General features: G+C 71.0%; 45 protein-coding genes and 4 pseudogenes (2 of these 49 cut by a window edge). 30 read left to right on the top strand and 19 right to left on the bottom strand.

Going from position 1 to position 57671, the window contains the following annotated elements; genetic code table 11:
* The 5 genes from ACIO5E_RS22720 to ACIO5E_RS22700 form a co-directional block, all read left to right on the top strand.
* Positions 1-615, top strand: partial view of a spermidine synthase gene (locus ACIO5E_RS22720; RefSeq protein WP_400670647.1) — the 3' portion only. The gene continues 237 nt to the left of window position 1, outside the view; 615 of the gene's 852 nt are visible here — the last part of the coding sequence; the start codon falls outside the window, past its left edge; it ends in the stop codon at positions 613-615.
* Between the two features lie 197 nt (positions 616-812).
* Entirely contained in the window at positions 813-1625 is an 813-nt protein-coding gene (locus ACIO5E_RS22715; RefSeq protein ID WP_400670645.1) for a class I SAM-dependent methyltransferase, read from the top strand.
* A gap of 202 nt (positions 1626-1827) precedes the next feature.
* Positions 1828-2493 (top strand): DedA family protein, encoded by a 666-nt coding sequence (locus tag ACIO5E_RS22710; RefSeq protein ID WP_400670644.1) that lies wholly within the window; start codon positions 1828-1830, stop codon positions 2491-2493.
* 89 nt (positions 2494-2582) lie between these two features.
* Positions 2583-3251 carry an O-methyltransferase gene (locus ACIO5E_RS22705; protein WP_400670642.1) on the top strand — a complete coding sequence of 223 codons (669 nt, stop codon included), beginning with the start codon at positions 2583-2585 and terminating at the stop codon, positions 3249-3251.
* A gap of 32 nt (positions 3252-3283) precedes the next feature.
* On the top strand, positions 3284-4183 hold the full coding sequence (locus ACIO5E_RS22700) for a Gfo/Idh/MocA family protein (protein WP_400670640.1): 900 nt from the start codon (positions 3284-3286) through the stop codon (positions 4181-4183).
* A 106-nt stretch (positions 4184-4289) separates the two neighbouring features.
* Here the strand turns inward: ACIO5E_RS22700 and ACIO5E_RS22695 are convergent, their stop codons facing one another.
* Together ACIO5E_RS22695 and ACIO5E_RS22690 are read right to left on the bottom strand one after the other, a co-directional pair.
* Positions 4290-5402, bottom strand: a complete 1113-nt coding sequence (locus ACIO5E_RS22695) for a hypothetical protein (protein ID WP_400670638.1) — start codon at positions 5400-5402, stop codon at positions 4290-4292.
* A 48-nt stretch (positions 5403-5450) separates the two neighbouring features.
* A complete protein-coding gene (locus ACIO5E_RS22690; protein WP_400670636.1) occupies positions 5451-6227 on the bottom strand; it encodes a MerR family transcriptional regulator in 777 nt (258 codons plus the stop codon).
* 265 nt (positions 6228-6492) lie between these two features.
* On the opposite strand from ACIO5E_RS22690, the gene ACIO5E_RS22685 reads away from it, so the two are divergent.
* Positions 6493-7635: a serine hydrolase domain-containing protein gene (locus ACIO5E_RS22685; RefSeq protein ID WP_400670634.1), complete on the top strand. Its 1143-nt coding sequence runs from the start codon at positions 6493-6495 to the stop codon at positions 7633-7635.
* Between the two features lie 93 nt (positions 7636-7728).
* Here the strand turns inward: ACIO5E_RS22685 and ACIO5E_RS22680 are convergent, their stop codons facing one another.
* Positions 7729-8094, bottom strand: a complete 366-nt coding sequence (locus ACIO5E_RS22680; RefSeq protein ID WP_400670632.1) for a hypothetical protein — start codon at positions 8092-8094, stop codon at positions 7729-7731.
* Positions 8095-8369: 275 nt separating this feature from the next.
* Positions 8370-10724 (bottom strand): ATP-binding protein, encoded by a 2355-nt coding sequence (locus ACIO5E_RS22675; protein WP_400670629.1) that lies wholly within the window; start codon positions 10722-10724, stop codon positions 8370-8372.
* A gap of 249 nt (positions 10725-10973) precedes the next feature.
* Here ACIO5E_RS22675 and ACIO5E_RS22670 point away from each other — a divergent pair, with 249 nt between their 5' ends.
* The 7 genes from ACIO5E_RS22670 (at position 10974) to ACIO5E_RS22640 (ending at position 18402) form a co-directional block, all read left to right on the top strand.
* Positions 10974-11582 carry an RICIN domain-containing protein gene (locus ACIO5E_RS22670; protein WP_400670627.1) on the top strand — a complete coding sequence of 203 codons (609 nt, stop codon included), beginning with the start codon at positions 10974-10976 and terminating at the stop codon, positions 11580-11582.
* A 170-nt stretch (positions 11583-11752) separates the two neighbouring features.
* Positions 11753-12703: an ArsR/SmtB family transcription factor gene (locus ACIO5E_RS22665; RefSeq protein WP_400670625.1), complete on the top strand. Its 951-nt coding sequence runs from the start codon at positions 11753-11755 to the stop codon at positions 12701-12703.
* A gap of 152 nt (positions 12704-12855) precedes the next feature.
* Positions 12856-14265, top strand: a complete 1410-nt coding sequence (locus tag ACIO5E_RS22660) for a uracil-xanthine permease family protein (protein ID WP_400671045.1) — start codon at positions 12856-12858, stop codon at positions 14263-14265.
* A 69-nt stretch (positions 14266-14334) separates the two neighbouring features.
* Entirely contained in the window at positions 14335-14490 is a 156-nt protein-coding gene (locus tag ACIO5E_RS22655; protein ID WP_400670623.1) for a hypothetical protein, read from the top strand.
* Positions 14491-14720: 230 nt separating this feature from the next.
* Positions 14721-15749, top strand: a complete 1029-nt coding sequence (locus ACIO5E_RS22650; protein ID WP_400670621.1) for a phosphotransferase family protein — start codon at positions 14721-14723, stop codon at positions 15747-15749.
* Positions 15749-16960, top strand: a complete 1212-nt coding sequence (locus ACIO5E_RS22645) for an acyl-CoA dehydrogenase family protein (protein ID WP_400670618.1) — start codon at positions 15749-15751, stop codon at positions 16958-16960. Before ACIO5E_RS22650 ends, ACIO5E_RS22645 begins: the two co-directional genes overlap by 1 nt.
* Before the next feature lie 257 nt (positions 16961-17217).
* Positions 17218-18402: an MFS transporter gene (locus tag ACIO5E_RS22640; protein ID WP_400670616.1), complete on the top strand. Its 1185-nt coding sequence runs from the start codon at positions 17218-17220 to the stop codon at positions 18400-18402.
* Here the strand turns inward: ACIO5E_RS22640 and ACIO5E_RS22635 are convergent, their stop codons facing one another.
* From ACIO5E_RS22635 to ACIO5E_RS22625, 3 genes are read right to left on the bottom strand one after another with little or no spacing between them, the layout of a single operon-like run.
* A complete protein-coding gene (locus tag ACIO5E_RS22635; RefSeq protein ID WP_400670613.1) occupies positions 18403-19374 on the bottom strand; it encodes an NADPH:quinone oxidoreductase family protein in 972 nt (323 codons plus the stop codon).
* Positions 19371-20156, bottom strand: coding sequence for an SDR family oxidoreductase (locus ACIO5E_RS22630; protein WP_400670611.1), 786 nt, complete (start codon positions 20154-20156; stop codon positions 19371-19373). Before ACIO5E_RS22630 ends, ACIO5E_RS22635 begins: the two co-directional genes overlap by 4 nt.
* Positions 20157-20197: 41 nt before the next feature.
* Positions 20198-20956 (bottom strand): SDR family oxidoreductase, encoded by a 759-nt coding sequence (locus ACIO5E_RS22625; RefSeq protein ID WP_400670608.1) that lies wholly within the window; start codon positions 20954-20956, stop codon positions 20198-20200.
* 156 nt (positions 20957-21112) lie between these two features.
* On the opposite strand from ACIO5E_RS22625, the gene ACIO5E_RS22620 reads away from it, so the two are divergent.
* Positions 21113-21742 carry a TetR/AcrR family transcriptional regulator gene (locus ACIO5E_RS22620; protein WP_400670605.1) on the top strand — a complete coding sequence of 210 codons (630 nt, stop codon included), beginning with the start codon at positions 21113-21115 and terminating at the stop codon, positions 21740-21742.
* Here ACIO5E_RS22620 and ACIO5E_RS22615 read toward each other — a convergent pair.
* Positions 21717-22610: a M14 family zinc carboxypeptidase gene (locus ACIO5E_RS22615; protein WP_400670602.1), complete on the bottom strand. Its 894-nt coding sequence runs from the start codon at positions 22608-22610 to the stop codon at positions 21717-21719. The genes ACIO5E_RS22620 and ACIO5E_RS22615 overlap by 26 nt on opposite strands.
* Before the next feature lie 48 nt (positions 22611-22658).
* On the opposite strand from ACIO5E_RS22615, the gene ACIO5E_RS22610 reads away from it, so the two are divergent.
* The 3 genes from ACIO5E_RS22610 (at position 22659) to ACIO5E_RS22600 (ending at position 25413) form a co-directional block, all read left to right on the top strand.
* On the top strand, positions 22659-22898 hold the full coding sequence (locus ACIO5E_RS22610) for a hypothetical protein (protein ID WP_400670600.1): 240 nt from the start codon (positions 22659-22661) through the stop codon (positions 22896-22898).
* Between the two features lie 74 nt (positions 22899-22972).
* Positions 22973-23338, top strand: a complete 366-nt coding sequence (locus ACIO5E_RS22605; protein WP_400670598.1) for a hypothetical protein — start codon at positions 22973-22975, stop codon at positions 23336-23338.
* 239 nt (positions 23339-23577) lie between these two features.
* Positions 23578-25413, top strand: coding sequence for a M1 family aminopeptidase (locus ACIO5E_RS22600; protein WP_400670596.1), 1836 nt, complete (start codon positions 23578-23580; stop codon positions 25411-25413).
* Between the two features lie 119 nt (positions 25414-25532).
* On the opposite strand, the pseudogene ACIO5E_RS22595 reads toward ACIO5E_RS22600, so the two are convergent.
* From ACIO5E_RS22595 to ACIO5E_RS22585, 3 genes and pseudogenes are all read right to left on the bottom strand, one after another.
* Positions 25533-25808: pseudogene (locus ACIO5E_RS22595) on the bottom strand (GH25 family lysozyme); the annotation flags it as partial.
* A gap of 171 nt (positions 25809-25979) precedes the next feature.
* Positions 25980-26191, bottom strand: a pseudogene (locus ACIO5E_RS22590) (PAS domain-containing protein); the annotation flags it as partial.
* A gap of 148 nt (positions 26192-26339) precedes the next feature.
* Positions 26340-29138, bottom strand: a complete 2799-nt coding sequence (locus ACIO5E_RS22585) for a SpoIIE family protein phosphatase (protein ID WP_400670594.1) — start codon at positions 29136-29138, stop codon at positions 26340-26342.
* Between the two features lie 322 nt (positions 29139-29460).
* Here ACIO5E_RS22585 and ACIO5E_RS22580 point away from each other — a divergent pair, with 322 nt between their 5' ends.
* Positions 29461-29661, top strand: a complete 201-nt coding sequence (locus tag ACIO5E_RS22580; protein WP_400670592.1) for a hypothetical protein — start codon at positions 29461-29463, stop codon at positions 29659-29661.
* A gap of 69 nt (positions 29662-29730) precedes the next feature.
* Here ACIO5E_RS22580 and ACIO5E_RS22575 read toward each other — a convergent pair.
* Positions 29731-29975, bottom strand: a pseudogene (locus tag ACIO5E_RS22575) (IS5/IS1182 family transposase); the annotation flags it as partial.
* Positions 29976-30469: 494 nt separating this feature from the next.
* On the opposite strand from ACIO5E_RS22575, the gene ACIO5E_RS22570 reads away from it, so the two are divergent.
* The 5 genes and pseudogenes from ACIO5E_RS22570 to ACIO5E_RS22550 all read left to right on the top strand — a co-directional run bounded on the left by ACIO5E_RS22570 (position 30470) and on the right by ACIO5E_RS22550 (position 37506).
* A complete protein-coding gene (locus ACIO5E_RS22570) occupies positions 30470-30706 on the top strand; it encodes a hypothetical protein (RefSeq protein WP_400670590.1) in 237 nt (78 codons plus the stop codon).
* Between the two features lie 8 nt (positions 30707-30714).
* On the top strand, positions 30715-30885 hold the full coding sequence (locus ACIO5E_RS22565) for a hypothetical protein (protein ID WP_400670587.1): 171 nt from the start codon (positions 30715-30717) through the stop codon (positions 30883-30885).
* Between the two features lie 18 nt (positions 30886-30903).
* Positions 30904-31137 (top strand): annotated as a pseudogene (locus ACIO5E_RS22560) (ricin-type beta-trefoil lectin domain protein); the annotation flags it as partial.
* 226 nt (positions 31138-31363) lie between these two features.
* Entirely contained in the window at positions 31364-34189 is a 2826-nt protein-coding gene (locus tag ACIO5E_RS22555; protein WP_400670584.1) for a TIM-barrel domain-containing protein, read from the top strand.
* A 281-nt stretch (positions 34190-34470) separates the two neighbouring features.
* Complete coding sequence (locus tag ACIO5E_RS22550; protein ID WP_400670582.1) at positions 34471-37506, top strand: hypothetical protein; 3036 nt, start codon at positions 34471-34473, stop codon at positions 37504-37506.
* 182 nt (positions 37507-37688) lie between these two features.
* Here ACIO5E_RS22550 and ACIO5E_RS22545 read toward each other — a convergent pair whose 3' ends face one another.
* Positions 37689-38939 carry an FAD-dependent monooxygenase gene (locus ACIO5E_RS22545; protein WP_400670579.1) on the bottom strand — a complete coding sequence of 417 codons (1251 nt, stop codon included), beginning with the start codon at positions 38937-38939 and terminating at the stop codon, positions 37689-37691.
* 72 nt (positions 38940-39011) lie between these two features.
* Here ACIO5E_RS22545 and ACIO5E_RS22540 point away from each other — a divergent pair, with 72 nt between their 5' ends.
* A complete protein-coding gene (locus tag ACIO5E_RS22540; RefSeq protein ID WP_400670578.1) occupies positions 39012-39620 on the top strand; it encodes a TetR/AcrR family transcriptional regulator C-terminal domain-containing protein in 609 nt (202 codons plus the stop codon).
* A 13-nt stretch (positions 39621-39633) separates the two neighbouring features.
* Here the strand turns inward: ACIO5E_RS22540 and ACIO5E_RS22535 are convergent, their stop codons facing one another.
* Positions 39634-40767 carry an acyltransferase gene (locus ACIO5E_RS22535; protein WP_400670576.1) on the bottom strand — a complete coding sequence of 378 codons (1134 nt, stop codon included), beginning with the start codon at positions 40765-40767 and terminating at the stop codon, positions 39634-39636.
* 224 nt (positions 40768-40991) lie between these two features.
* Between ACIO5E_RS22535 and ACIO5E_RS22530 the strand changes: the two genes are divergently transcribed.
* Positions 40992-41549 carry a hypothetical protein gene (locus ACIO5E_RS22530; RefSeq protein WP_400670574.1) on the top strand — a complete coding sequence of 186 codons (558 nt, stop codon included), beginning with the start codon at positions 40992-40994 and terminating at the stop codon, positions 41547-41549.
* Between the two features lie 241 nt (positions 41550-41790).
* Here ACIO5E_RS22530 and ACIO5E_RS22525 read toward each other — a convergent pair whose 3' ends face one another.
* The 4 genes from ACIO5E_RS22525 to ACIO5E_RS22510 form a co-directional block, all read right to left on the bottom strand.
* Positions 41791-43263, bottom strand: a complete 1473-nt coding sequence (locus ACIO5E_RS22525; protein WP_400670572.1) for an APC family permease — start codon at positions 43261-43263, stop codon at positions 41791-41793.
* Between the two features lie 649 nt (positions 43264-43912).
* Positions 43913-45082 (bottom strand): ROK family protein, encoded by a 1170-nt coding sequence (locus ACIO5E_RS22520; protein WP_400670569.1) that lies wholly within the window; start codon positions 45080-45082, stop codon positions 43913-43915.
* 1042 nt (positions 45083-46124) lie between these two features.
* Positions 46125-48833, bottom strand: a complete 2709-nt coding sequence (locus tag ACIO5E_RS22515) for a glycosyl hydrolase 2 galactose-binding domain-containing protein (RefSeq protein WP_400670567.1) — start codon at positions 48831-48833, stop codon at positions 46125-46127.
* Between the two features lie 352 nt (positions 48834-49185).
* On the bottom strand, positions 49186-50199 hold the full coding sequence (locus ACIO5E_RS22510) for an ROK family protein (protein ID WP_400670565.1): 1014 nt from the start codon (positions 50197-50199) through the stop codon (positions 49186-49188).
* Positions 50200-50445: 246 nt separating this feature from the next.
* Between ACIO5E_RS22510 and ACIO5E_RS22505 the strand changes: the two genes are divergently transcribed.
* The 4 genes from ACIO5E_RS22505 to ACIO5E_RS22490 all read left to right on the top strand — a co-directional run bounded on the left by ACIO5E_RS22505 (position 50446) and on the right by ACIO5E_RS22490 (position 54066).
* Positions 50446-51318 carry an SIS domain-containing protein gene (locus ACIO5E_RS22505; protein ID WP_400670563.1) on the top strand — a complete coding sequence of 291 codons (873 nt, stop codon included), beginning with the start codon at positions 50446-50448 and terminating at the stop codon, positions 51316-51318.
* Positions 51319-51469: 151 nt separating this feature from the next.
* The gene (locus ACIO5E_RS22500) at positions 51470-52402 is read left to right on the top strand and encodes a 1-phosphofructokinase family hexose kinase (protein WP_400670561.1); all 933 of its coding nucleotides are present in this window, start codon (positions 51470-51472) and stop codon (positions 52400-52402) included.
* On the top strand, positions 52393-53241 hold the full coding sequence (locus ACIO5E_RS22495; protein WP_400670559.1) for a ketose-bisphosphate aldolase: 849 nt from the start codon (positions 52393-52395) through the stop codon (positions 53239-53241). Before ACIO5E_RS22500 ends, ACIO5E_RS22495 begins: the two co-directional genes overlap by 10 nt.
* Before the next feature lie 66 nt (positions 53242-53307).
* Complete coding sequence (locus ACIO5E_RS22490; protein ID WP_400670556.1) at positions 53308-54066, top strand: DeoR/GlpR family DNA-binding transcription regulator; 759 nt, start codon at positions 53308-53310, stop codon at positions 54064-54066.
* Positions 54067-54115: 49 nt separating this feature from the next.
* Here ACIO5E_RS22490 and ACIO5E_RS22485 read toward each other — a convergent pair whose 3' ends face one another.
* Positions 54116-56182 (bottom strand): alpha-L-fucosidase, encoded by a 2067-nt coding sequence (locus ACIO5E_RS22485; protein WP_400670555.1) that lies wholly within the window; start codon positions 56180-56182, stop codon positions 54116-54118.
* Positions 56183-56423: 241 nt separating this feature from the next.
* Here ACIO5E_RS22485 and ACIO5E_RS22480 point away from each other — a divergent pair, with 241 nt between their 5' ends.
* Positions 56424-57671: the 5' portion of an ABC transporter substrate-binding protein gene (locus ACIO5E_RS22480; protein WP_400670552.1), read on the top strand. It continues 81 nt past the right edge of the window; only the first 1248 of its 1329 coding nucleotides appear in the window; the start codon lies at positions 56424-56426; its stop codon lies off the right edge, out of view.

Here is a 57671-nt window from a genome sequence, read left to right as displayed (position 1 = left end):
GCGCTCACCCTGCCCCGTTACCTCGCCGCCACCCGCCCCGGCTCCCGCCAGCGGGTGGTCGAGGTGGACGGGCCGCTCCTCGACCTGGTCGCCGAGCAGCTGCCCTGGCAGGGGCCGGGCGCGGACATCACCGCGACCGTCGGCGACGCCCGCGCGGCCCTGGCCGAGACCCCGGCCGGCTCCCAGGACCTGGTGATCGCGGACGTCTTCCACGGCTCGCGCACCCCGGCGCACCTGACCTCGGTGGAGTTCCTGCGGCTGGCCGCGGCCGCCCTGCGGCCCGGCGGCTGCTACGCCGCCAACCTGGCGGACGGCCCGCCGCTCGCCTTCGCCCGGGCGCAGGCGGCGACGGTCGGCGCGGTGTTCCCGCACACCTGCCTGGTCGCCGAGGCCCCGGTGCTGCGCGGCCGCCGGTACGGCAACATCCTGCTGGCCGGTTCGACGGCGCCGCTGCCGGTGGCTGAGCTGACCCGGCTGCTGGCCGGCGACATCTTCCCGGCCCGGCTCACCGAGGGCGCCGACCTGACGGCGCTGGTCGGCCGGACCGCCCCCGTCACGGACGCCGACGCCACCGACTCCCCGCCCCCGCCGGACGGCGCCTTCAGCATCGGCTGAGCCGCACGCCGGTCGACGAGGCCGGGTTGCCCGGGCCGCTCGTCCGGGCTGCCCGACCGGGCCCGGCGGCGCTGCGGCGGTCGCCCGCAGGTCCGCGCGTCGCCCCGAGCCTCCCCACGTCCGGGGTGCCAGAATCGGCGGGTTCAGGCCGGAGCGCGGAGCACGTCCAGCGCGGAGCACGTCCGAGGGAGTGAACGATGAGCGGTGGGGAGCGGCCGGAGTTGGCGCAGGTGCCGGAGACGGCCTTGTGGACGCTGTGGCACCGGGCGGTGGAGGCACGCCGGCCGGACACGGTGCTGGAGGATCCGAAGGCGGTCGAGCTGGTCGACCGGATCGACTTCCCGTTCGCGGCGCGCTTCGGGCAGGGCGCGCTGGTCAGCCAGCTGCAGGCGCTGCGCGCGGCCTGCTTCGACCGCGAGGTGGCGGACTTCCTCGACCGGTGCCCGCGCGGCACCGTGGTCGGCCTCGGGGACGGCCTGGAGACCCAGGCCTGGCGGGTCGACAACGGCCGGGCCGACTGGCTGTCGGTGGACCTGCCGGAGTCCGCCGCGCTGCGGGAGCGGCTGCTCCCGCCGGATGAGCGGCACCGGATCCTCGCCTGTTCGGCCACCGACCCGGCCTGGATGGCGGAGGTGGACCCGGGCCGCGGGGTGATGATCTGCGCCGAGGGGCTGCTGATGTACCTGCGGCCGGACGAGGTGCGCACGCTGATCGCGGCCTGCGCCGAGCGCTTCCCCGGCGCCTCGCTCGTCCTGGACGCGGTGCCGCGCTGGTTCAGCGACCGGTCCGTCCGGGGCAAGCTGCGCGACCGGCACTACCAGGCGCCGCCGATGCCGTTCGGCATGGACGCGGACGAGCGCGGCAAGCTGCTCACCGCCCACCCGGCGGTGAGCGAGGCCCGAGAGGTGTACCCGGAGGGCGGGCGGGGCCTGGTGCGTGCCCTGCTGCCCTTCGTGCGCCGGGCGAAGCGGCGGCCGTCCGTGGTCGCACTTCTCTTTGCCGAATCTTGAGGAAAGCCTGGTCGGGCTGGAACCACGGCGGGGCGCCGCACGTCGTAACCACGGGTGATCGGCCAGGGGGACAGGCCGCCCGGCACGTTAGGCTGCCCTGATGGGGAAGCGGCCGCGTTGCCGCCATCGGACAACTGCCGGGATCGGCGTGCGGCACCGCTGAGGGCCGCGCCGGTCCCGTCCTGCCACGGAGGTACTGGCCTTGCACATCGACGCCTGGATCGAGAGCGTCCCACCGACCGCGGTGTACGCCCTGGTCGCCCTGATCATCGGGCTGGAGTCGCTGGGCATCCCGCTGCCCGGCGAGATCGCGCTGGTCACGGCCTCCCTGATGGCGGTCAAGGGTGTGGTGAGCCCGACGGGGGTCGCGGTGTGCGCGATCCTCGGAGCGATCATCGGCGACTCGATCGGCTACTCGATCGGGCGCAAGGGCGGCAAGCCGCTGTTCGAGAAGCTCGGGCGGAAGTTCCCCAAGCACTTCGGGCCGTCCCACCTGGCCACTGCCGAGCGCTCCTTCCAGAAGTGGGGGATGTGGGCGGTCTTCTTCGGCCGGTTCATCGCCCTGCTGCGCATCTTCGCCGGGCCGCTCGCGGGCGCGTTGAAGATGCCGTACTGGAAGTTCCTGGTCGCCAACGTGCTGGGCGGCGTGGTCTGGGCCGGCGGGACGACGCTGCTGGTCTACAAGGTCGGCAAGAGCATCGAGCCGTGGCTGGCCCGGTTCTCCTGGGCGGGCCTGGCCGCGGCGGTGCTGGTCGGCGGCCTCTCGGCGTGGGTGATGAAGCGTCGGGCGGCCAGGACGCACGCCAAGATCGAGGCGGAGGAGGCGGCTGCTGCCGCTGCTGCCGCCAAGGCGCCGGTCGCGGAGTGACGGATCGTAGGGCCTGACCGCGGAGGGGGTGTCGGGCCCCCGGAGTAGCATCGGCGGGTACCTGCCGATCTTGCACACTGGAGGGCCCGATGACCCAGTCGACGTGGGACGCCGTGGACGCGTACTTCTCCGAGCAGCTGGTCGGGCACGACCCGGCCCTGGAGGCGGCGGCGGTCGCCGCCGACGCGGCCGGACTGCCGGAGATCGCCGTCGCCCCCAACCAGGGCAAGCTGCTGCACCTGCTGGCGCTGACCCAGGGCGCCCGGCGGATCCTGGAGGTCGGCACGCTCGGCGGCTACAGCGCGATCTGGCTGGCCCGGGCGCTGCCCGCGGACGGCACCCTGATCACCCTGGAGATCGACCCGAAGCACGCCGAGGTCGCCCGCGGGAACCTGGCACGGGCCGGGCTGGAGAAGGTCGCCGAGGTGCGGCTCGGCCGCGCCGCCGACTCGCTGGCCGCGCTGGTGGAGCAGGGCGTGGAGCCGTTCGACCTGGTCTTCATCGACGCCGACAAGCCCAGCAACCCCGAGTACTTCCGGCGGGCGCTCCAGCTGACCCGGCCGGGCTCGCTGATCATCGTCGACAACGTGGTGCGCGGCGGCGCCGTCGCGGAAACGGACAGCACCGACCCGGCGGTCGTCGGCACCCGCGCGCTGCACGAGCTGATCGCCGCCGAGCCGAGGGTCACCGCGACCTCGGTGCAGACGGTCGGCAGCAAGGGCTACGACGGCTTCACGCTGGCCCGCGTGCAGAGCTGAACCACAGAACAACGAGGACGAACGGAGACATCGTGCGGATCGGACTGCTGGGCACCGGCCCCTGGGCGGAGCGGGTGCACGCGCCCGTGCTGGCCGCGCACCCCGGGCTGGAGTTCACGGGCGTCTGGGCCCGTCGGCCGGAGGCGGCCGCGGCGCTCGGCGAGGCGCACGGTGTCCCCGGGTACGCGGACCTCGACCGGCTGCTCGACGAGGTGGACGCGGTCTCGATCGCGCTGCCGCCGACCGTGCAGGCGGGCCTCGCGGTGCGGGCCGCGCAGGCGGGCTGCCACCTGCTGCTGGACAAGCCGGTGGCGCTGACCGTGCCGGACGCACGCGCGGTGGCCGAGGCCGTCCGGGCCCACGAGGTCGCCTCGGTGGTCTTCTTCACCGTCCGCTTCGGCGGCGACCAGATCCCGTGGATCGAGCGGCAGGCGGCGCTGGGCGGCTGGTTCACCGGCCGCTCGGACTGGCTCGGCTCGGTGTTCGCCCCCGGCAGCGCCAGCCCGTACGCGGCCTCGCCGTGGCGGCAGGAGAAGGGCGCGCTGTGGGACGTCGGCCCGCACGCGCTGTCGGTGCTGCTGCCGGTGCTGGGCGACGTGACGCAGGTGACGGCGGTGGCCGGCCCGCTGGACACCGTGCACCTGGTGGTGCGGCACGCCGCCGGCGCGTCCAGCACCCTCGCGCTCAGCCTGACCGCGCCGGTCGCGGCCGGCGGCACCGGCATGGAGCTGCGCGGCGAGCACGGCGTGGCCCACCTGCCCGAGCGCGGCGAGGGCCCGATCGCCGCCCTGCACCGGGCGCTGGACGCCCTGCAGACCTCGGCCGGCACCGGCGAACCGCACCCCTGCGGGGCCGACTTCGGCCTGCGGGTGGTCGAGATCCTCGCCGGCGCCGAGCGCTCGCTGGCCACCGGCGCGCCGGTGGAGGTCTGAGCCTGCGTCACGCCCCGCTTATCGCCACGGCGATTGCCACGGCCTCCGCCCGCTGCACGCACCACGGGTGATACTCCCGGGGGAAATCGTCCTGCCTGCCGGACGGTCAGGCCGGCGGCAGGGTGGGGTGGGGCGGGTTCGACGGGCGGCGGTCGGTGGGGCGGGCCGGGGGGATGACGGGGGCGTGGAAGTCGCGCGGGCCGGTCCACAGGGCGGGGACGGCGTCGCTGCGGCGGGCGAGTTCGTACGCCACGGTCTCGTAGTTGACCCGCCAGCCGTGGAAGTGCGGCCAGGCCTCCTCGACCGCGCGCTCGCGGGGGAAGCCGGCGGCGGTGATCATGGCGACGGCGCCGATGTACTCGGTGTAGGTCAGGCGGATCGGGACGTCCGGGTCCGGGTCCGGGTCGAAGTCCACGCGCAGCGAGCGGCCGATGTCGCGCATCGCGGTGAAGCCCGCGCGCAGGAGCAGCCGGGCCTCGGGCGGGGCCGAACGGGGGCAGAGGGCGAGGTGGAGGGCGGCGGCGTCCATCACCGCGATCAGGCCGACCACCCAGCTGCGGTTGGGCTGCGGGGAGCGGAAGGAGAGCAGCACGGGGTAGTTGGAGTGGCTCTCGCCGATGTCGGCGGCCAGCCGCTCCCAGTCCCGGTAGAGCTGGGGGAGGGCGGTCTCGGTGTCGACCAGGGACTGCCGGGCGAGCAGTTCGGGGCCCCAGGCGGGCTCGCCGGCCCGGGACTGCAGGAGGGTGACCTCGGTCTCGCGGCGCTGGTAGGCGGCGTACAGCGTCGGCAGGTAGGCGATCTGCAGGGCGATCACGAGCGGGCCGCTGGCGGCGGCCAGGAAGTCGATCGCGGACAGGTGGAGCCGCTCGCCGCTGGCGAAGCCGAGGGTGAAGAGGCTGGACCCGGCCTCGCGGAAGGCCACCGACCAGTTCAGGTCCGAGGTGCCGTGCAGGAGCAGGGTGTAGGCGACGAGCATGCCGCCCAGCCACACCGCGAGCATCCCGACCAGGATGAGCGGGGCCAGCCAGGTCTGGACCCGGTCCTGCGCGCGGTAGGTGTCGAAGGGCAGGGCGGACCAGCGCAGCGTTGTCCGCAGGACCCGCCAGAGCCGGTGGACCAGCGCCGAGTACAGCCCGCGCGGGACGACCAGGGTGCGCAGGATGCTGCCGACGACGACGATCAGCAGCAGCACGCCGGCCAGGGTGTGGATCATCCTCATGGCGTCATTCTGTCGGGCGCGCGGGGGAGATGGGGCATCGGGCGCCCGTCATTGACGCGGGACGTCGATGCCGGCCGCGCGCAGCTTCGCCTCGACCAGGGAGTTCAACCGGGCGATGGACGGCGACTGCTCTTCCCGGTGGTGGTTCACCAGTCCGTACCGGGAGGCGGTGTCGGACTGGTACCGAAACCCGTTCGGCATCGCCAGCAGTGCGCGGTTCGCCAGCAGCTTGGCGGCCAGCGCGGACGCCAGCTCGTCGATCCGCGGGTCGTCGGGGTCCCAGGACATCGCGGCCCAGCCCCGCTTGGTCAGCTCGATCCATTCGGGGTCGTCGAGCCAGTGTTCGAGCTGGGTCAGGAAGGGGTCGAAGACCTCCGGGACCAGCGCCTGGGCCAGCACCAGGGCCTCCCGTTGCGTGGCCACGTAGTCGGGGCTGAAGTCGAGATCGGCGAGTCGGTCCAGGACCGCGCAGGCCCGGTCGGGCAGCAGGGCCCGGTCACCTCGGGTGAGCCGGTGCAGCGTGTCGCGGCGCGCGACCAGATCCTCGATCCGTTCGGTGAGCCGGCGACGGACGTCGTCCAGGGCGGCGGCGAACCGCTCGGGATCGGCGTCGAGCAGGTCGCCGATCTCGGCCAGTGGCACGCCCGCCCCGGCCAGGGTCCGGGCCTGGACCAGCCGCAGCAGGTCGGTCGACCGGTAGCGCCGGTAGCCGGAACCGTCGCGTTCCGGCTCCTGGACCAGGCCGAGCCGGTGGTAGTGCCGCACCGTCTTGATCGTGACACCGGCGAACGCGGCCGCCTGACCGATCGTGAGTCCGGTCGCCATCGGTTCAGCGCACCTCCGGATCGTGGGCGGCCCTCGCGCTTGCCTGGAGGTGCGGGTTGCGGGCGATCACAGGGGCGAGGGTAGCGCGCATCCGTTCGGAGCTCATCCCTCTGGTCGCCGAGGCCGGCAGCCGGGGTTGACCTTGACCTTGGGTCAACGTGCACGCTCATCCCATGGCCGCCGCGAAGGGGTCGGTGGCCGCCAGGGCCACCGTGGCGCTTCCGAGCCGTGCCGAACACCCACCGTCGCGAGATAGGAAACGACCATGGGGGACTCCCACCACACCATCGAGAACACCGCTGCCGCGTCGGATCGCCCCGAGCTGCGGAAGGCCCTCCAGGAGATCGTCGATTCCGGTTTCGCCGGGGTGCAGCTGCGCGTGCACGACGAGCAGGGGCAGTGGGTCGGCGCCGCCGGGGTGCGCAAGCTGGGCGAGGCCGCGAAGCCGCCGACCGACGGGCACTTCCGGATCGGCAGCATCACCAAGACCTTCATCGCGACCCTGGTGCTGCAACTGGTCGCCGAGGGCAGGATCGGGTTGGACGCCCCGGCGGACGACTACCTGCCCGAGTTCGGCCTCGACCGCCGGATCACGGTGCGGATGCTGCTCCAGCACACCAGCGGGTTGTTCAGCTTCACCGGCGAGGTCTACGAGGACGGGACGGTCGTGCCCGGCGGAGTCCCCGGGGTGGGCAAGGAGTGGGCGGACAACCAGTTCCGCACCTACCGGCCGGAGGAGCTGGTGCGGCTGGCGCTGTCCAAGCCGGCGCGGTTCGAGCCGGGGGCGGACTGGAACTACTCCAACACCAACTACGTGCTGGCCGGGCTGCTGATAGCGAAGGCCACCGGCCGGTCCTGCGCCGAGGAGATGCAGCGGCTGATCCTGGGCCCGCTCGGGCTGACCGGCACCGTGCTGCCGGGCGCCTCGCCGGAGATCCCCCGGCCGCACGCCCACGGCTACTACGGGTTCGAGGACGACGGCCGGTGGAAGGTGATCGACACCACCCGCTTCACCCCCTCCTGGATCTCCGCGGCCGGCGACATGATCTCGACCAGCCAGGACCTCCACACCTTCTTCTCCGCGCTGATGAGCGGCAGGCTCCTGCCGGCCCCGCTGCTGGCCGAGATGTGCACGCCGCACCCCAAGATGGGTTACGGCCTGGGGGTGTTCGTGGAGGAGACGGACGGCGGTGGCACCATCCTCCAGCACAACGGCGGCTTCTGGGGCTGGGCGTCGCTGATGTACAGCACGCCCGACGGCCGGAGGACCCTGACCGGCTCGCTGACGTTCGGGGGCGCCGAGCTCGGCTGGGCCGCCCTGGCCGCGGTGTTCGAGAAGGTGAAGCAGCGGCTCGTCACGGAGGTGTTCTGCGGCGGGCGGACCGGGCCGGCCCGGCCGACGGACTGAGCACCTCGGACCTCCGACGGGCAGGCGAGGCGGGCGCGGACCTGGGGCCGCTCCCGCCTCGCCGATGGCTACGGCTTCGTCACCGCACCCTGCTCAGTTGGCCGGGCCGCACACCCAGTTCGGGTTGCCCGTCGACCACACGCAGGCGGACAGGCTGTTGCCCGGGCCGTCGTAGATCCAGGGCGACTGGGCGCCGCTGCCGGTCGGTCCGTACACCCAGCTCGAGGTGTTCCAGCTGTAGATGCCGAAGGAACAGCCGCCGCTGTTGGCGATCGGGTCGTTCGCCATGTAGTCGTGGCCGCTCATGAGCTGGACCTTCTCCAGCGCCTGGCAGCCACCGCTGTTGGTGACCGTCCAGGTGCCCTCGGCCGCGTAGGCCGAGGTTGTGGCACCCAATCCGAGCGCGGCAGCCGCGAAGGTGACGGCCACTGCGCGCTTCGTCGTCCTGGTGAGTCGCATGGGGCTCCCCCAATTACTCCGTCTGGCCCCGGACTCGGTGCCGGGGCGTCGTGACACCGGGTGTCGGCCCGGTGGGGAGGTGCTGGCGCCGCCGAGCAGGCTCGGCCGTAGGGGCACGGCGTCCGCCGCGGTGGCGTCTGCGGCCCATGGTGTTCCTCTGTCCCGCGCACATGACAGCCATGAAGCTCTCGCCTTAAACAGGACAGCCCTTGGACCCGGTTGAACAGGACGGCCCTTGGACGCGGCCCCGTTCGCCCGCTCGGACCGCGTCCCGGTCATGGTCGTCGGGCGGTGTTCGGGTCCAGACGGGCGCGTACGGCGTCGGCGTCGCGATGCTGCAGGTGTTCGAGGATGGCGAGGCTCTGGGTCCAGGCGTGCCGGGCGGCCTCGGCGTCGCCGAGCGCGAGGTGGGCGTCGCCGATGTGGGTGTGGATCTCGGCCTGGAGGAAGTAGTCCCCAGCCGCTTGGCGCAGGCGCAGTGACTCGTGGTACGCGGGGAGCGCCTGCTCGTACTCGCCGAGGTGGTGGTGGATGTAGCCGATGCTGTCCCAGATGGAGGACTGGGCGGGCAGGCTGCCGCAGCTGCGCGCGAGTTCCAGGGCGCGTAGTCCGTACGGAAGGGCCTCGCGGGGTCGGCCGAGTCGCGTCAGGTACCAGCTGATGAGGTTGAGGGCGAGGGCCTGTCCGGAGGAGTCCCCGTTGGATTCGAACAGTGTCAGCGCCCGGTGGGCCTCGGCCACCGCCTCTGCGTAAGCGTGTTCCTCACCGTGGGTGATGGCGATGTCGAGCTGGGTCCTTCCCTGACACGTCAGCTCCCCGAGGGTGCCGAACAGGTCGCAGGCGAGGCGCAGTTCGAGGTGCGCTTGGGGTTGGCGATCCTGGGAGCGGTGCACCTGGCCGAGCCAGCGGTGCGCGTGTGCCTGCCGGACGAGGTCCGCGGCGCGCTCGGCGGCGCCCAGTGCGGTCTCGCCGACCTGCTGCCACTGCTGCCACAGCCCCGACTTCTGCAGGTAGGACACCTGCGTGGCGGCGAGCTGCCAGGCGTGATCGTCGAACCCCGCCCGGTGGGCCCACGGGACGAGCTGCTCGACCACGGACTGTTCGTCCTGGTACCAGGCGAGGGCCTGCCCGCGGTCGGTGAGGACCTCGGGCGTCACCCCGACGGCCGGCGCCGGGAGGTCGAACGGATGCCACGAGGCGTCGTCGGCGTAGGCGAGGGAACCGGCCCGGTGCGCGGTCCAGAGGTAGTGGTCGAGCATCCGCCGTGACGCCTCGGCCTGCGTGCTGGTGGAGTCGGCGGCGACCAGTTCGGCGGCGTAGGCGCGCAGCAGGTCGTGGAAGGTGTACCGGTCCCGGTCCACCGCGGTGATCAGATGGGCGCGATGGAGTTCGTCCAGCAGGCGGCGGGTCTCGGCGAGCGGCAGGCCTGCGAGGCTCACGGCCGCCGCTGCGCTGATGCGCGGACCCGGGTGCAGACCGAGCAGGCGGAACAGGCGGGCGGCCTGCGGGGCGAGGGCGTGGTAGGACCAGGAGAGCACCGCCCGGACGTCGGCCTGGCTGTCGCCGGCCGACAGCAGGTCCAAGCGGGCACGGGTGTCGCGCAGTTCGCGTGTCCAGATGCTCAGCGGGGTGTCGGCGCGCTCGGCCGCCCGTGCGGCGGCGATGTTCAGGGCCAGCGGCAGCCGGGCGCACAGATCGATCAGCTCGTCGGCCACGTCCGGTTGGCCCAGTACGGCCTCGGGACCCATGCGGCGGGCGAGCAGTTCGCGTGCCTCCTCGCGGGAGAGCACGTCGAGGGCGAGCGGGACGGCGCCGTCGAGCGCGACGAGGCCGGGCATGCGGTTTCTGCTGGTGACCAGAACGAGGCAGGTGTCCGAGCCGGGGAGCAGCGGGCGGACCTGTGCCGCCTCGCGGGCGTTGTCGAGGACGATCAGCGTCCGGGTGCCGGCGAGACGGCTGCGGTAGAGCGCGAGTCGTCCGTCCGGGTCGGCGGGGATGCGTGGGGCCGGAACGCCGAGCGCGTCCAGGAAGCCGCGGGCCACGTTCGCGGGCTCGGTCGGGGGTCCGGCGGGGTCGAAGCCGCGCAGGTCGGCGAAGAGCTGGCCGTCGGGGAAGCGGTGGGCGACCCGGTGTGCGAAGTGCACGGCCAGGGAGGTCTTGCCCACTCCGGCGGTGCCGGCGATCGCCGAGATCACGACCGCGCCGCAGCTGGGAATCCGATCGCCCAGCAGCTCGTCGAGCTCCTTGAGCTCGCGGGTTCGCCCGGTGAAATGCCGCGTCGCCGCGGGCAGTTGCCGCGGCACCCCGTTCGGCCCGCGGGTCCGCACCCCGCGATGGACCCGCAGACAGGCATCCCGCCACTGGGCGGCCTCGGCCTCCTCCAGCCCGAGCGCCCGGACGATCGCCAGCACGAGGTCGAGGTCCAGGCGGCGGCGCCCGGGCTTGAAGGCGTCCACGACGGTGAAGGGCGAGACGACGCGCGCGGGCCTCATGAACGGTCCGGCCCGCTTGGCCAGCGACCGGTAGGACGGCATTCCCGCCCACGCGCGCAGCTCCCCGAGCATGCCGATGAACTCCGTCAGATCGGCCGCGCTGCCGGGATCCGGCAGACGGCTCCGCTGCTCACTCACGATGTCCCCCGACCCGTGGTGCCGTGTTCCTGACAGCCTGAGTCTACGAGCGAGCTGCCGGCGTGTGTGGGGTTGTGTGGGAAACGGGACTTCAGCCGACCGCCCCGGGCAGCATGGACCCGCCACTTCACGTGCGATCAGCGCACGCACGGACGGGATGACCGAAGCACCAGCCGATCACCTCTGACCGGGCCACGTGCTCATCCCGCCTTGAACCTCGGCTCGGCCACACGAGAAAGAGGACCTCCGTTGAAGCTCCGTACCCTCGGCTCCGCAGCCACCGCCGTAGCCCTGGCCGCCGGCCTCGGCATGGCCAACGTCGGGACCGCCGACGCCGGGACCGCCGACCTCGGGACGGCCCACGCCAGCGCCAGCACCAGGGCCTACTACTGGATGTCCGCGCACACCTACACCTTCGTGTCCTGGTCGCCGGACGCCGGTGACTCCTGTCTGGACGACTCCAACAACGGCGACGGCACCGACAACCTGCGCGCCTTCACCTGCAACGGCATGGCCTGGCAGAAGTGGAAGGTCACCGAGTACGCCAACGGCTGGGCGCAGCTCATGAACCTGGCCACCGGTCGGTGCCTGGACTACTCCAACGACGGCAACCACTTCGGCCTGCGGACCTACGAGTGCAACGGCCCCAGCTTCAACTCGGGCTTCCAGCAGTGGGCCCTGGTCAACCGCTACACCGCAGCCGGCGCCTACGAGTCGGTCCTGAAGAGCGGCCGCTGGGAGGAGGACAACACGGACATGTGCCTCGACGTCTCCAACGTGGGCACCCGCGGCTATCCCTGTAACGGTCCCTCCCAGGATTCCGGCTACCAGGGCTGGACCGTCCTCGACCAGACCTGACCCACGGTGCACGGCACCGGCCTCCCCCTCTTCCCAGGAAGAGGGGGAGGCCGGATGCTGCTCGCGGGGCGCGGGGCGCGGGGCGCGGGGCGCGGGGCTCAGGGCGATCAAGCGGACTGAGGGGGCGGTAAGCAGTGCGAGTGGCTGTAGTGGCGTTCGGGGCGCGGGACTTGGCCAACGTTCGGTTCGCGATCTCGCCGATCCAGCACCTGGTGATCGGGCTCCAACAGGACAGCGGGGCTCCGCTGCCGGCCCGGCGGTGGTGGCGCGCGGTCCGCTCCCGGGTGCCCGGCCGGGCCCTACCGCTGATCGAGCTGGTCGCGGCCCATCCGCTGTACCTCCCGGACTTCCTGACTCCCCCGATACCACTGGTCCCGGGCGGTGTGTCGATCGCCGACGAACTGGACGTGATCGGCGCGGTCAGCACGGAGCAGGTGCACGGTGAGCTGTGCCGGTACGCCGAGTTGGGTCCCACACCGAGACCGGTGGCGCAGCTGTTGGACGGTGGTGCCGCACAGGTGAACCGTCTGTTACAGGCCGTCCACGCCCTCTACCGCGCCTGCCTGGCCGACGACTGGCCCGACATGGTCAAGCGGCTCAACGCCGACATCAGCATGCGCCGGGGCACCCTCGGAGATCAGGGGACGGGCAGGATGCTGGCCGACGTCCACCAGGCGTTCAGCGACCCCACGCGCTTCCAGCTCACCCTCCAGGGCACCGCCCCGACCGTCCCGGAGCACCTGAAGCGCAGCGCCGAGGCCGGATTCGTGCTGTCCCCCAACCTGTTCCTCGGCGGCATGATCTCCCCGTCGATCGCCAGCCCGTGGCAGCAGCCCCTGTTCGCCTACACCGCCTCCGAGGCCGTCCAGCCGCCGCCCCCCGCAGTCGACGGCCTGACCGCGCTCATCGGCAAGGGGAAGGCCGCCGCGCTGCGGGCGATCGGCGCGGGCTGCACCACCACCGAGCTCGCCGTCCGCCTCGGCGTGAGCGCCCCCGCCGCTTCCCAGCACACCGCCACCCTGCGCGCGGCCGGAATGATCACGTCGATCCGCGACGGACAGTGTGTCGTCCACACCCTCACCCCCCTCGGGACCGGCCTGCTCACGGCCAACCCGCTCTGACGGCTCGCCCCGACGCCGAAGACGAGCACCGCGCCGTGCCGAGCGGCGACGCCGAGGTGGCCCCAGGACGGGGCGTGTGGACGTAGGAGCACCTGACACCCCTGACAATGGTGCGGAAGTTCTTGAACGTACAGAGAAAGCGAAACCTCACCATGGATCTCGGCGTGCGCTGGAAGCTGCACGGTGACGGGCGCACGCCCGCGCCGGGGGCGGTCGTCCGCCCCGACGAACGGCTCTCCTGGCCCCGTACGGTCGGGCTCGGCGCCCAGCACGTGGTGGCCATGTTCGGCGCGAGTTTCGTGGCGCCCGTGCTGATGGGGCTCGACCCGAACCTCGCGATCATGATGTCCGGCGTCGCGACCGTGATCTTCCTGCTGGCCACCCGCGGCCGGGTGCCCAGCTACCTCGGCTGCTCGCTCTCCTTCGTGGGCGTCGCCGCGGTGATCCGGGCGCAGGGCGGCACCAGCGCGACGGTGACCGGCGCGGTGTTCGTGGTGGGCGTGGCGCTGTTCCTCGTGGGCCTGATGGTCCAGCGGTTCGGGGCGCGGATCATCCACGCGGCGATGCCGCCGATCGTGACCGGCGCGGTCGTCATGCTGATCGGGTTCAACCTCGCCCCCGTGACCGCGTCGACGTACTGGCCGCAGGACCAGTGGACGGCGCTGCTGGTGATGCTCTTCACGGGTCTGGCCGTGGTGTGCCTGCGCGGCTTCTGGTCGCGCGTCGCGATCTTCCTGGGGCTGGTCTTCGGCTACGGGATCTCCTGGTCGTTCGACCGGATCTTCGGGAAGATCCACTCGGTGGACGCGAGCGGCAAGCTCACCGACCACTGGCGCCTGGACCTGTCGGGCGTCGGCAAGGCGGACTGGATCGGTCTGCCCTCCTTCCACGGCCCGACCTTCCAGTGGTCCGCGATCCTGGTCGCGCTGCCCGTGGTGATCGCGCTGGTCGCGGAGAACGCCGGGCACGTCAAGGCCGTCGGCGAGATGACCGGCGACCCGCTGGACGACAAGCTGGGCGCGGCGATCTCCGCGGACGGCGTCGCCTCCATGCTCTCGACCGCGGTCGGCGGCCCGCCGAACACGACGTACTCCGAGAACATCGGCGTGATGGCCGCCACCCGGGTCTACTCGACCGCCGCCTACTGGGCGGCAGCAGGCTTCGCGCTCCTCTTCGGCCTCTGCCCGAAGTTCGGCGCGGTCGTGGCCGCGATCCCCGGCGGGGTGCTCGGCGGCATCACCGTCATCCTGTACGGCATGATCGGCCTGCTCGGCGCGCAGATCTGGACCAAGTCCGGGGTGGACCTGCGCAATCCGCTGAACCTGGTGCCGGCCGCCGCGGGCATCATCATCGGCGTCGGCAACGTCAGCATGAAGTTCACCGACACCTTCACCATCAGCGGCATCGCGCTGGGCACGCTGGTCGTCATCACCAGCTACCACGCGCTGCGGGCGCTGGCCCCCGCGCACCTCAAGACGCAGGAGCCGCTGCTGGACTCCGGCACGTCCTCGTACGACGCGGAAGCCGGGGCCGACGGCGACCCGGACCGACCCACCGGCTGACCGCCGCGCTGCGCCGCGGCGCAGCGACGGGTAACGGCTGCCCAGGCCGGCGCGTCCTACGTGACGGCGATGGGCGGCGCGGAGGCGGTCGTCGCCAAGGCCCTGGAGGCCTACGGCACCGACACCCCGGAGGGCTTCCGCCGGGCGGCGGAGCTCCTCAACCGTCACTCCGTAGTCGTCCGGAGAGTCCCCAGTCGCTCGACCGGCGGCCCCTCGCTCCCCTGAGGGGCCGCCGCCGCTTCGCGACGGTAAGTCGGCCCACTGAGGGGCCGCCGCCGCTTCGCGACGGTAAGTCGGCCCACCCGACTTCCCGCGCGTCGGGGCTGCTTGCGCGGCCATCGCCACCCCCGGCTCGGGGGGTTCGTCGCGGGCGGGTGGCATTGACAGGGGGTGGCGTCCGGTTGAATGCTAAGCAAGCGCTTAGTCAACGAGGTCCCACCGTGAGGAGCCGACCGATGCCCGAGACCCCCGCCGATCCGTCCGGCCTGGACCTGGCCCGCCTGCGCGCCCACCTGGACCGCGAGCTGCCCGGCACCGTCCAGGGCCCGCTGCGGGCCGAGTTCATCGAGGGGGGCCGCTCCAACCTCACGTACGTCCTCACCGATGGCTCCGCGCGCTGGGTGCTGCGCCGCCCACCCCTCGGACACGTCCTCGCCACCGCGCACGACATGGGCCGCGAGCACCGCGTCATGACCGCGCTGCGCGACACCGGCGTGCCCGTCCCGCACACCCTGCTGCTCGACCCCGGCACGGACGTCCTCGGCGCCCCCTGGTACCTGATGGAGTACGTCCCCGGCGTCGCGCACCGGGACGTCGCCCCGCTCGCCGCCCTCGGCGAGCAGCGCGTGCGCGCCCTCGGCCGGCGGCTCGTCGACACCCTCGCCGTCCTGCACCGGATCGACCCGGCCGACGTCGGCCTGGCCGACTTCGGCCGTCCCGAGGGCTACCTGGAGCGCCAGCTGCGCCGTTGGTCCAAGCAGCTCGCCGCGTCCCGCAGCCGCGAGCTGCCCGAGCTCGACCGGCTGCACGGGCTGCTCGCCGACCGGCTGCCCGCCTCCCCGGCGCCCGCGCTGGTGCACGGCGACTACCGCCTCGACAACGTGCTGGTGGACGACACCGACGCGATCGCCGCCGTGCTGGACTGGGAGATGTCCACCCTCGGCGACCCACTGACCGACATCGGCCTGCTGGTGATGTACACCGAACTGGCCGGCGTCGGCGGCGGCATCATCCCCTCCGCCATGACCGCCCCGGGCTTCCCGAAGGCTGACGAAATCGTCTCGTACTACGCGGAATCGACCGGGCGTCAAGCAGCGGACCTCGACTGGTACGTCGCCTTCGCGTCCTTCAAGCTCGCCGCCGTCGCCGAGGGCATCCACTACCGCTACCAGCAGGGCCGTACCCTCGGCGCCGGCTTCGAGCGGGCCGGCGAGATGGCCCCGATCCTCGCCCGGCACGGCCTGAGCACCCTCAAGGAGAACTGATGGACTTCGCCTACGACGCCCGCACGAACGCGCTCCGCGAGCAGCTGCTGGCCTTCATGGACCAGCACGTGTACCCCGCCGAGGCCGTCCTGGCGGAACAACTCGCCGACCCCGCCCGCCCGTCCTGGAACGTCCCGCCCGTGGTCGCCGAACTCCAGGCCGAGGCGCGGAAGCAGGGCCTCTGGAACCTCTTCCTCCCGGGGGAGGGCGGCGCGGGCCTGACCAACCTGCAGTACGCCCCGCTCGCCGAGATCACCGGCCGCAGCCCGCAGTTGGCCCCGCCCGCGCTCAACTGCGCGGCCCCCGACACCGGCAACATGGAGCTGCTCGCCCAGTTCGGCACCGCCGAACAGCGCGAGCGCTGGCTGCGCCCGCTGCTCGACGCCGAGATCCGCTCCGCCTTCGCGATGACCGAGCCCGAGGTCGCCTCCTCGGACGCCACCAACATCGCCACCCGGATCGAGCGTGCCGGCGACGAGTACGTCGTCAACGGCCGCAAGTGGTACATCACCGGCGCGATGAACCCGCAGTGCCGGATCCTCATCGTCATGGGCAAGACCGATCCGGACGCCGAGTCGCACCGTCAGCAGAGCATGGTACTCGTCCCGCGCGACACCCCCGGCGTCACCGTCAAGCGCGGCATGACGGTCTTCGGCTACGACGACGCGGACCACGGCGGCCACGCCGAGGTGCTGTTCGAGGACGTCCGCGTCCCGGTCGGCAACCTGATCGGCGAGGAGGGCGCGGGCTTCGCCATCGCCCAGGCCCGGCTCGGTCCCGGCCGGATCCACCACTGCATGCGCGCGATCGGCATCGCCGAGCGCGCCCTGGAGCTGATGTGCCGCCGGGTGAGCGGGCGGGTCGCCTTCGGTCGGCCGCTCGCCGAGCAGGGCGTGGTCCAGGACTGGATCGCCGAATCCCGGGTCCGGATCGAGCAGTTGCGGCTGCTGGTGCTCAAGACCGCCTGGTTGATGGACACCGTCGGCAACCGGGGCGCGCACACCGAGATCCAGGCGATCAAGATCGCCACCCCGCGCACCGTCGAGTGGATCCTCGACAAGGCCGTGCAGGCGTACGGCGCGGCGGGCGTCAGTCAGGACACCCCGCTCGCCCAGCTCTGGGCCGGCAACCGCACCCTGCGGCTGGCCGACGGCCCGGACGAGGTGCACAAGCGCTCGCTGGCCCGCCGGGAGCTGAAGCGGCACGCCTGAGTCCGGCACGCCTGAGCGCGGTCCGGCCGAGCCCGTGCGGCTGACGCGACGGCGCCCGCCGACGGCACCTACCGACTGCCCCTACGCCGACGCCTGCGGTCCGGATGCCGCTCGCCGCCGGGGTGACCAGTTCAGCAGCCGGGCCGGGTTCGTGGTGACGGCGGCGCGCAGGACCGACGGGTCGACGTGCGCCGCCGGCCGGGAAAGGCACGCGGCGAACGTCCTGCCGCGTTCATGGCGGGCTGCCCGCCCTGCTGGTGCTCGTCCTCCGCCGTGGGATCGCCGACCCCACGGCCGACCAGCGGCGGCGGGAAACGGCGTCGCCGACGGAGATCTTCCGCCCCGGCCTGCTGAGGGTCACCGTTTTCGGCGCCCTGCTGGGACTCGGCAGCCACGGCGGCTACTACGCCCTCACCACCTTCCTGCCCACCTACCTCCACACCACCCGGCACCTGTCGGTGATGAGCAGCAGCGGGCACCTCGCGGTCTTCATCGCCGCCTCGTTCCTCGGCTACCTCGCATCCGGGTGGCTCTCCGACCGGATCGGCCGCCGCCGGAACGTCGTCCTCTTCGCCCTGTGCTGTCTCGTGACCCTCATTCCCTATCTGCTGCTGCCACTTGACGATCTCGGCACGCTCATCGCGGGCGCACCGCTCGGGTTCTTCTTCGCCTCGCGCGGCTACGTGGTCGTCACCATCGACCACACCTACGAGGCCTCCGAGGTCGCGTTCCCGAACGGGGACCTCGCCACCTCCGTCTTCCCCGACCTGCTCGGCCAGGCCGACCTCGACGTCACCGACGTGCTGCGCACCTCACTGCGGACCAGGGTGGACGACACCCGCTTCGTGCTGGACGAACTCGGCGGGCTGCGCCACGACCCGCGGCTGCCGGCCGGCCTCGCCGCCTCGCTCGACCTCGACCGGATCGGCATGGCCGGCCACTCGGCGGGCGGCTTCACCGCGGTGCAGGCCATGCACGACGACCCGCGGATCGCGGCCGCCGTCAACCTGGACGGCCAGCTGCACTTCCCCGGGCCGGACGGCCACACCGGGGTGGTCCTGCCGACCGTCGCCCAGGACGGGCTGGACCGCCCGTTCCTGCTGATGGGCACCCGCAACGAGGACTCCGGGGACTACCACCACCAGCCCGGCTGGGACGCCCTCTGGCAGCACAGCACCGGCTGGCACGCCGACGTCACGCTGAACGACTCCCGGCACGGCTCCTACACCGACGCGCAGTCCCTGCTGCCGCAGCTCGCCCGGCAGGGTGCGATCACCCCCGAGCAGCTGGGCGAGGACGTGGGCGACGGCCGCCCCGACCGGGCGGTGCTGGCCACCCGGTCGTACGTCGCGTCCTTCTTCGACCGCTGGCTGCGCGGACACGACGATCACCTGCTGGACGGGCCCTCGCCGCGCTTCCCGGAGATGGAGTACGCGAGGTAGCTACTCCCCGAGGACGGCGATCCGGCCGGTGCTGCGCCCGTCGGCGACCAGCTGGACCGCCTCGGCGGCCCCGGCCAGCGGCACCCGGGCGCTCACCAGCGGGCGGACCACGCCCTGGTCGGCGAGCCTGGTCAGCTCGTCGTGGGCGGCGCGGACGGCCTGCGGGTCGTGGGTGTTGTAGAGGCCCCAGTGCAGGCCGAGGATGGCGTAGTTCTTCACCAGGGCGTGGTTGAGGGCCGGCGCCGGGATCCGCCCGGCGGCGAAGCCGACCACCACGATCCGGCCCTCGAAGGCCACGCACCTGGTGGAGCCGGTGTAGGCGTCCCCGCCGACCGGGTCGAAGACCACGTCCGCGCCGCGCCCGCCGGTGAACTCCTTGACGGCGGCGACGAAGTCCCCGGCCGTCCGGTCCACCACCAGGTCGGCGCCCAGCGCCCGGGCCGTCGCAGCCTTGGCCGGACCGCCGACCACGGCGACCACCCCGGCCCCGGCGGCCCGGCCCAGCTGGACCGCCGCGCTCCCGACCCCACCCGCCGCCGCGTGCACCAGCAGCGTCTCGCCGGCCCGCAGCCGGGCCCGGCGGTGCAGGGCGAACCAGGCCGTCTGGTAGCCGATGTGCAGCGCGGCCGCCTCGGCGTCGTCCAGCGCCTCGGGCGCCGGGAAGGCGGCCGCCGCGTCCAGCAGCGCGTACTCGGCGAAGGCGCCGTGCGGCAGCACCGGGTTGCCGATCAGCCGCTCGCCCCGCCGGGCGCCGTCCGCCACCTCGCCGCACAGCTCCACGCCGGGCGTGAACGGCAGCGGCGGGCGGACCTGGTACTGGCCGCGCACCATCAGCGCGTCCGGGAAGTTGACCGCCGCGGCCCGCACCCGGACCAGCAGCTGCCCCGGCCCGGGCACCGGCCGGGGCACGTCCTCGGCCGGCCGCATCACCTCGACCGGCTCGCCGAGCGCGTCCACCTGCCAGGCCCTCACAGCGCCCCGCTCCTCTCCAGCCCCTGCTGGAGCCGGTTCACCCCGGCGAGCCAGCGGTCCGGTTCGGTGGCCCGGACCCGGTAGTACTCGGCGACCTCGGGGTGCGGCAGGATCAGGAAGCGGCCGTCGCGCAGCCCGGCCAGCGCCGCCGCGGCGACGTCCTCGGCGTCCAGCGCGGTGGGCGCGAGCAGCGCCTCGCCGACCGCGCCGGTCGCGGCGAGCATGTCGGTGCGCACGCCCTGCGGGCAGAGCGCGTGCACCCGGAGGCCGCGGTGGCGGTAGGTCGCGGACAGCCACTCGGCGAAGGCGAGCGCGCCGTGCTTGCTGACCGCGTACGGGGCCGAGCCGAGCATGGTGAGCAGCCCGGCCGCGGAGACGGTGGCGAGGAAGCGGCCGCCGCCGCGCTCCAGCCAGCGGGGGAGGAGCAGCTCGGCGGCCCGGACGTGGGCGAGGACGTTGACCTCCCAGGCGCCCGCCCAGGCGGCGGCGGGCGCGTCGGCCCCGCCGATCGGGGCGACGCCCGCGTTGGCGCACCACACGTCGATCTCGCCGAGCGCGGCCCGGGCCTGCCCGACCAGGGCGGCCAGGCCCTCGGCGGAGGCGGCGTCCCCGGGGGCGGCGGTGCCGCCGCAGTCCTCGGCCACGGCGTGGGCGGCGTCGGCGTCCAGGTCGTTGACCACGACCCGGGCGCCGGCCGCGGCGAACGCCCGGGCCAGGGCGGCGCCGATGCCGCGCCCGCCGCCGGTCACCACCACGCCCTGGCCGGTGAGGTCCTCGGTCACCGGCGCGCTTGTTTCCGGTGCGCCGACCTCCGGCACGCCGCTCACAGGCCGCCGCCGAGGGTGACTCCGCCGTCCACGACCAGGGTCTGGCCGGTGATCCAGGCGGCGTCCGCGGAGAGCAGGAAGGCGACCGCGCCCGCGACGTCCTCGGGCACGCCGAGCCGGCCGAGCGGGTAGGCGGCGGCGACCTGCTCCTCCCGGCCCTCGTACAGGGCCTCGGCGAACCTGGTCTTGACCACGGCGGGGGCGACGGCGTTGACCCGGATGCCCTGGGCGCCCAGCTCGGCGCCGAGCTCGGTGGTGAGCCGGATCAGCGCCGCCTTGCTGACCCCGTACATGCCTATCCCGAGCGAGGAGCGGATGCCCGCGACGGAGGCCACGTTGACCACCGAGCCGCCGTGCTCGCCCATCCAGGCGGCGTGCGCGCGGCGGGTCCAGGCCAGCGGGGCCAGGACGTTGACGGCGAGGATCTTGGCGGCGGCGGCCTCGTCGGTGTCGAGGACCGGGCCGTACACCGGGTTGATGCCGGTGTTGTTGACCAGGTGGTCGAGCCGGCCGAAGACCTCCAGGGTGCGGGCGACCGCCTCCTCCTGGTGGGCCGGGTCGTCGCTCTTGCCGGCGACGGCGATGGCGTTGTCCGGCCCGCCCAGGTCGCGCACGGCCTCGGCGAGCGGCTCGGGGGTGCGGGCGGTCAGACAGACCTTGGCGCCGCGGGCGACCAGCTCGCGCGCGATGCCGAGGCCGATGCCCCGGCTCGATCCGGTGACGACGGCCACCCGGCCCTTGAAGGAGTACGCCACGGAGGGTCCTGCCTTTCGCGCGGAACGTTCGACGGGGATGCCGGTTCACCGGCTGACTAAGCGCTTGCTCAGCATGGTGTCGGTGCGGGAGCCTGTCAACAGTCCGCCGACCGGTCGGCGGGAATGCGTGTACGAGTTCTCTGGGAGGATGGCGCCATGACCAGCACGCCCATCGCCGACCTCTGGCGCACCCTGCCCGACGGTGCCGACACCCGCCCCGAGGCGGCGTACCGGCTGCTCCAGGCGGCCGTCGAGTCGTTCGCGGAGCGCGGCTTCCACGCCACCACCACCCGGGACATCGCCACCGCCGCCGGGATGAGCCCGGCCGCGCTGTACATCCACTACCAGTCCAAGGCCGCGCTGCTGGCCGAGATCAGCCAGGCCGGGCACGCGGCCACGCTGGAGCTGGTCCGGGTGGCGGCGGCCGGCGAGGGCGACCCGGCGGAGCGGATGCGTCGGCTGGTCGAGGAGTTCACCGCCTGGCACGCCCGGGCCCGTACGGTCGGCCGGGTGGTCAACTACGAGCTGCACGCGCTGCCCGAGGACGCCTACGCGGTGGTCGCGGCGCTGCGGCTGGACATCGAGCGCGAGGTCAGCGCGCTGATCGAGGCGGGGGTGGCGGACGGCGCCTTCCAGGTGTCCGAGGTCCGGACGGCGGCCCGTGCGGTCACCTCGCTGGGCATCGACGTCTCCCGCTGGTACACCGGCCGGTCCACCGAGACGCCCGATGAACTCGGGCGCCGCTACGGCGAGTTGGTGCTCAGAATGCTCGGCGCCCGGGTCTGATAGCCCGGGTCCGAGGCACAGCCCGGGGGTAGAGGTGGAACCCGGTCAGCGGCTTGTAGGGGCGTCCGCGCACGCCGCCGACGCCCTGGCAGAACCGCTCGGCGAGCAGCACGGTGTTGTCGGCGTCGGTCTTGGGGATGTACTCGGCGTACGCGACGTCGCCCGACAGGCCGCGCTTGCCGTCGTACTGGGCGTTGCGGAAGTTCATCGTCGGGTCGATCGACTGGTTGTCGTCGTCGCCCCAGTTGTAGAGCATGTCCTCGGAATAGCTGTGCACGTCGACGAACCAGCCGGTTCGCGGGTACTGGTCGAGCAGCCAGCGGACGTTGCGGGTCTCCGGCTCCGAGAAGTCGCTCGGGCCCGCGTAGACGTACCGGTCGCACGGGCTGGCCGAGACCTGCGGGGCGGCGGTCGGGGCGAAGGCGGTGGCGAAGTCGAAGAGGAAGTCGTAGTTGCGGTTGAGGTCGACGCCGCCGCAGTTCGGGTCGGCACTTCCACCGGAGTTGGCCGGGTCGCGGTTCTTGCGCCACATCGGGTCGACGGTCTGGCTGTGCAGCCGGCCGTCCGTGTTGACCAGCGGGAAGAACACCAGGTCCAGCCGCTGGAGCAGACCGCTGACCTGGTCGGCGGTGAACGTGGTGCCGCCGTAGCCGAGGCCGGTGCCGTTCTGGTGGGCCTCCAGCAGGTCGGCGGCGAGATGGACGAGGATCTCGCAGCTGCCCCACTCGCGGGCGTGCACGCCGCCGATCATCATCACGCAGGCCTTGGGGGTCTCGACGAGGACGCCGATCTGCAGGGCGTGCGCGGTGCGGCCCTCGTGGGCGGGCGCTCGGGGACGTCGGGCGGGGGGCCGCCGGTCCTCGACCACCGACGGGTAGCGTGGCAGCCCTATGAGCCGCCGTTCCGAGGAGGATCGATGATCAGTCAGAACGACTCCGTTCCAACCCTGTTGGCCGAGGCCTGGGCCTCCTGGGCGGAGCGCGGCGCGACCCTGGACGCCGCGTCGTGGGACCTCGCCCTGCTCGACCTGATCGCGGCGGTCGGTGGCCCGCCTCCGGCCGACGGCGCCCTGCTGGTCGAGGTGGCCGATCCGGTGGCCTTCATCGAGGCGGCGGCGGGTCGCGGCACCGAGGCGGTGCTGCCGGTCATCCGCTGACCCGAGACCGCGCGTGCCGAGGCCGGGCGTATCATCCGGCCGAGGGCACAACGGGGGAACCGGGGGAACGGTCGATGGTCGACATTGCCTGGTGGATGCTGCCCGCAGTCCTGTACGGCGGCGGTTGGGTCGCCAACAATGCCCGTCGGGCGCTGAAGGTCCGGCACGAGCGCAGGATCGAGCTGCTCGACGCGGCCGAGCGCCGCCGGCTGGCCGTGGAGGCGGCCCGGCGCCCGCCGGAGCCGGTCTGCGGCTGCACCCACCACCTGGCCAAGCACGACAGGCAGGGCCGCTGCCACGAGGTGGTCGAGGCTCCCACCGCCTGGGACGCCGAGCGCCGCCCGCTCCAGTACGAGCCGCGCCCGTGCAACTGCCAGCAGTACATCGGCCCCGAGCCCCTGAACACGGTCTTCGCACCGGAGCTCGCCGACCCGCGTTGACCGGCACCGGCCCCCTGGCGTCGGCTCACCGCGCGGGGCCGCCCTCGCGGGCGGGGCGGCGGTTCGGGTCGCCCGATCCTCCGTTCCTCTCCTTCCTCTCCGGTGGCCCGGTGGTGCGAGGGGGCGCCTGGTGCCGGGCTGCGGGATCGATCGAGGGCACAGCATCTGTCATGGCCCTTTCAAAGAAGGGGCTTTGCTGTCACGCTGCTGCTCCCGGTTCGATCGTCCGAGAGGTTTCGATGAAAAGACTCCTGCACGCGCTGGCCGGCGCGGCACTGTTCGTCATGGCCGGCACCGCGGCGCTCGCCACCCCCAATGTGGCGAGCGCCGCGGACTGCACGGCGGCCCAGGTCGTGGCCAACGGCGGCTTCGAGTCCGGCACTTCGCCCTGGACCGCGCCGAGCGGCGCGATCACCGGCGGTGGCGGTCAGAGCGCGCACTCCGGCGCCTCCTTCGCCTGGCTCGACGGCTACGGCTCCACGCACACCGAGACGCTCGCCCAGTCCGTCACCCTCCCCGCCGGGTGCGGCACCGCCTCGCTGGGCTTCTGGCTGCACGTCGACACGGCGGAGACCAGCACCAGCACCGCCTACGACAAACTGACCGTCGGACTCGGCTCCACCACGGTGGCCACGTACTCGAACCTGGACGCCCAGGCCGGTTACGTGCACAAGACCGTCGACGTCTCCGCCTTCGCGGGGCAGACCGTGACGCTCTCCTTCACCGGGGCGGAGGACTCCAGCCTGCAGACCAGTTTCGTCCTGGACGACGTCACCCTGGACGTCTCCGGCGGCACCACCCCGCCGCAGCCCGGCGATCCCACCCGGACCCCGGCCGCACCCGCCTACACCGTCGACCTCAGCAGTGACGCCTCCGGCGGCAGTTGGACCGGCCACGAGAGCGTGACCTTCACCAACGCCTCGGCCGCCCCGCTGAACGAGGTGTACCTGCGGCTGTGGGACAACTACCACGGCAGCTGCCCCGCCACCCCGATCGCCGTGACCAAGGTGACGGGCGGGACGCCGTCCGCGCTCTCGGTGAACTGCACCGCGCTGCGGATCGCGCTGCCGGCGCCGCTCGCTCAGGGGCAGAGCGGTACGGTCGGCTTCGACCTCGGCATCACCGTGCCGAGCGGCGCGGACCGGTTCGGCCGCGACGGGGCGTTCGCCTTCATCGGCAACGCCCTGCCGGTGCTGGCGGTCCGGGACGCGGCCGGCTGGCACCTCGACCCGTACACCAACAACGGTGAGTCCTTCTACTCGCTGGCCTCGGACTTCACCGTCACGCTGGACCACCCGTCGAGCCTGCTGGTGCCCGCCACCGGCACCTCGGTGGACACCCCCGGCAGCGCCGGACGGACCGTCACCAGGGCGACCGCGAGCAAGGTGCGCGACTTCGCCTGGGGTGCCGGGCCGTTCACGCGGATATCCGGTACCTCGCCGGCCGGGGTGAAGGTCAACGTCTACTCGGTGGCGGGGATCAGCGCCTCCGACGCCCAGTCGATGCTCTCCACCGCCGTCTCGGCCGTCGACGCGCACGCCCAGCGCTTCGGGGCCTACCCGTACGGGGAGTTGGACGCGGTGATCGACAACAACTTCTGGTTCGGCGGCATGGAGTACCCCGGCTTCGTCCTCGACCTGGTCAGCACCACGGCGCTCACCCACGAGATCGGCCACCAGTGGTTCTACGGCATCGTGGGCGACGACGAGTACAACGGCCCCTGGCTGGACGAGGCCTTCACCGACTACGCCACCGACCTCGCCCTCGGCAAGACCGGTGCCGGCTGCTGGAACAGCGTGTCCTGGGCCTCGTCCGCCGAGCGGATCACCAATTCGATGGCGTACTGGGACGCCAATTCCTCGCGCTACTCCACGGTGGTGTACGGCTACGGCAAGTGCACCCTGCACGACCTGCGCCGCGTGCTCGGCGACACCGCCATGGCCAAGCTGCTGCGGGACTACGCGCAGTCCCACTGGTACGGCGTCTCCACCACCGCCGAGTTCAAGGCCGCCGCGCAGGCCGCCACCACCGTCGACCTGACCTCCTTCTGGAGCCAGCACCGCATCGACGGCTGAGCGCAGCCGCACGTCACGCGCCGACCCCGGCCCACGGACCGGGGTCGGCGCCCTCTACTCCGCGCGGGGTCGGTCGGTGCGGGGCACGCTGCGGCGGCCCCGCACCGACCCGTGGGCCGTCAGCCGAGGGCGAGTGCGCGCAGGCGGTCGGCGGCGCCGTTGAACAGGTCCTGGTCGCCGGGGAAGGTGCCGGAGTCGGAGTACTGCCAGATGGTCTGGTAGCCCCAGCCGTTCGGGAGGGTGTCGACGGTGGAGCCGTAACGGGCTAGCCAGAGCGGGCTGGTGGCGCCGAAGCCGCCGTCGTTCCCGGTGCACTGGGACCACCAGCTGACGGTGGTGTAGATGGTCGGGTAGCGGCCGGTGCGGGTGTGGACGGTGTCGCTGAAGGAGCGGATCCTACAGACCCCGAAGCGTCGCGGGAAGTCGGGAACGTTCGGCGGTCGGTGGCGCTGTCATGCGAGCACCATCCAGCCAGGCGACGATCCAACATGATGCTCTGACCTGCGGGGATACGGAATGAAGCCCCCGCAACGGGAGTGCCTTGGTGGCGTCAGGTGGGGCCGCTCCTCCTCCTCCACCAGCAGCTGCGCGGCGGGCCGGCCCAACGCCTCCCGGTCGCTGAAGCCGAACAGCTCCTCGGCCTGCGGGCTCCACAGCACGATCCGTCCCTGCTCGTCCAGGGCGACGGCGGCCACCCCAGCACGTCCAGCAGCCCACCGGCGGCCATCGCCGCATCCGCCGGCCCCGGCCGGTCCCGTTCGGCTGCGCTGCGAGCCACCCCACATTCCTCTCGACGCCGGCGACTGGTTCCTCCATCGTCCGCCCCGCGTGCGGCCGTCGGCCAGCCCGAGCTCGGCACGCACCACCACAGGCCGGCGGTGCCGCAACGGGACACCCTCGATCACTTTGATTGGTCGCAAGATGATCTACTGAGCGGATTGATCGGCGTGTTCGGTGTCCGGGAAGGGCTGCTCCGCCCAGATGACCTTGCCTTCGCGGATGTAGCGTGTGCCCCAGCGATGAGCGAGCTGGGCGACCAGGAACAATCCGCGTCCGCCTTCATCGGTACTGGTGGCACGGCGCAGTCTCGGTGAGGTGCTGCTGCCGTCGGTGACCTCGCAGATCAGCGCGAGGCTGCGAAGCAGTCGCACTTGTATGGGCGGCCCGCCGTAGCGAATGGCATTGGTGGCCAGCTCACTGATGATCAGTTCGGTGGAGAATGTCAGCTCCTCCAATCCCCAGTCGGCCAGCTGTCGTGCGACCGCCGAGCGGAGGCCGGAGACGGCTGCAGGGTCGGCGGGCAGGTCCCACTGCGCCACCTGTCCGCCGTCGAGCGAGCGGGTGCGAGCAACAAGCAATGCGACATCGTCCCGCGGTTTGGCCGGGAGCAGAGCTTCGAGCAGGGTGCGGCACATCTCCTCTGGGGTGCCTGCAGGGCGGGTGAGTGCGTCACGCACCTCGGCGAGTACGATATCGGGGTCCTGCGAACCGTCGCGGAGTAGGCCGTTCGTAAAAAGCACCAGTTCACTACCCTCGTCGAGTTCAATCTCGAGGGTCTCGAATGGTTGCCAGCCCAGGCCGAGCGGCGGCCCAGTCGGTACATCCGGGAAGTCAACATGGCCGTCCGGCCGTATCAGTGCGGGCGGTGGGTGGCCTGCGCTGGCGAGGGTAAGACACCGCGAAACCGGATCATATACGGCGTACAGACAGGTGGCGCCAGCTATCATATTCCCGGTCGGTGTACGCGCCTGCTGTTCACGCTCGAGGCGTTCAACGAGATCATCGAGATGAGCCAGGACCTCCTCGACTGGCAGGTCAAGGTCGGAGAAGTTTCGTACCGCTGTGCAAAGCCGCCCCATCGTGGCGGAAGCCTGTACTCCGCGACCGACCACATCTCCCACGACGAGCGCCACCCGGGCGCCCGAGAGCGGGATCACGTCGAACCAATCGCCGCCGGCGCCGCCGCGGGCAGGCACATAGCGATGTGCGGCCTCGACGGCGTCCTGATCGGGCAGGTCATGAGGTAGCAGGCTCGTCTGCAAGGCCAGGGCGGTGGCGTACTCGCGGGTGTAGCGTCGGGCGTTGTCGATACTCACGGCCGCGCGACTGACGAGTTCCTCGGCGAGCAACAGATCGTCCTCTTCGAAAGGACCTGTTTGCTCGGACCGGTAGAGGACCACGACGCCCAGGACAACGCCACGGGCGCGCAGCGGCACCGCAATGAGCGAGTGAATGCCTTCCTCACGAATCCGCTCAGTGCGGTCCGGATCCTGCGCGATCCACCCGGGCGCCGTGTTCAGTTCCGGCTCAAGGACCGACTCCTCCGAGGCCAGGCTGATCGCCTGCGGGGTGGACTGGGCATACCGAATCAGATCACCCACCTCGTACAGGTGCGAGGAGGGCCGAATTCCGCTGAGCGCGACGCGGCGGACCGGCTCTCCGAGACCTGGTGGCTCCTCTCCGCTCAGCACGGCGTCTGGGATGTCCACGGCGGCGAAGTCGGCGAGTTTCGGGACCGCGACCTCGGTCAGGTCCTTAGCCGTGCGCGTCACGTCGAGGCTGGAGCCGAGGCGCCCGGCCTCACTCAGCAAAGACAGACGCTGCCGAGACCGCAATGCCAGCCGTCCCACGCCCGGCTCCCCAATCGCAACCAGCCACGGCGAGGACGGAGACGGCGGCGATGGCGACGTCCTGAGGGTGGCTGCCGAAGACGGCGGCAGCACGGCGGGCTCCTGGTCCGGTCCGGAACCGTTGTCCTGCCCAATGATCGTCTCGGTGGCTCTCATCGCCGTAGAGTCCAGACACCGTAGTGCACCGTCAGGCAGCACGGCCTCAACCGCGAACGCGGATGGGCCGGCGGCGTTGTCCACCGCGCGGCAGAGCAAGGTGGCAACGCGACCGTGGCGAAGCTGTACAACGGTCAGGCAAGTACGTCCCGCGGAGATCATCTCCGCTGCGGTTTCTAGTAGGACTATACGATCACTGGACTCCAACCGGTCTTCGGGAAGCAACCAGGCAGAGACCGGCCGGTCGGACCAGCTCGCTGCGGAGACGCCCGCCCGGCGGCGTGCCCGGTGAAATGCGTACAGCAAGGCACGGTCACGGCCTCGAATCTGGCTGAGCAGTCGCCGTTCGATCATCTTTGCCGTCTCGTCGACCAGATTCATCATGTTGATGTGAGCGTCATCGTGTTCGCAGGTCAGGTCCAGTGCGCCGAGAATCCTACCGCCGAGCGGGTCGCGGATAGGCGCGGCAGCACAGGCAAACGACCGCATGAAGTCGGCGAAGTGCTCACGGCCGCAGATAAACTCCCGGCGCCTGCTCGCAAGCGCGGTGCCCATCCCGTTGGTGCCGACGATCGGCTCCGGGAAGCCGAAGCCGGGCGCAAGCTGGATAGAGTCGCAATAGGCGTTGAGTGACGGTTCGCCTACGCGCCGCGCCAGCACGCGAACCTGCTCATCGCACAAGAGGGCGGACACCTTGATGCCGGCAATCTTCGCCTCGAGATCATCCAGGACCGGCTGGGCCAGCTGGCCAAGCAGACCCCTGAAATCCAGATCCTGGTGGTAGAGGACCTGAATTCGGTCGGCCCTGACCCCCTGGGAATAGCAACGCCGCCACGACCGCAGCACCGACCCGCGGCATCCGTCGGCTACCGGGAGGCCGCCCAGGAATCGTTCATGCGCGACATTCAGCGCTCGAATATCGTCCCACTCGACTGTCACCTGCGCCTGCCTTCCCGCCCCGAGGTCGCACCCCGAGATCCCTCGGCCAGCTTCAACCAGCATATGCTCCGCTTCTGCGGCACGCCAAGATCACGACCCGCTACAAAGTCGAGCTGTCTGCGAGAGCTCTTATTCGTGAGCAGGCTGGCTAAGGGTAGTCGGGCCATGGCGCAGGGCGATGGCGCCGGTGAGTTGCTGTTGGACGGTGAATGATCCACTCGACCACCTACTGAAGTTGAATGCGTGATGTCGGTGTCGGCTGGGGGCGGTCATTCAGATTTAGGCCGGCCTGGATGAGGCAGCCGTCGATCACGTGTGGGCGGTGCTGGATCTTCCTGAGGCGGGTCCGGACGGCCCTGGCCAGGTGGCCGACGCCGGCGGCCGCGATGTTGCCGATTCCCCGTTCGACCAGAGCCCAGACACCCTCTTGCCGGGTTCAGGCCGGGTGCGTAAGGCCGGTACGGCTCTGATCTCGCTGACCTTCACCGACCCCCGCCCCGTGGTGGAGGACACCCGCATCTGACCCGCCACTGCCGACGCAGCACGCTCTGCGCCTATCGCGGCGGCGAAACATGAGCCACCCAAGGCTTCATTCGGCTACAAAGTACCTCTTTACGGCATGGAACCCGCAGGCGCCGGATTTCCCCGCGACGACTTCGACGTCGATTCCAAGGCCGGCTCCGTGCTCGATCACGGCGTTCTTGAAGCCGGTGTCGACCCGGCTCTTGGAGATGCCGTCGGGTACGTCCTCTCGGCCCGGTTTAGGAGGCGGATTCCCAGGGCGTTCTCGGACGGGCTCGTGGCGGTGGCGGTGGCGGCGAGGATGCCGCGCTTGCGGTCGATGTTGATCAGCGGCGGGGTCAACTCGGACGACACCGTGCTCACAGGCTCGTTGTGATCATGCATGTGATGCCAATGAGTCGGGGCGCGATGAGCTCTGAAGTACCCCGGTGCGTGCCGCCCTCGTCTCGAGGCGGCACGCACCGGCCAATTGCCCGTTGTGCTGCCGCCAGGAAATAGTTAAGGTGCGTTACCAGGTTGCCGTGGTCCACCCATGGTTGCTCCACCATGCAGGGCTCCCCCGTCCGTTCACCGGGTGTGCCGTGCGCCTCAAGGCGATGCTTCCGCTTCCTCCACGCGGGAGACGCCTGCGTGCCCCGTTGCCCGCCGCGTCCCGCCAGGCAGCGAGTCCGGGGCACCAGCAACAGTTCTGACACCCGTTACAACCGGGGCGGAGCCCGCACCCCCATGCGTCCGCCCGAGGAAGGGTCCCCGTGGAAGACTGTGAACACCCGGACCGAGCTGGCGTCCGGGTTCGAAGGCTCGTGAATGTGCGACTCGACACCGCGCTGGCGGCGGTGCCCGCCTCGACCGATCCGGCTGCGGCCACCGACACCGGCCCGGACGGGTGGGTGCTGAGCACCACCGACACCGCCACCGACGACCTGCGCGCCTTCGTGGGCGGCGGCCTACTTCACCGCCTGGGCGCCCGCAGTCGGGGAGGGGTTCGGCAGCTCGCCGACACCCCTGGTCGGAGCCGGCCGGGTTCCGCGCCGTCGGCGGCCTGAAGTTCCCGATGGAGTCGGGTGACAACGCGCACGCGGAGTGCCGGAGCTACGCCGGGCGGCAGGCCGAGTGGGCCGACATCACCCTGATGCGGTGCCCCTGGGCCTGCGCGATGCAGGCCGGACCGGGCGCATCGCGGCGTCGCTACGCCACCCAACTCCCCACCGCCACCCGGCTGTGAGCGCCTCTCGCACCGACTGTGCCTACCCGGACCCCGGCCGGCCCGATCGCCGGAGCGGTCGGCGCTCGCTATCCGGACGTGCCCGGCAGTGTCAGTGCCGACGGAACGCTGGTCCGGCTGTACGACTGCAACGGGACCGCTGCGCAGAGTTGGACCGTGTCAGGTGGCCGGACGAGGCGCTCCCTCAGCAAGTCCCTTGACGTAAGCGATAGTTCACATGCCTGCGCCACTGCGGTCCAGCTCCGCACCTGCCACGGCACGCCGGTGCGGCAGGGGACTCGGGTAGGAGGCCCGGGACTGCCGGGGAGCTACCGGTCGGCAGTGGACGGCTCCGACCGTGCGGTGACCGACTGTGCGCCGCTCCGTGGGAGCTTCGCCCCGGGCCCACCCCCACCATGCCCTCGTGCGACCGCCTCGGTGCCCGCACGCCGACCGGCCGAACGAGTACCCAGGAGAACTGGAACCCAGAAAGGAAGACATGAAGCGATCAACCAAACCGACGGTGGCATGGGCCGCTGTCCTGACCACGATCGGGCTGGTCCTGCCCGTCGGCTCGCCCGGTGCCGCGCACGCGGCGGATCCCAGCGGGCCGGTGGTGGACGGCAACGCCCGGTTCACCGTGGAGTCGCCCACGCTGATCCGGCTGGAGTACGCGGGCGACGGCGTGTTCCAGGACCGGCCGACCTTCAACGCGGTCAACCGGGCCATGCCCGCCACCAAGTTCGAAACCCGGGTCTCCGGCGGCTACCGGATCATCGAGACCGGGGCGCTGACGCTCCGCTACCGCCAGGACTCCGGCCCGTTCAACTCGGCCAACCTGAGTCTGAACCTCGACGACAGCGCCACCACCGTCCACCCCGCCTTCCCCAGGACCTGTGACTTTGGTGCCGGTTGCGAGGCCGAGGGGCTGACCCTGCACGGCGACGCCACCATCTCCGGCAATCCCGCATCCAAATCCGACCTGGCTCCCTTCAACTCCGCCGGCTTCACCGGCAAGGGGTATGTCGGCGGCTTCCACCGCAAGGGCGCCTCGATCAACTGGGACGTGGCGAGCGTCCCGAGCGCCGGCCGGTACGCCGTGCAGTTCCGCTACGCCAACGCCAAGGGCAAGGACGAGCAGACCACGGACCGCACCGTGACCCTGACGGCCAACGGCGATCGGACCCAGGTGAGCCTGCCGCCCACCGGGGACTGGGACACCTGGGCGCTCTCCAGCACCACCGTCACCCTGCCCAAGGGCACCTCGGCCCTGTCGCTCTCCTGCCAGGCGGAGTCGTGTCAGAGCAACATCGACTCGATCGCCGTCACCTCGCTCGACGCGCCGTATCCGACTCCCGCCAAGTCCGCCAACCTCGGCGGCTACCGCAACTCCCTGGACAATCTGTCCGGCCCCGCGCCGATGGCCGACGGGATCCTGTCGCGCGACGGCTGGTATGTGCTGGACGACACCGACACCGGCCTGATGAACTCCGACGGTACGGTCACCCCGCGCCCGGACCATGGTGGACAGCCCTACCAGGACGGCTACCTGTTCGGCTACGGCACGGACTACAAGCAGGCGTTGAAGGACTTCCGCCACCTGACGGGGCCCGCGCCGCTGCTGCCCCGCTCGGCCTTCGGGGTGTGGTACAGCCGCTGGTCCGAGTACAGCTTGACGGGCTATCAGAAGGATCTGCTCCCGGCCTTCCGGGAGAACCACGTCCCGCTCGACCAGCTGGTCACCGACACCGACTGGAAGTCGCCGAGCAAGTGGGCCGGGTGGGAGTTCAACCCCGAGCTGTTCCCCGATCCCAAGGCGCTGTTCGACTGGGAGAAGTCGGAGGGGCTGGCGCCGGTGCTGAACGTCCACTCCGCGATCGGCACGGGAGACGCCAAGTACCCGGCCGACCCGCAGCTCGAGGCCACGCTGGCCACCGCCGGTGGCGCCCTGGCCAAGGATGTGCGCTGCGGGGGCCCCGACGAGTCGGCCTGCAAGGTGTTCAACCTGCGTGACCCCAAGCAGGAGAAGGCCTACTTCGACCTGCACAGGGTCATCGAGAAGAACTACGGTCGGCCGCTGTGGTGGTTGGACAGTTCCGACGGCGAGACCGGCACGCCTGATGCCGATGTCTCCCCGGACACCTACAACTCCTCCCGCTACCAGGTGCACGGCAACGCGCTCGGCCAGCGCGCCTACACCTTCGCCCGGATCGGCAGCACCGGTGCCTACTACGGGGACTTCGCCCCCGGCGTCTCGCGAGCCTGGGCGGAGCACCGGTACGTGATGCACCAGACCATGGACATCGACCCCACCTGGGCGATGCTCGCCTTCGAAGCCGAGTACACCGCAGTCGAGAGCGCCGGAATCGGCCTCCCGTACGTCAGTCACGACATCGGCGGGTACGGCAAGGACTCCGCGAACGCCGACAATGGCTGGGACGACCCCGACCTGTACGCGCGTTCGGTGCAACTGGGCACGTTCCAGCCGATCGACCGGCTGCACTCGGACCACGGGCACCGGCTGCCGTGGGAGTACCGCGACGACGCCCCGGACAAGTACAGGTCGCCGGCGGCGGCGGACTCGGCGGCGAAGTTCCTGCGGCTGCGGGAGCAACTGGTGCCGTACACCTACACCCTGGCGCACCAGGCGACCACCGACGGGCTGCCGATGGCGCGGGCGCTCTACCTGAACTGGCCGAAGATGGAGGAGTCCTACACCCACCCGACGGAGTACACCTACGGTGACGACGTGCTGGTGGCCCCGGTCACCACGCCGGGGACCGGGACGGTGACCAGTGATGTGTGGTTCCCGCCGGGGACGTGGACGGACTACTTCACCGGCAAGTCGTACACCGGGCCGGGTGTCCACGAGGTGCAGACGACGCTGGACACCATGCCGGTGTTCCTGCGCGACGGGGGCATCATGACCACGCGGACCGACTACGTGGACAACGCCGGCGCGAGCCCGCTGACCCGGGTGACCGTGGACGTGGCGACCGGCGACAACGGCCGGTCGAGCCTGTACGAGGACGACGGGATCACCCAGACCACCCCGGCCAACCCGGCGCCGTCGGCCACCACCCGGATCGGCTACCGCGATGCCGGGCACACCCTGACCATCGACCCGATGGCCGGCGGCTACGACGGCGCGGTGGAGAACCGGACCTGGACCGTGAAGTTCCACCAGGTGGCAGCCGAACCGGCCCAGGTCAGCGTCAACGGGGCCGCCCCGGCCTCGACGTCCTACGACGCTGCCCACCAGGTGCTCACGGTGACCACGGGCTCGCTGCCCACCTCGGCCGGGACCACGGTCTCGTACGGCTAGGGCACGGGTGATCGGATCACCGGGGTCGCCGGCGACCGCTGCGTGGACATGCTGCCGTGGACGCTCCGCGCGTTGAGCAGACCGGGCCCGGAGGGCGGCTGAGCGAGCCACCCTCCGGGCCTCGGGCGTGGCGCACGACCGAGGATGCGCCCGGTGGTTGTCCAATCCCTTGACATTGGTCGGATGTATATCCAGCATCAGGCCCAAGTATCGCCGCATCATGGCGAGTTCGTGCCATCAACATCCGATGACTGGCTCAATGTCCAAGGAGTACCCCACGCATGACTCCTCCACTCCTGCGGTCAGTGGCCGCCGCCACGACGGCGGCCCTGCTCGCCGCCTCCGGCATCCTCGCCGGCACCGCGGCAGCGGCCACGGTCCAGACCGTGCTCTACGCCTCCCCGTCCGGCTCGGGCAGCGCCTGCACCCTGGCCGCCCCCTGCGACCTGACGTCCGCTCGTGACCTGGTCCGCACGCTCGCCCCGGGCATGACCGGCGACATCACCGTGCAACTGCGCGGTGGTACCTACCGGTTGGCCGCGCCCTTCCAGCTCGGCCCGCAGGATTCCGGCACCGGCGGCCACACCGTCGTCTACCAGGCCTACCCGGGTGAGCGGCCGGTGCTCAGCGGCGGCCGACAGGTCACCGGGTTCACCCAGGTCGACGCGGACAAGAACATCTGGAAGGCGCCCGCCCCGGCCGGAGCCCAGGGCCTGCAGCTGTACGTCGACGGCCAGCGCGCGGACCGCACCCGCTCCGCGCTCAACCCCGCCGGATTCACCAAGTCCTCCGCCGGGTTCACCACCGCCGACCCCTCGTACACCGCCTGGCGCAACCCTTCCGACGTGCAGATCGTCGGCCAGCCCAACTGGAAGCACCTGCGCTGCCCGCTGTCCGGCATCACCGCGGCGAACGGTGGATCCAGCCTGAACGCCGCCCAGCCGTGCTGGGCGAACACCAAGACGTCGCCCGCGCCCGGGTTCCCCTTCAACGGCAACGGCGACCCCTCCTTCGATTCGATCAGCTGGCTCGAGAACGCCTACGAACTCCTCGCCGCGCCCGGCCAGTTCTACCTGGACCGCACCGGGGCGGTGGACGGCAGCGGGACCCCGCAGGTCTACTACATCCCCCGCGCCGGGGAGGACCTCGCCACCGCCGACGTCGAACTGCCCACGCTGGAAACCCTGGTGAACGCCTCCGGGACTCCCGGCCACCTGGCGCCCGTCAACGACGACGACGCGAACGCCGGGTACACGGGCTCGTGGACCGCCTCCAGGAAGCGCGGGTACGGCGACCTCGGTGACGACGTGCACGCCACCTCCACCAACGGCGACTCGGTCTCCTACACCTTCACCGGCACCGGCCTCGACGTGCTCGGCGAGACCAACAGCGACGAAGGCGGCCTGGACGTCTACGTCGACGGTGTGCGCACCGCTTCGACCTCCGCGTACAGTTCCACCCGGCTCGCGCAGCAGGTGATCGCCTCGGTCACCGGCCTGGCCAAGGGCCCGCACACGGTGAAGCTGGTGAAGACCGGCGGCACCTACCTGACCGTGGACGCCTTCACGGTCGTGCCCGACGTCGTCGCGCCGGTCCACGACCTCGCCTTCCAGGGCATCACCTTCTCGTACGCCACCTGGCTGCAGCCCGCCGGCCCGGACGGCTACGCGGACAACCAGGCCGGCGTCCTGTGGGCGGGCAGCTCGACCCAGGTGGCGCGCACCCCGGGCGCGGTCCAGGTCCACCGCGGGCAGCGGATCTCGATCACCGGCGGCGAGATCAGCCATGTCGGCGGCAACGCCGTGGATCTGGCCGACGGCACCCAGGACTCCAGCATCACGGGCAACCGCATCCAGGACACCTCCGGCGCGGGAGTGTGGGTCGGTGAGGTCGACGACTACCACCTCAACGACACCGCGCTGATGACCTCCGGTGACACCGTCTCGAACAACGCGATCCTGAACATCGGCCGGGAGTACGCCGACGCGGTCGGCATCATGGTCGGCAACTCCCGCGCCGTCACCCTCGCCCACAACGAGATCGCCCACACCCCGTACTCCGGCATCTCGATCGGCTGGGGCTGGGGCTGGGCCACCCAAGGCGTCGCCCAGCACGGCACCATCTACTCCGGTGGCAACCAGATCCTGGCCAACTACGTCCACGACACCATGCGCGTCCTCGAGGACGGCGGCGCCGTCTACACCCTCGGCGGCCAGGGCACCGGCAACGGTGGCGCCACCTCCGTGCTGGCCGGCAACGTCCTCGCCGTCTCCAGCGCCAACAACGGCGAGGCCCAGGGCCTCTACCACGACGAGGGCAGCTCCCACTGGAACACCTACAACAACGTGGTCAGCCAGATCGCCGCCAACTGGACCCACGAGTGGACCTGGACGATCCACGACATCACCATCCACGACAACTACACCGACACCGCCCGCTACACGAACAACGGCACCAACGTGACGGTCACCGACAACACCGTGGTCACCAACGGCTCCTGGCCGCAGGCCGCCAAGGACATCGCCGCCCGGGCCGGCCTGGAGCCCGCCTACAAGTCCCTGATGCCACCGGCCGCCGACCTGCTCAACGACGGCGACTACGGCGGCCTGATGGCACCGGCCACCATCGCCTACACTGGTAGCTGGAGCGTCAACAGCCAGCGCTCCTTCGGTGACCTGGGCTCCGACGTCCACTCCACCCAGACCAACGGCGACACGGCCACCATCACGTTCACCGGGACCGGCCTCCGCGTCCTCGGGGAACTCTCCTCCGACCAGGGCACGTTGGCCGTCACCCTGGACGGCGCCCCGGCCGGCACCGTCGACACCTCCACCTCCGGCGCCCGTCAGGCCCAGGTCGCCGTGTACCGGACCGCGGACCTGCCCTACGGCAAACACACCCTCACCCTGACCAAGACCAGCGGCAGCGTCGCCACCATCGACGGCTTCCAGCTGGACCACTCCGTCAACGACACCGACCCGTCGCTCGTCTACTCCGGCAGCTGGTCCTACCTCACCGGCCGCGGCTACGGCGACTTCAACGACGACGTCCACTCCACGACCACCGACGGCGACTCGGTCACCGCCACCTTCAACGGCACCGGCGCCGACGTGGTCACCGAGACCAACAGCGACCAGGGCACCATGGCCGTCTACGTCGACGGCCGGCCGCGCGGCACCGTCGATGCCAACACCCCCACCCGCCAAGCCCAGCAGCGGGTCTACACGATCGACGGATTGCCCTACGGGGTGCACACCCTGAAACTGGTCAAGACCAGCGGCAGCTACCTGCTGGTCGACCGCCTCACCTACCGGTAACGGAGCGCGCGACGGCTGTGCTGCCGCGGCCTGCGGCGGCACAGCCGTGCCCTCCCTGTCCTCGGACGGACGTCGGGCCGGTACCGTCATCGACGGCTTCCCCGCCACCGGCGAACTCCTCGCCCGTCCGGCCCCGCTCCAGTACGACCGCATCAACCTCCTCGGCCGATGTCCGGCCGCTCTCAGACGGTGTCGATCGGCGCCGGGCTCTCGGGGAGCTGCCAGCTGCCGCCGCGGTCCACCGTCGAAAGGCGCGCGGCGATTTCGGGAACGTGCAGGAAGCAGGCCAGCGCGGTGGCGGCCTGGAAGGCGTCGATCGCACGCCGGGTCATCGGCATGCCCAGGCGTAGCAGACGCGGATTCACCTCGCCCTGGATCTCGTCGACGAAGGGCCGCAGCACGCTGTCGTAGTTCGCCAGTGCGGTCGGCAGGTCGCCCGGGTGCCGGTTGATCTCGCCGGCCAGCACGTAGGCGCCCACCAGGCCGCCGGAGATGCCCATGCCGCTGTAAGGGGAGGCGCAGTGGGCGGCGTCGCCGGCCAGGACCACGCGGCCCTCGGACCAGGTGTCGGTCCGGACCTGGACGATCTCCTGGGAGTAGAAGAAGGGGCTGGTCCGCATGCCGTCGATGAAGCGCTCGGTCTGCCAGCCCGCGTTGCGGAACCTGCTCGCCCAGAACTTCTGCTGGCGCTCGACGGGTTCCCGGTGGATCGTCGAGGCTTCCTCGGATTCCTCCCGCATCACGAAGTACACCTGCGTCTCGGTCGGGTTGTGGCTGCGGCGCATGATCTGACGGCCACCCGGGGCCAGGTAGGTGTCCCGGATGTTGCCGTCGGACGCGATGCGCGGGATGAACCAGTAGGCCATGTGGATGCCGACCCGCCAGTACGGATCGCAGCCCGCAGGGAGGATCGCCCGCCGGATGCGCGATCCCTGCCCGTCCGCGCCGACCAGGAGGTCGAACTCGCCGGAGGACCCGTCGGAGAAGTGCGCGACGACCTGGTGTTCGTCCTGCTCGAAGCCGTCCACGCTCACGCCGAAGACGTACTCGGTGCCGTCCTTCGACGCGTCGTGCAGGATGCGTACCAGGTCACCGCGCATGATCTCGTACTCGGAGGTGAGGGTCTGCCGGCCCTTGCCGGAGGTGTTGGCCATGATCGTCGCCTTGGTCCTGCCGCGCGCGTCGACGAAGGCGACACCCGGCTCGTCCACCAGCTTGCCGCGGACGGAGTCGAGAAGCCCCATCCGTTCGACGGCCTCGATGCCCTGTCCCCGGAGGTCGACCTGAGCCCCGGTGGCCCGCAGCACCGGAAAGCGTTCGACGACGGTCACCCGGTGGCCGCCGCGCGTGAGCCAGAAGGCCAGCGCCTGGCCCGCTATCCCGCCGCCGGCGACGAGGACCCGCAGGGGGCGTGCTCCCGATCGGTCGGCCATGCCCATCACCCCAAGAATCTATCAGTGAATGATTCCTCTCCAGAGTCATCTATCAGTGATAGATTTGTCAACGTGACCAAGGTGAACCGTGAGATCGTCGTCTCCGAAGCGCTCGAACTGCTCGACGAGGTCGGGCTGGACGCGGTCAGTACGCGGCGGTTGGCGAAGCGGCTGGGCGTCGAACAGCCCTCGCTCTACTGGTACTTCCGCACCAAGAAGGACCTCATCGCCGCCATGGCGGAGGCGGCGATGGCACCGCATACCGCCGCCCCGCTGCCGACGCCCGACGACGACTGGCGCGACTGGTTCCTGGACAACGCGCGAAGCTTCCGGCGCACCCTGCTGCTGCGCCGGGACGGCGCACGCCTCCACGCGGGCAGCACCCCTGTCAACGACCTCGACCGGATCCGCCGCAAGATGGACTTCCTGGTCACCTCCGGAGTGCCCGAGCGGGACGCGCAGATGGCGATGCTGGCCGCCGGCCGCTTCACGGTCGGCAGCGTCCTGGAGGAACAGGCGGACGCCGGCTCAGGTGACGGCTCGGAGCCACCGGCGGACCTGCCCGCGATCGACTACGAGTCGGCGTTCGAGGCCGGCCTGACCCTCATCCTGGACGGCCTGGTGCACCGCACCGCGGCGGGAGCCGCCTCCCCGTCGGCACACTCGCCGGTCGGCCGGTAGCCTCCGGCACCGGTCACCGCCGAGCGGAATGCCTTCCTCGCTGGTCGAGCTCGTGGCCCTGGCTGGGCGGATCACCGGCATCGGCGGCGGAGGGGGCCGCGACCCGGCGCGTCCCACCGCCGACCGGGAGGAGCCTCGGCCGTCGGCGTGCCGCAAGGTCCTCGATCCAGCCGAACAGCAGCACGGCCGCCAAGGTCCAGAGGAGCGTGCCCAGCAGGAGGACGGCATCGCTGACCGGGGCGGTGTCCAGCCCGACCTCTGCGAGCAGCAGGCCGGCGAAGAAGATGCCGGGGTTGTGCCAGAGGTAGATCGTGACCGCCCGGGCGTTGAGTAGGGAGATCAGCCGGTCCAGCACCGGAATCCGGCTCGGCGAGGACATCTTCGGCTGCCACCGCAGCAACAGCAGCACGAAGGCGAACGACCAGTAGGTGTTGGCCATGGGATCCGCGGTGAGATCGAAATTCGATTCCGCCCGATTGATCCAGGCCAGCCAGCCGCCGACCACGAAGGCGGCCAGGGCGACCGGTACCACCAACCGCCACTTGAGCCGGCGCAGGGTGCCGTCGTGGTGGGCGAAACCGAGCAGCCAGCAGGCCAGGTAGGTGCAGAGATCGGTGATCGGCCCGGTGATCTCGTCGCTCATCCCGTACGAATTCAGGCTGAACACGTACACCAGCAAGAACGGCAGGGCGAGCATGACCACCGGGAGGCGGCGGAACAGCGGAAGCAGCACCGGCGACAGCAGTACGAACCACAGGTAGGTGCTGATGTACCACAGGACTCCGACGAATTCCTGGCCCCAGTCGCTGGCCGGTGGGGAATTCAGCGGAAGAATCCAGAGCAGCATTCTGGGGTCGGTCGGCGCCGTCTGGTCGTCGGCCGTCCAGCCGTGGATCAGCATGACCGAGACGGCCACCGCACCGAGCACCCAGATCGACGGCAGCAGACGGCGGAGACGGCGGCCGACCGTCACCAGCCCGGACTTGTCCATCGACGCGGCCATCAGGGAGCCGGCGAGGGCGAACATGATGCCCATCGACGGAAAGACGATCGTGAGCCAACCCAAATTCAATGCGTGATAAACAATCACCCGCACAATGGCCAGTGCACGAATCGTATCGATGTAGCGGTCCCGAATTGCTGTCACGGGGTGGTCTTCTCCGATCCGGTGGGAGACGTGGTGGGGCGGGGAAGGCCCTCGTCGTCGGCAGTGCCAGGGACCACTGTAGACATGGTTTCCACCCGCGCCGAAGAAACGGCTTTCGCCGATGCGTGGTGCCGGGTGGCCTCATCAAAACCTCAGGATTGTCCTGAAAGAATCCCCGTCGGCAGCCGCACATTCGATCCGACCGGAGTGGAAGGGAAACCGCCGTGCTCTCCGAGCCCCCGACGCCTGCGGAGTCGACCACCGGCGTCGCCCGGTCGCGTGAGGAATCCGAACCCGCGCCGAGCCCTCGCCGGCGGCACCGCCTGGTCCTGGTGCTCGATGTCGTCGTGGGTGCTGTCGTGGTCGCCACGGCCACCGCCCTCATGCTCGCGCATCAGAGCAGTCAGAACACGGAGACTCCAGCGGTCGGCCCGTCCGGCACCTGGATCGTCGGGCTCGCCGAGATCCCCCGCACGACGGACCTGAAGGAACGGGACCGGCAAGTCGCCGACCTCCAGCAGCGAGTCCCCGGCGCCTCGCTCATCGACAGCGACACCTGGGCGTCCCTGCCCCCGGATGCCTGGGTCGTCCGTGCGCCCGGGGAGTTCGCCGACGGCTTCGAGGCCCTCGCCCACTGCGGCGAGCTCGGCTCCGACGAGTGCACCGCCCGCTACCTCAGCCACGACGAGGACGACCAGGGCTACTTGTGCGAGGCCGCGCCCACACCCGACCCTGACGCCTGTCGCCAACCCGGTGACCGGACGGAGCCCTCACCCCGTTGAGCCGGTGTCAGGCGGTCTCGGAATCCCGGCCGTGACGGTACTCGCCACGGCCGGTCTGGTGACCGTGGGGTCGCCCGACCCAAGCCGACCCGATCGCGCCCGACACCCCGATCCGTCAACGGTCGTGGAGTCCGCCAGGAGATCGGCTTCGTGACTTCCATCGTGCGTGGCCGGCGTGCGCGGGCCCCGGCCGGTGGTCGGGGGAGGAGCGACCGGTCGGGGCCCGCGGGTCAGGGATGGGTCAGGAGGGGGTGCCGGCGGGTTCGGCGGCCTTCTGCTCGGTCAGGTACTGCTCGTGGATCTCTTTGGGGCCGAAGGGCCACACCTTCTCGATGCGGGACCAGACCAGGTAGACGGCGCCACCGAGGACGACCCAGCCGATGGACCACTCGATGGGGTGGATGCCGGGGTTGGCCTTGTCGGCGTATCCGTAGATCGCCAGCCAGCCGATGCCGGCGATGACGCTCGGCAGGGGATAGAGCAGCATCTTGTACGGGCGGGCCAGGTTCGGTTGCCGCTTGCGCAGTACGGTGACGGCGGCGATCTGGGCGAGGGCCTGGATGATCACCATGACCGTGGTCAGCAGGGTGATCAGGATGGTCAGGGGCGGGTGGTCGGCGGAGGTCCCGATATGGCGGGCGAGGAGGTAGCCGGCGGTGGTGATGACGCCCATGGCGAGCAGGCCGGCGGTGGGGAAGTTGTGCTTGGGGTGGAGCTTGGCGAAGGAGCGGAAGAAGAGGCGGTCGCGGGCGGCGTCGTAGGGGACGCGGGAACCGCCGAGCAGGCCGGTGAAGACCGAGGCGAAGGCGGTGATGAGGATGAGGACGGTGATGATGTTGGCGGGGGTCTTGCCCAGGGTCTGTTCGAGGACGAGGGAGACGACCGACTGGGAGGCTTGGCTGTTGGGGTCGAGCATGTCCTTCCAGGGCACGACGCCGAGGACGCCGATCTGCAGCAGCAGGTAGATGAACATGACGCCGAGGACGGAGTAGACGATGGAGCGGGGGAGGACGCGGCCGGGGTCCTTGACTTCGGCGCCCATGTAGGCGGCGGTGTTGTACCCGAGGTAGTCGTAGATGCCGATGGTCAGGCCTGAGGCGAATCCGAGCCAGAATGTGCCGCTGGTGAGCTGGATGGCGTGCTCGGGCCAGGTGAAGGCCAACGACGAGTCGAAGTGGGTGAAGGAGGCGAGGATCACGGCGGTGACGGAGATGATCATCACGGCCCACATGACGACCGTGACCTTGCCGACGTTCTCGACCTTGCGCCACAGCAGGAGGAGCACGAGCGCGACGACGCCGACACCGACGAGGTCCCCTTGGCCGGTGCTCATGTCGGGCCACAGGTAGCCGAGGTACTGGACCAACCCCTGGACGCCGGTCGACATGATCAGCGGGATGAAGAGCATCGCCGTCCAGACGAACAGGAACGGCATCAGGCGCCCGGTGCGGTATTGGAACGCTTCGCGGAGATAGACGTAGGTACCGCCGGAGCCCGGGAGCGAGGCACCCAGCTCGGCCCAGACGAGGCCGTCGACCAAGGCCAGGAGTGCGCCGGCGATCCAGCCGATGATGGCCTGGGGGCCACCGAAGGCGGCGACCATGAGGGGGATGGTCACGAATGGACCGCAACCGACCATCTGGCTCATGTTGATGGCGGTGGCTTGGAACAGGCCGACCCGCCTGACGAGACCGGGGCCTTGCTGGGTGGTCAAAGGGTGCCTCCTGGGGGCTAGAGGTGGCGATGTGGGAAAAGTAAAATTCCTTAACAGGATCGGGGTCAAGAGCGGAGCGGGTCACGGATCGGGTTCACTTCGGACGCCGGCTCTCGGAGGTCGAGCCGACTGCTCGCTCTGGCGGGTGGCGCCGGCAAGGCGAGGGGCCGTGGCGTGGGGACCTTGGGTCCGGCGCGGCGATCCGCTGCGCGAACGGCGTCGGTGGCAGGAGGGGTGTGGTGCCACCTTGCAGTGACGGGCCTCTTCGGCGGATCGGTCGTGCCTCGGCGTTCTCGTGCGGCACTACCGCCCGCGCGATTCAGATGTGCCCGGACTTCGCGGAGCCGGGCGGCCGGCTTTCTCGAAACCGGTATACGGCGGACCCTAGCGCGAGTCCGCCGGACTGGCCATGTCCAGGGTGTCGGCCTTCGAACGACCGTACTCCGCCGGCCGACCCCCACGGAACCATCAAGCGCCGCGTGGCACCGTGATCGGACGTGCCGGCGCGGAGCGCAGTGGCCGGGTGGGTCTGGTGCAGCTCGCGCAAAACTGCTCATTGATGCGTGAGGATGATTGAACTAAGGTGCTGCCGAGCAGCTTCAACCATGAGTGGAGAGCGCCCAGTCCTGGACCGCCACGCGGACCGCCACTACTCCTCGAGCGGTTCCTGGGCGCGCTGCCACTTCTCGAACACCAGCTCCCGCGTGATCTCCACCCCCATGGCCACCGCGCCGTGCAGCACGGCACCGTCGCCGAGCTCCGAGGCCGCCAGGTTCAGCCGCAGCGGTGTGATGCGCGGCAGGGCCGCGCGGATCAGCGGGATCAGCAGGTCCGCACTGCTGCCGATACCGCCGCCGAGGACCACGAGCTCCGGGTCGATGACCGCAGCCACCGAGGCGATGCCGTGGGCGAGACGTTGCGCCTCCTCCGCGACGACGGTGCGGGCGAGTTCGTCGCCCGCCCGGGCCGCGTCGAACACCTGCTTCGCGGTGGTGACGTCCAGCAGGCCCTTGGCGTGGGCCATGGCGACCACGGCGCCACCGGCGGCGGACTCCTCCAGGAGGGCGTGACGGTTCCCGCCGACCAAACCCTCTCCCGTCGCGCTGCAGCACGGCAGGTAGCCGAGTTCGCCGGCGGCGCCGTGGGCGCCGGGGAAGAGCTTCCCGTCGACCACGATGCCGCCGCCCAGGCCGGCGCCGACCAAGAGGTACATGAACAGCCGCCGCCCCTGCCCGACGCCCCCCGCATACTCGCCGAGAGCCGCGAGGTTGGCGTCGTTCACCAGGGTCAGGCCGGTGCCCAGTTCCGTCTGCAGGCGGTTGACGATGCCCGGCATTCCCCAGCCCGGGAGGCCCACCGCGTACCGGACCGCATCGTTCTCGTCGACGGCGCCGGGCCCGCCGATGACCGTGTGGAGGACGTTCTCCGGAAGCACGTCCGCCTCGGCGGTGACCCTGTGAGCCAGTGCGATCACCTTGGACACGGCGCCGTGGGCGTCGCCGGAGTCGTTCGGCTCGTCGTGACGGGCCAGGATCCGTCCGTTCAGGTCGGTCAGCGCCACGCGGACCCATCTGCGGCCGACGTGCACGCCCAACCCGTGCCCGGCGCTCGGGTCGGCCTCGTAGAGCACCGGCGAGCGGCCGCGGCCGGGCACGACGACCTTCCCCAGCTCGCGGACCAGGCCGGCGGACTGCAGGCGGCTCAGCGCGGTGGAGACGGTCGGCTTGGACAGCCCGGTGATCCGGGCGAGTTCGGCCCGTGAGGTGGCACCGTCGGTGCGGAGCCGATCGAGGAGGAGCCGCTCGTTGTTGGTTCGCAAGACGCTGCGGTTCCATGCGGCTTCCACGGTGGTCGGCGCTTCCTTTCGGCCGGGCGTTCGGGTGCGGAGGGTTTCGCGTGCCACCTGAGCCTATATCGTCGCGAGGGGCACTGACCGTCTGATGCGCCAGGGCATCGCGTGGTCGGTCAGAGCCCCGCTCACGACATGGAGAACGGACCGTGACAGTGGAGTCACGGTCCGCGGGATTCTCGGAGGCGTCGCATGGGGGGCGTCGCGGCACCGGGGTGGAGGGCGGCTGCGCCGGCGGTCTCACCGCCCCCCTGAGGGGTCGGCCGCGGCCTCAATGGCGCCCTGCAGAAGGCGGGCGGAAGTGAAGCTCGGCCACAGGCAGTTCCATCGGCGTCGGGCCGTACAGCGTGGACCCGGAACGGCGATGTGCCAGCCGGTGGAGAGGACCAGGTGGCGGGAGCCGGCCGAGGCGCAGCTGCCGGGGGCGACGAGCCACAGGTGGGAGCCGTCGACGAGGTCCTCGATGAAGCTGGTTTCGTGTCCTTCGAGGGCGGCGCGCACGGATCGGGCCAGTGGCTGAGGGACCTTCACGGCGTCGAAGTCGACACCGAGGGCTACCAGCCGGAGACCGTACGGATCTTCCGGGAGCCAGGGTTGGACCGTGGCCGGGGGCGGATCCCTCCGAAGCGCCGGTGAGCTGAGGAACATGTGCGTCCTCCACATCGGGCCGGCGTGGTGCCGCCCGTGGATGGATTGCCTCCGAGTGGGCTGGGGTGAACGGCCGTGGCGGGATGTCGACGGCCGCATGGCGGGCCACTGGGAGGAGGGGTTCATTTCGTGACCGCGACACTTGTCGCCCGGAACTCGGGCCGACGGTGTCGCGCGCCTTGGTAAAGGAGGGTTTTCGTAAAAGAGATTTCTAATAATGTGCACCGGCCAGTGGGTCTGTCAAGAGTTCGTCAAGGCGCTCAGCAAATGCTCCCGGGCTGGACGGGCCCGACACCTGCCCGTCGTGACCGGCCCGGGCATCCGGGCCGGTCACGACGGTGGAGCGGGGCAGCGGGTTCCGCGGTCAGGAGGTGGGCTTGGCCACGACGTTGCCGGTGGGGGTGTTCCAGCCGGAGATGCGCAGGTGGGGGGTGGCGCCGTTGAGGTCGGAGGTGCGGACGGTGGCGGTCAGGGTGGTGGATTCGCCGGGCCAGAGGCTGACCTGGTTGTCGGACCAGGTCACCGGCAGCACGGGCTTGTTCTGGTCGTCGACGAGGTGGACGTCGGTGAGCAGGGCGGGGGTGTTGCCGGTGCCGGTGTTGGTGAGCGTGACGGTGACCTTGGTGGTGTCGCCCGTGCTCGCGCTGGTGGCCGTGGCGGAGACCTGGGCCTTGGCCAGCTGGTTCAGGCCGTCCAGCGACCCGTAGGACGTGGTGGGGGTGTTCGGCCAGTTGGAGTCGCCGAGGACGTCCGGCTTGGTGGACAGCCAGTAGACGTTGCGGCTGACCTCCTTGCCGGCGGAGTCGGTGAGGGTCAGCTTGGCGAGGTAGGTGGTGTCCAGGTTCGGGACGTTCTCGGGGACGGTGAGGGCGACGGCCTTGCCGCCGTCGCCGGCAACGGTGAGCCCTTCGGCGTCCTGGTGGAACCGCTGGGTGCCGTCGGTGTTGTAGAGGTCGACGTGGGCGGTCAGCCCCTGGGCGGCGTCGGTGCGCCGGTTGACCACGACGACGGAGCGGTCGTCGTAGGAGTACTGGATGTGGACGTCCTCGTTGGCCTTCTGGGCCCCGAAGTACGCGCCGCCCTGGTCGGAGTAGCGGTCGAAGAGCTGCCAGTGGAGGGACGTCCACGGGGAGTTGAGCAGGAAGTAGATCTGGCCGGTGGAGGGGTGGTCGGCGTCGGTGAAGTTGCGGCCGTACGCCTCGAACTGGGCCCGCACCGCCTCGTACTGGGCGAGCTGGGCCTTCCGGACGTAGTCGTCGAGGCCGGTGAGCTTGCCGTAGCGCGCGGACAGTGCCGTGCTGAAGTCCTTCAGGGTCGCGAAGGCCGTGTCCGGAGACCGGTGGTACAGCACCGCCGAGGGGTCCGTCCACATGGTCTCGAGTTCGCCGGGCGTCATCATCCGTCGGAGGGTGTCCATGGTGGGGATGCTCGCACCGGCGCTCGTCTCGGAGTTGAAGCCCTCGGCACCTCCGTCCTTCTTGAAGTACCAGTACACCGGCGGCACCCACTCGTAGGGGCCGCTCATCTTCATGCCGCTCTGGTAGTCGAGGACGCTGCTCCGGTCGATGTCGCTGAGGACCGGAAGCGTCCAGTCCGCCGCGTTCAGGGCCTTCTTGTAGTCCGACGCCGACGCCTCCGTCGGGGCCTTGTCACTGCCGATGAGGAACGAGATCACGCTGGGGTTGTTGCGCAGCCGGGCCGCCACGGCGGCCATCGAGGCGCGGTTGATCTCGTGCTCGTGCGCGGTGTAGGGGCCGGAGTCCCGGTCCTGCCACTTGTTGCAGCACTCCCAGCCCGGCAGCAGGAGCATGCCCGCCTTGTCGGCCATCTCGTAGTACTCGTCCGGCTCCAGGTGCCCTTCCAGCCGGATCGCGTTGATGCCCATGTTGCGGGCGTAGGCGAACCGGGCGGACACCTCCTGCGCGTTCCAGCGCCAGAGCAGGTCGGTCGAGTCGTTGGCACCCCTGATCAGGAGGGGGTGGCCGTTGATGACGTACGCGCGCGCGCCGTCCTGGTTCAGGGGGGCCTGGACGTCCCGGATGCCGAAGCTCTTGTGCGCGGTGTCCGTGACGGCGCCGTCGGTCCTCGCCGTCAGCTGGAGGTCGTACAGCGCCTGGTCGCCCATGCCGGCCGGCCACCAGATCCGCGGGTCGGCGATCGTGAGCTGCGGGGTGTCATCAGGGGTGAACACGACCGGCTTGGATTCGCCGGGGGCGAGCGTGACGTCCTTGCCGAACGTCAGGTGGCCGATGCTGCCGGTGACGGTGGAGGTGACGGTGCGGTCGGAGTCGTTGCGCGCCGTGGCCTTGACGGTGAGCCGGGCGGAGCTGAGGGAGGGCACGTCCACCGACGTGATCACATGGGTGTCGGTCAGGGACACCGCGCCGGCGCGCCGGACGCTGATGTCGTAGACCAGGCCCATGTTGTTGTCCGGCGGGGCGGGGTTCCAGTCGATCCAGCCGGAGGTGAAGTCCTTCTTGGGATCGTTGGGCTTGATCCGGAAGGCGACGGCATTGAGCCCCTGGCGGACGTACGCCGTGATGTCGAGGTCGTGGGCGGTGTACATGCCCGCGACCTGCTCCTGGGTGGCGACCCGGGTGCCGTTGACGTACACGTCGGCGGCGGAAACGACACCGGTGACGTCCAGGTAGGTCCTGGCGTCGGTGTCGTTGACGGTGAACTCGGAGCGGTACCACCAGGGCACCTGGAACTGGTCCTTCGGAACCGTCTTCATGTTCTCGGAGTAGAACGGGTCCGGGTAGGTACCGTCGGCCACGAGCGCGGCGAACACCGTGGACCGGGCGCCCGCCGCGTGCCAGCCGACCGACTGGTATCCGGGGCTGGAGACGGCCTCCGCGCTGTCCGCCACCTGGGCCGAGGACTGGATGGCGAAGCCCTTCAGGGCGGTGGCCGAGCCGTTCGCGTCGGTGACGGTGGTGGTCGCGACCGCGGGCACGGCCGGGGCGGCCGCCCGTGCGCGTTCGGGCATCCCTCCCACGGCCGCCGCGGCGACCATGACTCCCGCGACGAGCACGGCGCTGCCGCGTCTCGTGAGTGCACCGGTCAAGGACATTGGAACCTCCTGGGATGTCAGATGGGGGGCAGACTTCGTGGCTCCAACCGGACTGACGGGTCGGATGGCGGCACCGGTGCGGTCGTACTGGTGGTGACCGGTGCTCCGGACCCGGTCCGGGTGTCGGTGGCCGGCCGGGGGTGGTGATCGGCCGGGCTGGTACGGAGGCGTCGTGGGTGGGACGCCGTTCTGGTGTGCCGGTCAGGGATGCGCGGGGAGCCGGGCGGCACGTTGCCGGGTCGACCCGGTGGCCACCAGAGGCCGCACGGTGGCGGGGTCGTACTCGTCGAGCTCGCCGATGGCGGGTCAGGACACGACGAGGCCGTGGTTGTTGCCACCGGCGACTCGGACCTCAGGACGCGTCGGGGTCGTCGTCGAGGTCGGGGTGGGTTTCCCGTGTGCGGAGGTCGTCCAGTGCGAGGACGATCGCGCCGTGGAGGGAGGCGTCCCGGCGGAACCGGGCGACCTTCAGCTCGGTGGGGAAGGGCAGGGCGTCGGCCAGCAGGCGTTCGAGTTCGGGGAGGATCGTGTCGGCGGCGGACATCATTCCTCCGCCGAGGACGATGCGGGCGGGGTCGACGAGCGAGGCCATGTTGGCGAGTGCCATCGCGAGCAGGGTGAGCCTCTGGTGGGCCAGCGCGCGAGCGGCGGGGTGGGTGCTGCGGAAGAGGTCGCCGCCGGTGGCGGTATCGCCGAGGAGTTCCTTGGCACGTTCGGCCAGCTGTCTGCCGCCGAGGAGTTCTTCGAGGGGGGCGCGGCCGGTGGCGACGGCGTTCAGGGGTGCGTTGCCGGGGTTGACGTAGGCGATCTCGCCTGCCGCCTGGTTGGCGCCGTACACGATGTGTCCGCCGACGGCGAGCGCGGCGGCGAGGCCGGTGCCGAGGTTGATGTAGAGGCCGGGGTCGGCGTTGCGTAGTTCGCCGAGGCGAAGCTCGGCGAGTGCGCCGGCCCGGACGTCGTTGGCGACGGGGACGGTCGGGACACCGAACTCCTCGGCGAGGCGTGCGGAGAGGGCGAGTTCTTCCCAGCCGGGCAGGTTGGGGGTGAGCAGGATGCGGTGGGACTGGATGATGCCCGGTGCGACGGCGGCGTGGGCGGTGACCGGTGCGTTGAAGCGGGTCTCGGATTCGAGGGCCAGTTGCCGGACGGCCTGGGCAGCGCGTACGAGGGCTTGGTCGGGTCCTTGCTCGGCGAGTGTCGCCAGCCGCTTGCGGACGAGGATCGTCCCGTTTGGGTCGGCGAGGGCGAGTTCGGTCTTGGTGCCACCGAAGTCGACGCCGATGACCGTGTGAGCCAGTCGGGTGTCGGCTGTCCCGGGTGCCGGGCTGTGGTGGATGTGGGGGTGCAACGGCGTCTCTGTCAGCATCCGAGGGGGTTCTCTCGTGCGAGGCTCCGGTCGGCTGCAGGCAGGCTGACCGGACCCGCTGTCCGGGGGCAGGATGGGGCGCCGAGGGTTCAGCTCGGCCTAATAAGTTAAATTCCTTTATTCCATCCGGTCAAGACCTGGCGCGGGCCGAGTGATGCCTGCATGATGATGTTCATAGCTGCTCTGAAGCGTCAAGAAATGCGCATGTATGAGCAGTCCTCCTTGACCGCGCCTATGGAGGCCGTCATGAGTCATGTCCAGCAGGAGATCGTCAGCCAGCCCGAGCACTGGCGCACGGCACTGGAGGCGAACACCGCCCACTTGCCGCTGGTAGGAGAGCGGGTGGCGGTGATCGGCTGCGGCACGTCGCTCTACATCGCCCAGGCCTATGCGGCACTGCGTGAGTCGGCCGGGCTCGGCGAGACCGATGCCTTCGCGGCCTCCGAGTACCCCGCCGCACGCCACTACGACCGGGTGGTCGCGATCACCCGCTCCGGCACGACGACCGAGGTGCTCGCCGCCCTCGGCCGCGCCGAGGGCCCGGCCACCGTCGCGATCACCGGGGACGTCGCCACCCCGATCAGCACGGCCGCGCAGTCCGTGGTGGACCTGGGGTTCGCCGACGAGAAGTCGGTGGTGCAGACCCGGTTCGCCACGACCGTGCTCGCTCTGCTCCGCGGCCACCTCTGGCTGGCCCCCGCCGATCTGCCCGCCGATGGCGAGCGGGCGCTGGCCGAGCCGCTGCCGGAGGGTGCCACCGACGCGACCCAGTTCACCTTCCTCGGTGTCGGCTGGACCGTCGGGCTCGCCCACGAGGCAGCGCTCAAGCTCCGTGAGGCATCGGGAAGTTGGACCGAGTCCTACCCCGCGATGGAGTACCGGCACGGTCCGATCAGCGTCACCGGTCCGGACAGCCTGGTGTGGTTCTTCGGTCGGCCCCCGGCCGGGCTCGTGGACCAGGTGCGCCTCACCGGCGCCCGGGTGTCGGTCAGCACCCTGGACCCGATGGCCGACCTGATCCGGGCCCAACGCCTCGCCGTCGAACTGGCCGGGCTGCGCGGTCTCGACCCCGACCAGCCGCGCAACCTCACCCGCTCGATCGTGCTGGAGCAGACGTGACCGAGCCGACCGGCGGTCGAGCCGCGGTGATCGCGCTCGACGTGGGTACCACGCATGGCCATGGCTGTGGGGTCGGCGAGCCCGGCCACCAGGTCGCCAACCGGGGAGCGGCGATGCCCGCCCCGGAGCTACCGCGGGGGAGGGGCCTGTCGTGATCCTCACCGTCACCCTCAACGCGGCGCTGGACGTCACCTACCACATCGACCGGCTGCGCCCGTACGGGAGCAACCGGGTGCGCTCGGTGGTCCAGCGCGCCGGCGGCAAGGGTGTCAACGTCTCCCGCGTGCTGCACGCCCTGGGGCAGCCCACGGCCGTCACAGGCTTGGCCGGTGGTCCGACCGGCGAGGTGCTGCGCAGCGAGCTCGCCTCGGCGGGGCTGGCCGACCGGTTGGTGCCGATCGCGGGCGAGAGCCGCCGGACGGTGGCCGTCGTGGACGAACTGGCCGGTGACGCGACGATCCTGCTGGAACCCGGGCCCCTGGTCCGCTTGGGGGAGTGGGGCCGGTTCCTGGACCGGCTCGATACCCTCCTGCCCGGGTCGGAGGCGGTGGTGTTCTCCGGCAGCCTCCCCAGGGGAGTGCCGGCCGATGCCTACGCCGAGCTGGTTCTTCTCGCCCGCACCCACGGTGTGCCGGCCGTGGTGGATGCGGACGGACCGGCCCTGCAGGCCTCGTTGGCGGCGATGCCGGTGCTGGTCAAGCCCAACGCGGACGAACTCGCGGCCGTGACGGGGCTGCGGGATCCCGTCCTCGCCGCCCGCGCCCTGCAGGGCGCGGGTGCGAAGTCGGTGGTCGCCTCGCTCGGGCCCGATGGCCTCGTCGCCGTGACACCGGAGGGAAGTTGGCAGGCCCGAGTACCTGAGCGGCTGCTCGGGAACCCGACCGGTGCCGGTGACGCGGCCGTGGCCGCGCTCACGGTCGGCCTGGCGGCCGACGCGTCCTGGCCGGACCGGTTGTCGGAGGCCGTCGCGCTCTCCGCCGCCGCCGCCGCCGCTCTGTTGGCAGGCGACTTCGACCCCGTCGTCCGCGCGCGTCTGCGACCGCTCGTGGAGATCCAACCCTTGAGGAGCCTGCCATGCCCCTGACCCCGACCGGTGACATCGTCGGAACTGCGGTGTCCGCGAACCAGGGTGTCGGTGCGTTCAACGTCATCCAGCTCGAACACGCCGAGGCCATTGTCACGGGCGCCGAGGTGGCCGGCTGCCCGGTGGTCCTCCAGCTCAGTGAGAACGCCGTCCGCTACCACGGAGGACTGGCTCCGGTGGGTGCCGCGGTTCTGGCCGTGGCCCGGGCGGCCGCCGTCCCGGTCGCGGTGCATCTGGACCACGCGACGATGCCCGAGCTGGTCGAGGAGGCCGTCGGGCTCGGTTTCACCTCCGTGATGTTCGATGCCTCCGTGCTGGAGTACGAGGAGAACGTCCGGGCCACGGCGGAGGTGGTGGCGCGCTGCCACGCGGCGGATGTCTGGGTGGAGGCGGAGCTGGGCGAAGTCGGCGGCAAGGACGGCGTGCACGCGCCGGGTGCGCGGACCGAACCCGGCGAAGCGGCCGCGTTCGTGGCCGCCACCGGCGTCGACGCGCTCGCGGTCGCGGTCGGGACCTCGCACGCCATGACCACCCGTGACGCCGAGCTCGACTTCGCCCTGATCGCCGAACTACGCGCCGCCGTCCCGGTGCCGCTGGTGCTGCACGGCTCCTCCGGAGTGGCCGACGATCACCTGACCCTCGCCGTCGAGCGCGGCATGACGAAGATCAACATCGCCACCCACCTCAACCAGGTCTTCACCGCCGCCGTCCGGCGGGCCCTCGCGGAGAACGGCGAACTGGTCGACACCCGCCGCTACCTCGGCCCCGGCCGCGCCGCGACGGCCGCCGAGGTCGCCCGGCTGCTCCAGGTGCTGAAGGCCCCGGTGCTGACGGCCTAGGGCACGCCCTAGGACCATCGGGTGGTCACCGCGTACGGGCAGGAGTCGGAGGGTTGACTTTCTATCATGCTCAAAGCCGATCGCGCGGTCCGGATCCTGTCGCACATCACCGAGGCCGGGAGCGCGGATGTGCACGCGCTCTCGGAACTGCTCGAAGTCTCGGCTGCGACGATCCGCCGGGACCTCCAGGAACTGCACGACCAGGGCCTGCTCCACCGCACTCGCGGTGGCGCGTCCACGGGGCCGGTGAACCTCGAACTGTCGCTGCGGCGCAGGAGCGAGCGGAGGCAGGAGGAGAAACGGCGGATCGGCCTCGCGGCCGCCGAACTGGTTCCCGAGGGCGCGGTGGTCGGTCTGACGGGCGGGACCACCACGACCGAGTTGGCCCGTGCCCTGGCCGATCGCACCGGGATCACCGTGGTCACCAACGCCGTGAACATCGCCGCCGAACTGATCGTGCGCCCGGAGATCCGCCTGGTGGTCATCGGCGGCCTCGCACGGTCGGCGAGCTATGAGCTGGTCGGTCCGGCGGCGGACCGCATGCTCTCGCACTACCACCTCGACGTGGCCTTCATCGGTGTCGACGGCCTGACCGCTCAGGAGGGATGCACGACACACGACGAGATGGAAGCCCAGACCGACCGGGACCTGCTCCACAGGAGTCGGCGCTCGGTCGTCCTCGCCGACAGCACCAAGGTCGGTAGGGTGGCTTTCGCCTCGATCTGCCCGTTGTCCGGGGTCCACACGCTGGTGACGGACCTCGGGCTCGCCGTCGACCAGGCGAGGGCCATCGCGAAGTGTGGAGTGAAGATCATCCGCGCCTGACGGGGCGTTCGCCGGCCATTTCGGTGTGGCTCCTGGTGTCGCGCAAAGGTCAGGACGCGGGGATCGGGGCGACCCGCACCACGCGTGCGGCCGGTTCGGCCGTCGTGGGGAGGGTGAGCACGGTTCCCTTGCGGCCGGCCTTGATGGGTACGGGCGCGGCCGAGGCGAGCTCGATGACCTGGGTGTCCTGCGGCAGGTGGAGATCGGTGACCACGGTCTCTCCCGTCACCGGGCCAAGGAGGTGGACGTAGAGGGCGTCCGCCGTCGTGGTGAAGCGGACCGGCAGGCCGTCCTGGGTGGTGGACTCGGGAACCGTCCAGGGCCGGGTACCGTAGACCGCCTCACCGTGGACGTCGAGCCAGCGGCCGAGTTCGCGCAGCGCCCGCTGCTGGAGCCGGGGGATCCGGCCGCGGTCGTCCGGGGAGACGCCGAGCAGGAGATTGCCGTTCTTGCTCACGACGTCGAGCAGGAGGTGGACCAACTCGGTGCCGGTGAGGGTGTGTTCGGCGCCCTCCTGGCGGTTCCAGCCGAACGAGAGGCCGAGTGGGCGGGCGACCTCCCACGGCCGGGCGTCCACCTCGTGACGGCGGGCGAAGTTGGGCGTGGCCACGTCGTAAGGACCGGACCAGAAGCGGTCGTTGACGATCCCGTCGGGGACGGCCGCGTAGTAGTCCTGGATCAGCCGAGTGGGGTCGCCCGGGTATCCCATGTCGTTCCAGAGGATGTCGGGACGGTAGTGCTCGATGAGTTCGCGCCAGTGTGCGTCGACGTAGGCGGCGTAGTCGGGACCCGGCGGGCAGCTGACGCGCGTGTCGGTCATGCGGCGGACCGGGAGGTTGGCGAAGGACCAGTCGAGGCCCGAGGAGTAGTAGAGGCCCACCCGCATCGACCGGTCGCGCACGGCCGCCGCGAACTCTCCGACCACATCGCGGGGGGCGGTCCAACCATCCGGATGCGGTACTCGGGACGGCCAGAGCCGGTAGCCGTCGTGGTGCTTGGCCACCGGCACGATGTAACGGACGCCGGCCGCGGCGAACAGCTCGGCCCACTCCTTCGGGTCCCATTCGTCGAGCGCGGTCGCGAAGGGTCCGCGGAAGTTCCGGTACGGCGCGTCCCCGTAGGTGGCGTGGTGGTAGTGCCAGGTGGGGCTGGACTCGATGGCCAGACCGTTCTCATACCACTCGGAGAACGGGGTGGGGACCAGCGGGTCGAGTTCGTCGCCGCCGCGAGGCGTGCTCTCGTCGTCGACCAGCAGCTCGACCAGCGACTCGTCCAGAGGCGCCCAGCCGGGGACGGAGTACAGCCCCCAGTGGATGATCACGCCGAGCTTGGCGTCCCGGAACCATACCGGGGTCTCGCGGCTCGGCGGTTCGGCCTCGGTCGCGGCGCGGCGTCGTTTGCTGGCCGTCGGCACCGCTTGCGGGGAGCGGCGTTCGGTGGTGCTCCGGGCGGTGTGGGCGAGGACCCAGGCGCGGGCGCCGTCGGCGTCCCGGCGCTCCAGAGCCGACACCATCATGTCGTGGTCGAGGAGCAACTGCTCACGACCCTGCTCCCAGGCCGTCCGCCAGACGTCGACCCGTGCCGGAGCGCTGAACAGTGCGTCGGCCAACGCGGAGAGCATGCTGTTGCCGCTCAGTCGGGTCAGTCCCAGGTGGAACTGCCGGTCGGCTTCGGCGGCTTCGTCATGGCCCTCGGCGGCGGCGACCTGCTCCGCCAGATCGGCCAGCGCGGCGATCTGCTCGGGCCGGGCGAGCGCGGCCGACCGCGCGGCGGCGGCTGCTTCGAGTACCGCGTGCACTTCGAGGAGTTCGGCTCGCCGGTCCTCGTCGGCGATCGGTAGCGCCAGTCGCAGCCCGGACAGCAGGTGTTCGGAGTCCAGCGCGGTGACGAACACACCGGCGCCCTGACGTGGTGCGACGAGTCCGAGAGCGACGAGCGCGCTCACGGCCTCCCGGATGGAGCCGCGCGACACACCGAGCTGCAGGGCGAGCCCACGTTCGACCGGGATCTGCTGCCCGGGGGCGTAAGCGCCCCGGGCGATCAGGCCCAGGAGCTGCTCCAGCGCCCAGGAAACGGCGGGCCGGGTGACTGCGGACGGTCGGCCGGGAGAAGTCATCGGATCTCCTTCATCTCGCTCGAACCTTAAGTCATCGGACCAATACTGGTCCAGATGCTGCTTGACTCCCAGTGAGCTGGGCTCCTAGGGAGAGGTGGAGCCATGTCATCGGGCCAATCATGACGCGAAGACTTTACATGCGGGACACGTGGGGGTAGAAAACCGCTACATCCACGGAGTCATCCGATCAATCGGCCGAGCGATGAATGACCCGCCGGTCCCCACGCACACGAGGATCCCCATGACCATCTCCCGGAGAGCCTTCGCCGCACTCGTGGCCGGCTGCACCCTGACCCTCACGGCTGCGTGCGGCAGCGGTTCGAGCTCGACCGCCCCCGAGGCGGCCGCGACCGGTCCGATCACGCTCAACCTGTGGACGTGGACCGGGGCACCCGGTGGCACGGCCATGCAGCGCGCCATCGACGCGTACACCAAGGACCACCCCAACGTCACGATCAAGAACAATGAGATCGCCGCCGCCGATTTCAAGGCCAAGGTGCCGCTGGCGCTGAACGCCGGACAGCAGATCGACGTCCTGGCCGTCCAGCCGAACCTGTTCGCGGATCAGATCAGGGGGCAGCTGAGGCCGCTGAGTTCCTGGGAGAAGGACATGCCGGCCGGGACGATGGCCAAGTTCCAGCCCCTCGCGATCGACCTGGGCAAGAAGCTGTACAGCGACGGTCAGCTGTACTCGGTGCCGCTCGGAATGAGCGGCTCGGCGGTCGGCTACTACAACGCCGCCCTGCTCAAGGAACTCGGCGTCCAGCCCCCGCAGGCCTTCGCGGACATGGCCGCGCTGGCCAAGACCCTGCAGGAGAAGAAGCCGGGCATCTCGGTGGCGGTGATGCCCTCCGGCACCGACTCCTGGTTCCAGGACGAGTTCGCGCTCACTCTGGCGGGCCAGAAGGACGCGAACTTCTTCGACAACGTCCGCTACCACAACGGCAAATGGAACACCCCGGCCTACGCGCAGTCGCTGACCGACCTGCAGAAGGCCTACGGCGACGGCAGCCTGGACAAGAACTCCATCGACGTCGACTACGCCAAGGCCGAGGAGGCGTTCGCCACCGGCAAGGCCGCAATCCTCTTCAACGGCACCTGGGACTCCAACCTGCTCTCCCCGGCCTACCGAGCGGCCAACAGGATCGGGCTGACCGACGTCGGTGCGATGCCCGTGCCCGCGGTGTCGGACGTCTCGACCCGCTCGCTGCGCTCCTTCCTGGACGTGACCATGGGCATCCCGAAGAAGGCCAAGCACCCGAAGGAGGCGGCCGACTTCATCGCCTACCTCACCGCCGGAGCCGGCGTCGACCAGTGGGCGAACCGGCTCGGCCTGATCCCGGCGGTGCAGGGCTGGTCCGCCCCACGGGGCACGGTCGCCTCCGACGCGGAGCAGAGCGGGCTCAAGACCATCCAGGATCTGATCGCCAACCCGCACAGCGACCGGAACAACCTCAGCGCGTTCTCGGCCGAGGCCGGCAAGAAGGTG

It is taken from the genome of Kitasatospora sp. NPDC087314 (assembly GCF_044744365.1).
In the GTDB taxonomy this organism is placed as follows: Bacteria; Actinomycetota; Actinomycetes; order Streptomycetales; family Streptomycetaceae; genus Kitasatospora.
The sequence above is the reverse complement of the archived record's forward strand: the minus strand, read 5'-3'. Positions and strand labels throughout refer to the sequence as shown.

Excerpts from the sequence above, each read along its gene's own strand:
- ACIO5E_RS22545 (WP_400670579.1), bottom strand. The coding sequence starts at position 38,939 with ATGGCCGACCGATCGGGAGCACGCCCCCTGCGGGTCCTCGTCGCCGGC.
- ACIO5E_RS22695 (WP_400670638.1), bottom strand. The coding sequence starts at position 5,402 with ATGAGGATGATCCACACCCTGGCCGGCGTGCTGCTGCTGATCGTCGTC.
- ACIO5E_RS22650 (WP_400670621.1), top strand. The coding sequence starts at position 14,721 with ATGCCCGAGACCCCCGCCGATCCGTCCGGCCTGGACCTGGCCCGCCTG.
- ACIO5E_RS22610 (WP_400670600.1), top strand. The coding sequence starts at position 22,659 with ATGATCAGTCAGAACGACTCCGTTCCAACCCTGTTGGCCGAGGCCTGG.
- ACIO5E_RS22685 (WP_400670634.1), top strand. The coding sequence starts at position 6,493 with ATGGGGGACTCCCACCACACCATCGAGAACACCGCTGCCGCGTCGGAT.
- ACIO5E_RS22555 (WP_400670584.1), top strand. The coding sequence starts at position 31,364 with ATGAAGCGATCAACCAAACCGACGGTGGCATGGGCCGCTGTCCTGACC.
- ACIO5E_RS22600 (WP_400670596.1), top strand. The coding sequence starts at position 23,578 with ATGAAAAGACTCCTGCACGCGCTGGCCGGCGCGGCACTGTTCGTCATG.
- ACIO5E_RS22515 (WP_400670567.1), bottom strand. The coding sequence starts at position 48,833 with ATGTCCTTGACCGGTGCACTCACGAGACGCGGCAGCGCCGTGCTCGTC.
- ACIO5E_RS22655 (WP_400670623.1), top strand. The coding sequence starts at position 14,335 with ATGGGCGGCGCGGAGGCGGTCGTCGCCAAGGCCCTGGAGGCCTACGGC.
- ACIO5E_RS22620 (WP_400670605.1), top strand. The coding sequence starts at position 21,113 with ATGACCAGCACGCCCATCGCCGACCTCTGGCGCACCCTGCCCGACGGT.
- ACIO5E_RS22645 (WP_400670618.1), top strand. The coding sequence starts at position 15,749 with ATGGACTTCGCCTACGACGCCCGCACGAACGCGCTCCGCGAGCAGCTG.
- ACIO5E_RS22715 (WP_400670645.1), top strand. The coding sequence starts at position 813 with ATGAGCGGTGGGGAGCGGCCGGAGTTGGCGCAGGTGCCGGAGACGGCC.
- ACIO5E_RS22510 (WP_400670565.1), bottom strand. The coding sequence starts at position 50,199 with ATGCTGACAGAGACGCCGTTGCACCCCCACATCCACCACAGCCCGGCA.
- ACIO5E_RS22705 (WP_400670642.1), top strand. The coding sequence starts at position 2,583 with ATGACCCAGTCGACGTGGGACGCCGTGGACGCGTACTTCTCCGAGCAG.
- ACIO5E_RS22605 (WP_400670598.1), top strand. The coding sequence starts at position 22,973 with ATGGTCGACATTGCCTGGTGGATGCTGCCCGCAGTCCTGTACGGCGGC.
- ACIO5E_RS22490 (WP_400670556.1), top strand. The coding sequence starts at position 53,308 with ATGCTCAAAGCCGATCGCGCGGTCCGGATCCTGTCGCACATCACCGAG.
- ACIO5E_RS22565 (WP_400670587.1), top strand. The coding sequence starts at position 30,715 with ATGGAGTCGGGTGACAACGCGCACGCGGAGTGCCGGAGCTACGCCGGG.
- ACIO5E_RS22505 (WP_400670563.1), top strand. The coding sequence starts at position 50,446 with ATGAGTCATGTCCAGCAGGAGATCGTCAGCCAGCCCGAGCACTGGCGC.
- ACIO5E_RS22680 (WP_400670632.1), bottom strand. The coding sequence starts at position 8,094 with ATGCGACTCACCAGGACGACGAAGCGCGCAGTGGCCGTCACCTTCGCG.
- ACIO5E_RS22660 (WP_400671045.1), top strand. The coding sequence starts at position 12,856 with ATGGATCTCGGCGTGCGCTGGAAGCTGCACGGTGACGGGCGCACGCCC.
- ACIO5E_RS22485 (WP_400670555.1), bottom strand. The coding sequence starts at position 56,182 with ATGACTTCTCCCGGCCGACCGTCCGCAGTCACCCGGCCCGCCGTTTCC.
- ACIO5E_RS22690 (WP_400670636.1), bottom strand. The coding sequence starts at position 6,227 with ATGGCGACCGGACTCACGATCGGTCAGGCGGCCGCGTTCGCCGGTGTC.
- ACIO5E_RS22550 (WP_400670582.1), top strand. The coding sequence starts at position 34,471 with ATGACTCCTCCACTCCTGCGGTCAGTGGCCGCCGCCACGACGGCGGCC.
- ACIO5E_RS22495 (WP_400670559.1), top strand. The coding sequence starts at position 52,393 with ATGCCCCTGACCCCGACCGGTGACATCGTCGGAACTGCGGTGTCCGCG.